The 55,822-nt window shown below is 69.8% G+C and carries 55 protein-coding genes (2 of these 55 running past the window's edge); 28 read left to right on the top strand and 27 right to left on the bottom strand.

Annotated elements, in window-relative coordinates:
• The 3 genes in view from ACIQF0_RS03055 to ACIQF0_RS03045 are tightly spaced (at most 40 nt apart) and all read left to right on the top strand, a layout consistent with a single transcriptional unit that may run on beyond the window.
• A protein-coding gene (locus ACIQF0_RS03055; protein ID WP_401023832.1) for an ATP-binding protein crosses the window boundary here: on the top strand, positions 1-1,894 show its 3' portion. 266 nt of this gene lie to the left of the window's left edge; only the last 1,894 of its 2,160 coding nucleotides appear in the window; its start codon lies off the left edge, out of view; its stop codon occupies positions 1,892-1,894.
• 40 nt (positions 1,895-1,934) lie between these two features.
• Positions 1,935-2,369 (top strand): cupin domain-containing protein, encoded by a 435-nt coding sequence (locus tag ACIQF0_RS03050; RefSeq protein ID WP_401023830.1) that lies wholly within the window; start codon positions 1,935-1,937, stop codon positions 2,367-2,369.
• Positions 2,366-2,698, top strand: coding sequence for a LuxR family transcriptional regulator (locus tag ACIQF0_RS03045; protein ID WP_401023828.1), 333 nt, complete (start codon positions 2,366-2,368; stop codon positions 2,696-2,698). The genes ACIQF0_RS03050 and ACIQF0_RS03045 overlap by 4 nt, the downstream gene beginning before the upstream one ends.
• 39 nt (positions 2,699-2,737) lie before the next feature.
• On the opposite strand, the gene ACIQF0_RS03040 is transcribed toward ACIQF0_RS03045, so the two are convergent.
• Positions 2,738-4,462: an L-aspartate oxidase gene (locus ACIQF0_RS03040; RefSeq protein WP_401023827.1), complete on the bottom strand. Its 1,725-nt coding sequence runs from the start codon at positions 4,460-4,462 to the stop codon at positions 2,738-2,740.
• 111 nt (positions 4,463-4,573) lie between these two features.
• On the opposite strand from ACIQF0_RS03040, the gene ACIQF0_RS03035 reads away from it, so the two are divergent.
• Complete coding sequence (locus ACIQF0_RS03035; RefSeq protein WP_401023825.1) at positions 4,574-5,170, top strand: phosphoribosylanthranilate isomerase; 597 nt, start codon at positions 4,574-4,576, stop codon at positions 5,168-5,170.
• On the opposite strand, the gene ACIQF0_RS03030 is transcribed toward ACIQF0_RS03035, so the two are convergent.
• Together ACIQF0_RS03030 and ACIQF0_RS03025 are read right to left on the bottom strand one after the other, a co-directional pair.
• Complete coding sequence (locus tag ACIQF0_RS03030; protein WP_401023823.1) at positions 5,167-6,285, bottom strand: amidohydrolase family protein; 1,119 nt, start codon at positions 6,283-6,285, stop codon at positions 5,167-5,169. The two genes, ACIQF0_RS03035 and ACIQF0_RS03030, sit on opposite strands and share 4 nt — an antisense overlap.
• 32 nt (positions 6,286-6,317) lie before the next feature.
• Complete coding sequence (locus tag ACIQF0_RS03025; RefSeq protein WP_401023821.1) at positions 6,318-6,680, bottom strand: DUF4406 domain-containing protein; 363 nt, start codon at positions 6,678-6,680, stop codon at positions 6,318-6,320.
• Between the two features lie 49 nt (positions 6,681-6,729).
• Between ACIQF0_RS03025 and ACIQF0_RS03020 the strand changes: the two genes are divergently transcribed.
• Positions 6,730-7,470, top strand: coding sequence for a DeoR/GlpR family DNA-binding transcription regulator (locus ACIQF0_RS03020; protein ID WP_401023819.1), 741 nt, complete (start codon positions 6,730-6,732; stop codon positions 7,468-7,470).
• On the opposite strand, the gene ACIQF0_RS03015 is transcribed toward ACIQF0_RS03020, so the two are convergent.
• Positions 7,467-8,609 carry a HEAT repeat domain-containing protein gene (locus ACIQF0_RS03015; RefSeq protein ID WP_401023818.1) on the bottom strand — a complete coding sequence of 381 codons (1,143 nt, stop codon included), beginning with the start codon at positions 8,607-8,609 and terminating at the stop codon, positions 7,467-7,469. The two genes, ACIQF0_RS03020 and ACIQF0_RS03015, sit on opposite strands and share 4 nt — an antisense overlap.
• A gap of 97 nt (positions 8,610-8,706) precedes the next feature.
• Between ACIQF0_RS03015 and ACIQF0_RS03010 the strand changes: the two genes are divergently transcribed.
• The 3 genes from ACIQF0_RS03010 (at position 8,707) to ACIQF0_RS03000 (ending at position 11,837) form a co-directional block, all read left to right on the top strand.
• Positions 8,707-10,011: a cytochrome P450 gene (locus tag ACIQF0_RS03010; RefSeq protein ID WP_401023816.1), complete on the top strand. Its 1,305-nt coding sequence runs from the start codon at positions 8,707-8,709 to the stop codon at positions 10,009-10,011.
• A gap of 102 nt (positions 10,012-10,113) precedes the next feature.
• Complete coding sequence (locus tag ACIQF0_RS03005; RefSeq protein ID WP_401023814.1) at positions 10,114-10,668, top strand: TetR/AcrR family transcriptional regulator; 555 nt, start codon at positions 10,114-10,116, stop codon at positions 10,666-10,668.
• Positions 10,669-10,700: 32 nt separating this feature from the next.
• Complete coding sequence (locus ACIQF0_RS03000) at positions 10,701-11,837, top strand: SRPBCC family protein (protein WP_401023813.1); 1,137 nt, start codon at positions 10,701-10,703, stop codon at positions 11,835-11,837.
• On the opposite strand, the gene ACIQF0_RS02995 is transcribed toward ACIQF0_RS03000, so the two are convergent.
• Positions 11,813-13,783 carry an NACHT domain-containing protein gene (locus tag ACIQF0_RS02995; RefSeq protein WP_401023811.1) on the bottom strand — a complete coding sequence of 657 codons (1,971 nt, stop codon included), beginning with the start codon at positions 13,781-13,783 and terminating at the stop codon, positions 11,813-11,815. The two genes, ACIQF0_RS03000 and ACIQF0_RS02995, sit on opposite strands and share 25 nt — an antisense overlap.
• Before the next feature lie 127 nt (positions 13,784-13,910).
• Between ACIQF0_RS02995 and ACIQF0_RS02990 the strand changes: the two genes are divergently transcribed.
• The 6 genes from ACIQF0_RS02990 (at position 13,911) to ACIQF0_RS02965 (ending at position 20,125) form a co-directional block, all read left to right on the top strand.
• A complete protein-coding gene (locus ACIQF0_RS02990; protein WP_401023810.1) occupies positions 13,911-14,987 on the top strand; it encodes an alpha/beta hydrolase in 1,077 nt (358 codons plus the stop codon).
• 143 nt (positions 14,988-15,130) lie between these two features.
• Positions 15,131-16,867, top strand: coding sequence for a S8 family peptidase (locus tag ACIQF0_RS02985; RefSeq protein ID WP_401023808.1), 1,737 nt, complete (start codon positions 15,131-15,133; stop codon positions 16,865-16,867).
• Between the two features lie 68 nt (positions 16,868-16,935).
• On the top strand, positions 16,936-17,577 hold the full coding sequence (locus ACIQF0_RS02980) for a hypothetical protein (RefSeq protein WP_360030833.1): 642 nt from the start codon (positions 16,936-16,938) through the stop codon (positions 17,575-17,577).
• Between the two features lie 16 nt (positions 17,578-17,593).
• Positions 17,594-18,496 (top strand): LysR family transcriptional regulator, encoded by a 903-nt coding sequence (locus ACIQF0_RS02975; RefSeq protein ID WP_360030835.1) that lies wholly within the window; start codon positions 17,594-17,596, stop codon positions 18,494-18,496.
• A 69-nt stretch (positions 18,497-18,565) separates the two neighbouring features.
• A complete protein-coding gene (locus ACIQF0_RS02970) occupies positions 18,566-19,561 on the top strand; it encodes a YeiH family protein (RefSeq protein ID WP_401023806.1) in 996 nt (331 codons plus the stop codon).
• 30 nt (positions 19,562-19,591) lie between these two features.
• Positions 19,592-20,125 (top strand): cysteine dioxygenase family protein, encoded by a 534-nt coding sequence (locus ACIQF0_RS02965; protein ID WP_360030839.1) that lies wholly within the window; start codon positions 19,592-19,594, stop codon positions 20,123-20,125.
• On the opposite strand, the gene ACIQF0_RS02960 is transcribed toward ACIQF0_RS02965, so the two are convergent.
• Positions 20,112-20,726: a TetR/AcrR family transcriptional regulator gene (locus ACIQF0_RS02960; protein ID WP_401023804.1), complete on the bottom strand. Its 615-nt coding sequence runs from the start codon at positions 20,724-20,726 to the stop codon at positions 20,112-20,114. The genes ACIQF0_RS02965 and ACIQF0_RS02960 overlap by 14 nt on opposite strands.
• Before the next feature lie 73 nt (positions 20,727-20,799).
• On the opposite strand from ACIQF0_RS02960, the gene cysD reads away from it, so the two are divergent.
• From cysD to ACIQF0_RS02930, 6 genes are read left to right on the top strand one after another with little or no spacing between them, the layout of a single operon-like run.
• Positions 20,800-21,687: a sulfate adenylyltransferase subunit CysD gene (gene cysD / locus ACIQF0_RS02955; RefSeq protein ID WP_401023802.1), complete on the top strand. Its 888-nt coding sequence runs from the start codon at positions 20,800-20,802 to the stop codon at positions 21,685-21,687.
• Positions 21,687-23,462, top strand: coding sequence for an adenylyl-sulfate kinase (cysC, locus tag ACIQF0_RS02950; RefSeq protein ID WP_401023801.1), 1,776 nt, complete (start codon positions 21,687-21,689; stop codon positions 23,460-23,462). The genes cysD and cysC overlap by 1 nt, the downstream gene beginning before the upstream one ends.
• A gap of 58 nt (positions 23,463-23,520) precedes the next feature.
• Positions 23,521-24,576, top strand: a complete 1,056-nt coding sequence (locus tag ACIQF0_RS02945) for a DUF1214 domain-containing protein (RefSeq protein ID WP_401023799.1) — start codon at positions 23,521-23,523, stop codon at positions 24,574-24,576.
• Positions 24,573-25,721 carry a sulfotransferase family protein gene (locus ACIQF0_RS02940; protein ID WP_401023798.1) on the top strand — a complete coding sequence of 383 codons (1,149 nt, stop codon included), beginning with the start codon at positions 24,573-24,575 and terminating at the stop codon, positions 25,719-25,721. Before ACIQF0_RS02945 ends, ACIQF0_RS02940 begins: the two co-directional genes overlap by 4 nt.
• A complete protein-coding gene (locus ACIQF0_RS02935; RefSeq protein WP_401023796.1) occupies positions 25,721-26,500 on the top strand; it encodes an SDR family oxidoreductase in 780 nt (259 codons plus the stop codon). The genes ACIQF0_RS02940 and ACIQF0_RS02935 overlap by 1 nt, the downstream gene beginning before the upstream one ends.
• Positions 26,497-26,949, top strand: coding sequence for an SRPBCC family protein (locus ACIQF0_RS02930; RefSeq protein ID WP_401023795.1), 453 nt, complete (start codon positions 26,497-26,499; stop codon positions 26,947-26,949). Before ACIQF0_RS02935 ends, ACIQF0_RS02930 begins: the two co-directional genes overlap by 4 nt.
• Here the strand turns inward: ACIQF0_RS02930 and ACIQF0_RS02925 are convergent.
• Both ACIQF0_RS02925 and ACIQF0_RS02920 read right to left on the bottom strand, forming a co-directional pair.
• On the bottom strand, positions 26,939-27,802 hold the full coding sequence (locus ACIQF0_RS02925) for an aminoglycoside phosphotransferase family protein (protein ID WP_401023794.1): 864 nt from the start codon (positions 27,800-27,802) through the stop codon (positions 26,939-26,941). The genes ACIQF0_RS02930 and ACIQF0_RS02925 overlap by 11 nt on opposite strands.
• The gene (locus ACIQF0_RS02920) at positions 27,781-27,996 is read right to left on the bottom strand and encodes a hypothetical protein (RefSeq protein WP_401023792.1); all 216 of its coding nucleotides are present in this window, start codon (positions 27,994-27,996) and stop codon (positions 27,781-27,783) included. Before ACIQF0_RS02920 ends, ACIQF0_RS02925 begins: the two co-directional genes overlap by 22 nt.
• Positions 27,997-28,087: 91 nt before the next feature.
• On the opposite strand from ACIQF0_RS02920, the gene ACIQF0_RS02915 reads away from it, so the two are divergent.
• Together ACIQF0_RS02915 and ACIQF0_RS02910 are read left to right on the top strand one after the other, a co-directional pair.
• A complete protein-coding gene (locus ACIQF0_RS02915; protein WP_401023791.1) occupies positions 28,088-28,402 on the top strand; it encodes a hypothetical protein in 315 nt (104 codons plus the stop codon).
• A gap of 2 nt (positions 28,403-28,404) precedes the next feature.
• Positions 28,405-28,704 carry a hypothetical protein gene (locus tag ACIQF0_RS02910; RefSeq protein ID WP_401023789.1) on the top strand — a complete coding sequence of 100 codons (300 nt, stop codon included), beginning with the start codon at positions 28,405-28,407 and terminating at the stop codon, positions 28,702-28,704.
• Here the strand turns inward: ACIQF0_RS02910 and ACIQF0_RS02905 are convergent, their stop codons facing one another.
• A complete protein-coding gene (locus ACIQF0_RS02905; protein ID WP_401023787.1) occupies positions 28,705-29,343 on the bottom strand; it encodes a TetR family transcriptional regulator in 639 nt (212 codons plus the stop codon). It lies immediately after the preceding gene.
• A gap of 74 nt (positions 29,344-29,417) precedes the next feature.
• Between ACIQF0_RS02905 and ACIQF0_RS02900 the strand changes: the two genes are divergently transcribed.
• Positions 29,418-30,626 carry a cytochrome P450 gene (locus ACIQF0_RS02900; RefSeq protein ID WP_401023785.1) on the top strand — a complete coding sequence of 403 codons (1,209 nt, stop codon included), beginning with the start codon at positions 29,418-29,420 and terminating at the stop codon, positions 30,624-30,626.
• Positions 30,627-30,629: 3 nt separating this feature from the next.
• The gene (locus ACIQF0_RS02895) at positions 30,630-30,824 is read left to right on the top strand and encodes a ferredoxin (protein WP_382444937.1); all 195 of its coding nucleotides are present in this window, start codon (positions 30,630-30,632) and stop codon (positions 30,822-30,824) included.
• Here ACIQF0_RS02895 and ACIQF0_RS02890 read toward each other — a convergent pair.
• Positions 30,821-32,344, bottom strand: a complete 1,524-nt coding sequence (locus ACIQF0_RS02890) for a serine/threonine-protein kinase (RefSeq protein ID WP_401023783.1) — start codon at positions 32,342-32,344, stop codon at positions 30,821-30,823. The genes ACIQF0_RS02895 and ACIQF0_RS02890 overlap by 4 nt on opposite strands.
• A 93-nt stretch (positions 32,345-32,437) precedes the next feature.
• Between ACIQF0_RS02890 and ACIQF0_RS02885 the strand changes: the two genes are divergently transcribed.
• A complete protein-coding gene (locus ACIQF0_RS02885; protein ID WP_401023781.1) occupies positions 32,438-33,913 on the top strand; it encodes a tannase/feruloyl esterase family alpha/beta hydrolase in 1,476 nt (491 codons plus the stop codon).
• 47 nt (positions 33,914-33,960) lie between these two features.
• On the opposite strand, the gene ACIQF0_RS02880 is transcribed toward ACIQF0_RS02885, so the two are convergent.
• Positions 33,961-34,368, bottom strand: a complete 408-nt coding sequence (locus ACIQF0_RS02880) for a winged helix-turn-helix transcriptional regulator (RefSeq protein ID WP_401023779.1) — start codon at positions 34,366-34,368, stop codon at positions 33,961-33,963.
• Between the two features lie 28 nt (positions 34,369-34,396).
• On the opposite strand from ACIQF0_RS02880, the gene ACIQF0_RS02875 reads away from it, so the two are divergent.
• Positions 34,397-34,954: a hypothetical protein gene (locus ACIQF0_RS02875; RefSeq protein WP_401023777.1), complete on the top strand. Its 558-nt coding sequence runs from the start codon at positions 34,397-34,399 to the stop codon at positions 34,952-34,954.
• Between the two features lie 3 nt (positions 34,955-34,957).
• Here ACIQF0_RS02875 and ACIQF0_RS02870 read toward each other — a convergent pair whose 3' ends face one another.
• Genes ACIQF0_RS02870 through ACIQF0_RS02855 form a run of 4 tightly spaced genes read right to left on the bottom strand, consistent with a single transcriptional unit; the run spans position 34,958 to position 37,158 of the window.
• Positions 34,958-35,812, bottom strand: a complete 855-nt coding sequence (locus ACIQF0_RS02870) for an alpha/beta hydrolase family protein (protein WP_401023776.1) — start codon at positions 35,810-35,812, stop codon at positions 34,958-34,960.
• A complete protein-coding gene (locus tag ACIQF0_RS02865; RefSeq protein WP_401023774.1) occupies positions 35,809-36,099 on the bottom strand; it encodes an antibiotic biosynthesis monooxygenase in 291 nt (96 codons plus the stop codon). Before ACIQF0_RS02865 ends, ACIQF0_RS02870 begins: the two co-directional genes overlap by 4 nt.
• Before the next feature lie 39 nt (positions 36,100-36,138).
• On the bottom strand, positions 36,139-36,609 hold the full coding sequence (locus tag ACIQF0_RS02860) for a MarR family winged helix-turn-helix transcriptional regulator (RefSeq protein ID WP_401023772.1): 471 nt from the start codon (positions 36,607-36,609) through the stop codon (positions 36,139-36,141).
• A gap of 9 nt (positions 36,610-36,618) precedes the next feature.
• Positions 36,619-37,158, bottom strand: coding sequence for a hypothetical protein (locus ACIQF0_RS02855; protein WP_401023771.1), 540 nt, complete (start codon positions 37,156-37,158; stop codon positions 36,619-36,621).
• Between the two features lie 172 nt (positions 37,159-37,330).
• Between ACIQF0_RS02855 and ACIQF0_RS02850 the strand changes: the two genes are divergently transcribed.
• Entirely contained in the window at positions 37,331-38,155 is an 825-nt protein-coding gene (locus ACIQF0_RS02850; RefSeq protein WP_401023769.1) for an alpha/beta fold hydrolase, read from the top strand.
• A gap of 432 nt (positions 38,156-38,587) precedes the next feature.
• Here ACIQF0_RS02850 and ACIQF0_RS02845 read toward each other — a convergent pair whose 3' ends face one another.
• The gene (locus tag ACIQF0_RS02845; RefSeq protein ID WP_360030881.1) at positions 38,588-39,142 is read right to left on the bottom strand and encodes an EF-hand domain-containing protein; all 555 of its coding nucleotides are present in this window, start codon (positions 39,140-39,142) and stop codon (positions 38,588-38,590) included.
• 123 nt (positions 39,143-39,265) lie between these two features.
• Between ACIQF0_RS02845 and map the strand changes: the two genes are divergently transcribed.
• Positions 39,266-40,093 carry a type I methionyl aminopeptidase gene (gene map / locus ACIQF0_RS02840; RefSeq protein WP_360030883.1) on the top strand — a complete coding sequence of 276 codons (828 nt, stop codon included), beginning with the start codon at positions 39,266-39,268 and terminating at the stop codon, positions 40,091-40,093.
• Here the strand turns inward: map and ACIQF0_RS02835 are convergent.
• The 11 genes in view from ACIQF0_RS02835 to ACIQF0_RS02785 are tightly spaced (at most 14 nt apart) and all read right to left on the bottom strand, a layout consistent with a single transcriptional unit that may run on beyond the window.
• Complete coding sequence (locus ACIQF0_RS02835; protein ID WP_093588358.1) at positions 40,075-40,491, bottom strand: VOC family protein; 417 nt, start codon at positions 40,489-40,491, stop codon at positions 40,075-40,077. The two genes, map and ACIQF0_RS02835, sit on opposite strands and share 19 nt — an antisense overlap.
• The gene (locus ACIQF0_RS02830; RefSeq protein ID WP_093588359.1) at positions 40,488-40,733 is read right to left on the bottom strand and encodes an acyl carrier protein; all 246 of its coding nucleotides are present in this window, start codon (positions 40,731-40,733) and stop codon (positions 40,488-40,490) included. The genes ACIQF0_RS02835 and ACIQF0_RS02830 overlap by 4 nt, the downstream gene beginning before the upstream one ends.
• Entirely contained in the window at positions 40,726-42,579 is a 1,854-nt protein-coding gene (locus ACIQF0_RS02825; RefSeq protein WP_401023766.1) for an HAD-IIIC family phosphatase, read from the bottom strand. Before ACIQF0_RS02825 ends, ACIQF0_RS02830 begins: the two co-directional genes overlap by 8 nt.
• A 14-nt stretch (positions 42,580-42,593) precedes the next feature.
• Positions 42,594-43,610 carry a 3-oxoacyl-ACP synthase III family protein gene (locus ACIQF0_RS02820; RefSeq protein WP_401023764.1) on the bottom strand — a complete coding sequence of 339 codons (1,017 nt, stop codon included), beginning with the start codon at positions 43,608-43,610 and terminating at the stop codon, positions 42,594-42,596.
• A complete protein-coding gene (locus tag ACIQF0_RS02815; RefSeq protein WP_401023762.1) occupies positions 43,607-44,908 on the bottom strand; it encodes a hypothetical protein in 1,302 nt (433 codons plus the stop codon). The genes ACIQF0_RS02820 and ACIQF0_RS02815 overlap by 4 nt, the downstream gene beginning before the upstream one ends.
• Positions 44,908-45,135 (bottom strand): acyl carrier protein, encoded by a 228-nt coding sequence (locus tag ACIQF0_RS02810; protein ID WP_319973562.1) that lies wholly within the window; start codon positions 45,133-45,135, stop codon positions 44,908-44,910. The genes ACIQF0_RS02815 and ACIQF0_RS02810 overlap by 1 nt, the downstream gene beginning before the upstream one ends.
• Positions 45,132-45,308, bottom strand: a complete 177-nt coding sequence (locus ACIQF0_RS02805; RefSeq protein ID WP_093588364.1) for an MbtH family protein — start codon at positions 45,306-45,308, stop codon at positions 45,132-45,134. Before ACIQF0_RS02805 ends, ACIQF0_RS02810 begins: the two co-directional genes overlap by 4 nt.
• Positions 45,309-45,317: 9 nt before the next feature.
• Positions 45,318-46,664: an MFS transporter gene (locus ACIQF0_RS02800; protein ID WP_401023760.1), complete on the bottom strand. Its 1,347-nt coding sequence runs from the start codon at positions 46,662-46,664 to the stop codon at positions 45,318-45,320.
• Positions 46,664-52,390 carry a condensation domain-containing protein gene (locus ACIQF0_RS02795; RefSeq protein WP_401023758.1) on the bottom strand — a complete coding sequence of 1,909 codons (5,727 nt, stop codon included), beginning with the start codon at positions 52,388-52,390 and terminating at the stop codon, positions 46,664-46,666. The genes ACIQF0_RS02800 and ACIQF0_RS02795 overlap by 1 nt, the downstream gene beginning before the upstream one ends.
• Positions 52,387-55,344: a type I polyketide synthase gene (locus tag ACIQF0_RS02790; RefSeq protein WP_401023756.1), complete on the bottom strand. Its 2,958-nt coding sequence runs from the start codon at positions 55,342-55,344 to the stop codon at positions 52,387-52,389. Before ACIQF0_RS02790 ends, ACIQF0_RS02795 begins: the two co-directional genes overlap by 4 nt.
• Positions 55,341-55,822, bottom strand: partial view of an amino acid adenylation domain-containing protein gene (locus tag ACIQF0_RS02785; protein WP_401023755.1) — the end only. It continues 2,725 nt past the right edge of the window; 482 of the gene's 3,207 nt are visible here — the last part of the coding sequence; its start codon lies beyond the right edge, outside the window; its stop codon occupies positions 55,341-55,343. Before ACIQF0_RS02785 ends, ACIQF0_RS02790 begins: the two co-directional genes overlap by 4 nt.

Here is a 55,822-nt window from a genome sequence, read left to right as displayed (position 1 = left end):
CGTCGGCCGCGGCGACGCGCTCGGCCGGCTCGACGCCGTCCTGGACGGCGGCGCGGCGTCGACCGTCGTGATCAGCGCGATCTCCGGGACGGCCGGGATCGGCAAGACGACCCTCGCGCTGCACTGGGCACACCGGGTGGCCGGCCGCTTCCCCGACGGGCAGCTCTACGCGGACCTGCGCGGCTTCGACCCCAGCGGCACGGTCATGGCGCCCGGCGAGGCGCTACGGGCGTTCCTGGAGGCGCTGAACGTGCCCGCGCGCAGCGTCCCCGACGACGTGGAGGCGCAGGCCGCGAAGTTCCGGACCCTGATGGCGGGCCGCGCGATGCTGGTCGTGCTCGACAACGCCCGCGACGCCGCCCAGGTCCGTCCCCTGCTGCCGGGTACTCCGGGCAGCCTCGTGGTCGTCACGAGCCGCCACGACCTCACCGGGCTGATCGCGACGACCAACGCCCGCAGCCTGCCGCTCGCGTTGCTGAGCCGGGAGGAGGCGCACGCGCTGCTGGCCGACCGCCTCGGCGCGGAGCGGGTGAACGCGGAGCCGGCCGCCGTGGCGGAGATCATCGACCGGTGCGGCGGGCTGCCGCTGGCGCTGGCCGTGGTGTCCGCCCGCGCCGCGCACACGTCGTTCTCGCTCACGGCCTACGCCGAGGAACTGGGTGGCCTGGACGGGTTCGGCAGCGGGGACGAGGCGACGGACCTGCGGGCCGTGTTCGCCTGCTCCTACCTGGCGCTGAGCCCGGCGGCGGCCAGGGCGTTCCGGTTGCTGGGCCTGCACCCCGGCACGGAGGTCTCCCTCGCGGCGGTCGCCAGCGTGACGGGGCTGACGTCGGCGCGGCGGGTGATGCAGGAACTCACCCGCGCCCACCTGATCGTGGAACGCACGCCGGGGCGGTTCGCGTTCCACGATCTGTTGCGCGCTTATGCGGCCGAGCAGGTCCAGCCGGACGAACGGCACGATGCGCTCTATCGGCTCGTGGCGCACTACCGGTACAACGCGGAGCGCGCCCGTTTCGTGGACCACCCCCGCATCCTGGCGGAACCGTCGGCGCCGGACGGAGTGGCGACGGTCCCCTTCGCCGACGTCACCGCCGCCAAGTCGTGGCTGAAGACCGAGACGCCCGCCCTGCTCGCGATCGTGCGGTCCGATCACGGATTCCCGCAGGAGGTGGTCGAGATCGTCCGGGCCATCGCGAACTTCCTCGACATCAACGGCCGGTTGTCCGCCAACGTCGACGTCCTGCACCGGGCGATGGCGCTCACCTCGGACCAGAAGACGCTCGTCTTCCTGTGGAAGCTGCTCGCGCGAGTGCACACCAGAGCGGGCCGCCATGCGGAGGCGCGGGCGTTGCTGGACCGCACGCTGGAGATCGACCTCGCGTCCGGCGACACCGACGCGCTCGGCTACACGTACTTCGGCCTGGCCCGCCTCCTCGGCGGGCAGGGTGGCCACCGCGAGGCGCAGGACCTCGCGTCGAAAGCGGTCACGTGCTTCCAGGAGTCCGGCAACCGGAACGCCGAGGCGGACGCGTTGAACGGCGTGGCCTGGTGTTTCGCGATGCTCGGCGAGTTCGGCGAAGCGCTGGTGCGGGCCGAACAGGCGATCGCGACCGGGGAGAGCGCGAACGCCGGCAGGCTGGACACGCTGGGGTACGTCGAGCACCACCGCGGCAACCACGCCAAGGCGGTGAAGCACTTCCAGGAGGCGGTCGCCGTCGCCGAGGACGCGGGCGACCGGTACATGCTCGCCGAGGCGTTGACCCACCTCGGCGACACCCACGAGGCCATGGGCGATCACGCCGAGGCGCGCGAGACGTGGGAGCAGGCCGTCGAGGAGTGGGACGCGCTGCACTCACCGGAGGCGGACGCGCTGCGCGCCAGGCTCGGTTCCTAGGCGCTGTCACAGATCGGCGGTGTGTCCGGTCTTTGTTTTCATGAGCCACGAACACACGCACCAGCTGGACAACCCCGACAAGAGCGGTCCCCCGCCGAAGATCGAGGTCATCGGCACCGTGCCGGGAGCACCGCAGATCCCGGACGGCGCCGAGGCCATGACCATCTTCGTGACGTTGCCGCCGTCGAGTCCGGGAGCGCCGCCGCACCGCCATTCCGGTCCCGCGTACGGCTACGTCGTCAAGGGCGCCATCGTCTTCGAGCTGGAAGGCGAGCCGGAACGGGTCGTCCGCGCGGGCGGGACGTTCTGGGAGCCGGGCGGCGACGTCATCCACTACCAGGACGGCAACCACCTGGCCGACGAGGAATCCGCTTTCGTCGTCACGATGTTCTGCGCGCCCGGCCAGCCGATGCTGACGGTCGTGGAGGCGGACGAACTGGAGGCGCGCAGGCACCTCAGGGCACCGCGACCGTGAAGACGTCACTGAACGAGTTGGCGCGCAACCATCTTGAGCTGGCACGCGACGCGTCGAGCGGCCGGAGTGCCGAGACCGTCCACGGTGGACACGAGCGGGCCCTGAGGCAGACCGTGATGGCGTTGCGCTCGGGTGAGCACCTGCACGAGCACGAGCATCCCGGCGAGGTGACCGTGCAGGTGTTGCTCGGTCACGTGCGCCTGGTGGCCGGGCCGCAGTCGTGGGAGGCGCGGCCGGGCGACCTTCTGACGATTCCGGAGAGGCGGCACCGGGTGGAAGCGCTGGAGGACAGCGTCTTCCTGTTCACCACGGCGTTGCGGCTGCCATGACTGGTGCGAGGGGCGGGGATGACTCCCCGCCCCTCGCTCTCACTCGACCAGCTTGCCGGCGGTGTCGACGTCCCTCATGAGTGCCGTGATCTCGGCCGGCACCGGAGGGATCTCCTCCCGTTCGACCTGGCCCGGGCCCGCCCAGACGAGGTTGACCTGCTGTGCGGGATCGATGTCCGGGAAGTCCGAGCGGTTGTGGCAGCCGCGGGTCTCGCGGCGTTCGAGCGCGCACTCCAGGGTCGCTCGGGCGGAGAGCGCCGACGCTTTCAGGTCGAAGGCGTGCGCGAGGTCCTGGAAACCCGCGAGGTCGGGGTGCACTCCGACGTTGCGGATGCGTTCCTCCAGGTCGTCCAGTTCCGCGAGTCCCTTGCGCAGCCCGGCTTCGTCGCGGACGACGCCCGCGTGCTCGGTCATCGTGTTGCGCAGCGCCCGTTGCAGGGCGCGGACGTTCTCCTGGCCGTTGGCGGCGAGCAGTCCGTCCACTTCGGATCGTGCCTCGCCGAGAGCGGCACTTGAACGTCGTTGCGCGTCCAGGGAAGCCGAGTACTCGGCCGCCGCCTCGCCGACGATCCGGCCGTACACCAGGAGTTCGATGAGCGAGTTGCCGCCGAGCCGGTTCGCGCCGTGCAGGCCGCTGGACGCCTCGCCGATCGCGTAGAGGCCCTCGACGCCCGTCGAGTGGTCCGCGGGTGCCACCCACACGCCGCCCATCGAGTAGTGCGCGGTCGGTGCGATCTCGACGGCTTCCTGGGTGATGTCCTTCATCTGCAGTTCGAGCAGCGTCTGGTACACCCTGGGCAGCCGTTGCATGATCTGCTCGCGCGGCAGGTGCGACACGTCGAGCCACACGCCGCCGTTCGGGGTGCCGCGGCCTTCCTTGATCTCGGTGTACGCGGCCAGCGCCACTCTGTCCCGTGTGGACAGTTCCATTCGCCGCGGGTCGTAGCGGGCCATGAACCGCTCACCGGCCGCGTTGGTGAGGACGCCGCCCTCACCGCGGGCGGCCTCCGACACCAGCGTGCCGGCCGCGTTCTCCGGCTCGAGCAGACCGGAGGGGTGGAACTGCACCAGTTCGGGGTCGCGGATCCGGCCGCCCGCGAGCACGGCCAGGCGGAACGAGTCGCCGGTGTTCTCGTCGCGGCGGCTCGACGTGCGGCGCCAGATCCGGGTGTGCCCGCCCGCCGCGAGGATGACGACGTCCGCGTGGAACACGTATCGCTTGCCGGTGTTCAGGTCGAACCCGTACGCGCCGAACACCACGTTGTCGCGCACGAGGATCCGCGTGATGTAGCAGGAGTCGTGGATGGGGATGTCGAGCTGTGCGGCCCGGTTCACCAGCGTGCGCTGGATCTCCAGCCCGGTGTAGTCGCCGGCGAACGACGTGCGGCGGAACGTGTGCGCGCCGAAGAACCGCTGCGAGATGCGGCCGTCGGTCTCCCGCGCGAACGGCATCCCCCAGCGTTCGAGGTCCTCGATGCCGCGCGGCGCCTGCTCGGCCACGACCCGCACGATCTCCGGGTTGGCCAGGAGATAGCTCTCCTTGATGGTGTCCGCCGCGTGCTGCTGCCACGTGTCGGCGGGGTCCATCGTCGCCAGCGCCGCGTTGATGCCGCCCGCCGCCAGAGCCGTGTGCGCGTCGTTCTTGGGTCGCTTGCCGACGACCAGCACGTCGACCCCGCGTTCGGCGAGTTCGATGGCGGCGCGCAACCCCGCACCACCGCTTCCGATCACCAGCACTGACGTTGCGATCTGCTGTTCAGTCATCGCGGCCTCCGTTGCCCGTCTCTTCCATTAAGTAGGACCGGGCAGCGCTTCTGCTTGTGACTGTTAGCTGCGTGACAGTGCGTCCGTGGACACATCACTAAGCTTGGTGGTGTGTTCGTGAAGCTCTGTGGTCTGCGTACCGAGTCCGATGTCGCCGTGGCGCTAGAGGCCGGGGCTGACGCCGTCGGTTTCGTGCTGACGAGCAGTCCCCGCCAGATCGACGTCGACCTGGCGTCCCGGCTCGTGGCGGAGGTGTCCGCTGAGGTCCTGACCGTCGCTGTGGTGCGCGGGATCGGCGCTGCGGAAGCCGGTGAGTTGGCACTGAAGACGGGCGTGCGCGCGTTGCAGCTGCACGGCGACTACCCGCGTGAGGCCTTCGACGATTTGGCGGACCTGCCGTTCGGACTGGTTCGGGCGACGGCGCTCGGACCGGACACCGACGTGCGCACCGGGGCGTTCGGCGAGGAGCTGCTGCTGATCGACTCCCCGGTCGCCGGCTCGGGTGAGCAGTGGGACATCACGCGGCTCGCTTCGAACCCGCCCACCGGAAAGTGGGTGCTGGCGGGCGGGTTGTCGCCGGAGACGGTGGCCGGGGCGATCAGCGTCGCCCGGCCGTGGGGTGTGGACGTGTCCAGCGGCATCGAGTCGAGCCGTGGCGTCAAGGACCACGGCCGGATGCGCGAGTTCGTCGCCGCCGCTCGCGGTTAGACCACGCGTTCGCCGTTGCGGAACACCGCGCGCACGTCGAGCAACGCGCTGAGGTCCTGCAACGGATTGCCTGCCACCGCTAGAAGATCGGCGTCGTGGCCGGGTGCGATCCTGCCCTTGCGGTCGCCGATCCCGCACGCCCGCGCGGCCACACTGGTGGCGGACGCGAGGGCGTCGGCGGTGCTGAAACCGAGCAGTTCGCCGAACTCGATGACGCCGTGCGGCAACGAGTCGAAGCGTTTGAACGGACCGATGCCCGCGTCCGACGAGCACACCAGCCGCACGCCGCGTTCGCGCATCCGGCCGAAGTTCTCGCGCAGGGTCAGGCTGACCGGGGTCGCCGGTTCGGCGGTCGGACGGCGTGCGGTCGTGGTGCTGACGTAGATCTCCTTGCGCACCAGCGTGTCCACTGTGTCCCAGTCGACCGCGAGGCCGCCGGGCGCGAGGAAGAAGGCGTGTTCGATCGAGTCGACGCCCGCGTCCACCGCCGCCTTGATGCCGGTGGACGCGTGCGCGTGGACCGTGACCGGGATGCCCGCGGCGTGCGCGATCTCGACGGCCGCGCGCAGTTCCTCGGTCGTGTACTGCTGGTCGAACGGCGACGAGCCGGGCGTGATCGACCCGCCGGTCGCCATGATCTTGACGACGTCGACACCGCGCTCGACCCGTTCGGTGACGGCCGCCCGCACGCCGTCCAGCCCGTCCGCCTCGCCGCCGAGGAACCAGCAGTGGCCACCGGTCGTCGTGACGGGCGGGCCGGAGACCAGCACCTCCGGGCCGGCGTCGCTGGCCTGGAGCGTCAGGTAGCCGCGGTCACCGAGGTCGCGCACGGTCGTGATGCCCGCTTGGAGCGCCTCCAAGGCGTTGGCGCGAATCCGGGCGAGCACCACGTCGTCGGGATCGGTCTGGTCGGTCGCCACGCCGAACGGGTCGAAGGCCAGGTGCACGTGCGAGTCGACCAGTCCCGGCAGCAGCGTGACGTCTCCCAGATCGATCACCGGCAAGCCTGCCGGGTCTGTGGAGACGATCTTGCCGTCCGCGACCACGACGACCGGTTCGCCGGTGATCTCCCTTTCGCCGTCGAAGATCCGCGCTGCCCGAATGGCCTGTTTCACGTTGTCCCCCAAGACATCGACTGAGCTCCAGGCTAGGCCGCGCGGTATCCGGGGATGTCCTCGACCCGGTGGTAGACGGGCAGTCCGCGCTCGCGGGCGATCCGCACGTCCTCGTCCGCGCCGGTCGACTCGCCGGGCAGCCGCAGCACCGCCTCGCAGCGTTCCAGCAGCCGTCGCGCGGTCGGGTACATGATCTCGGACGCGATCGGATCGGTCGGCGAACTGCCCCCGGCGCCGCGCAGCACGGGCAGCGCGACCCACTCGCCGATCATCGGCACGTGGCCGCTGCGGAAGATCGGCCACGCCGCCTCCTCCAGCCGTTCGAGGTTGCGCGCCATCAGGGCGGGGTCGTCCCCGGTGCCGGATCGGTAGGGCCCTGCGATCAGAATCAGCATGCGACCGACCATAATGTGCAAGACTCGGCAAAAACAAGGAGAAACGTGCATGCTGGCTGCCCAACGCCGTGACCTGCTGCTCGAACGACTGCGCACCGACGGCCGGATCGTCGCCAAGGACCTCGCCGCCGAAGTCGGCCTCTCCGAGGACACGATCCGCCGCGACCTGCGCGACATGGCGGCGGCGGGGCTCTGCCAACGCGTGTACGGCGGCGCACTGCCCGTATCCCCCGCCATCGCCGACTACGCCACGCGTCAGGGCGTGCAGGTCGATGGCAAGCAACGGGTCGCACGGGCGGCGGCCGCGTTGATCGAACCGGGTAGCACCGTGATCCTCGACGGCGGCACGACCACGCTTGCCGTCGTGCGCGCGCTACCGCTCGATCTGCGGGCCACGGTCGTCACGCACAGTCCGACGATCGCGAGCGCGTTGGAGGAGCACCGGGACGTGGAGGTCTATGTCATCGGTGGACGGCTCTTCAAGCACTCGATGGTCGCGTGCGGCGCGGCTGCCGTGGAGGCCGCACGGGGTGTGCACGCCGACCTCTTCTTCGTTGGCGTCACGGGCGTGCACCCCGAAGCAGGCCTCACGACCGGTGACGCGGACGAGGCCGCGATGAAGCGCGCGCTCGCCCACCAGGCCGCGGACACCTACGTGCTGGCCAGTTCGGAGAAGATCGGCACGGCGTCGCGGTTCTCCGTGCTGCCGTTCGCCGAGGTCGCCGGCGTGATCACGGACGCGGACAACGAGACCGTGCGCGCGCTGGAGGTGCCGGTCATCCGCGCCTAGCTGATGACCTGCAGGTAGCCCTTGGGAGAGCCGTGCGTGCGGCCGCACTCGGTCAGCGCGAGCACGCCGTGCCCCTCGACGTCGCCCTCGAAGTAGCTCGGGTTGACCGACAGCTCCTCGGCGACCTCGGTGGCCCAGATGTCGTCGAGGTCGTCGTTCTCGTCGCTGGTGTCGTGCGGCAGGCCACGGCCGTCCTCCACGTCGAGCTCACCGACCTGGTCGTCGGGCTTGAACGCGTCGTAGTAGCGGACGATCTCGCCCTGTTCCGCGACGCACCACGCCGTCCAGCCGTCGCCGCAGCTCATGCCGTAGTAGTGCGCTTCGCCGAACACGGCGCTCAGCACCGCGCAGATCTCGGTCACCGGACGGGTCGCGTGCTCGAACGGCTCTCCGAACACCAGCGTCCAGCCGTCCCACGAGCCCGTGACGTACACCCTGGCGCACCGGACGTGCTCGTCGGCCTTGGACCACGCGTGGTGGTCGTTGTTCCAGGCCTGCGCGCCCAGCACCTTGGTCACCGGCACCGGGTCCCGCAACCCGCAGACCTCCAGCACGGCCGCCTGGTTCTCGGTCCTGATGGCGTACCAGCCGCCGCAGAGGTGCATCTCGTCGACGTTGTACATGTCGTCTTCGAGCTTGTGCTGGATGAACCGGTCGACCACCGCGCGGTCCTCCGGCGTGAAAGCGTCCGGGCCGGCGACCTCCGCGATGCCGATCAACGCGCCCCTGCGCAACGCACCCTTGGCCGTGCGGCGGGTTTCTTGCAGCAACGGCAACACGTCCGGTCCCATGGTCCCGAACGCCCACAGCGCTTCCCGTTGCACGTAGTGGTCCTCGTCGGCGAGCACGGGCAGCAGTCGTGCCGCGTGCTTGAGCGCCTCCTCGCCCCGGAACATGCTCGCGGCCGCCCGGCGGATGCCGTGATGGGGATGCCGCAGCGCGTCGAGGTAGGTCTCGTCGTCCGCCCTCACCAGCGAGAACACCCGGTAGCCCTGCCGGATGACCTGACCGTCCCGCGACGTGGTGATCAGCTCTATCAGGCCGTCGAACGTCGTGATCCCCTGCTCGCGCACGAAGTCCTCGGCCTCGCGTCTGAAGCGGTCGTCGTCCATGCGGTCGAGCAGTGCCCGGATCTCCATGGCGCGGCACCCTAGCGCGTCGTCCCAAGTGGACTTCCGGTTCCGCCATACGGCCGAGACCTTGACTCGCAGCGGCGTACTGGGCACGCTGCGAACCGTGACGAGCCTGGCTGAGGAGCACGTCAAACCGGCGGTGCGCTGGAGCATCGGCCACGCCCTGCCGCGTGCCGTGCTGCGCCTGGCCGCCCGCCGCGGCGATCTGCAGGGCCGCATCACCGTCGAGGCCTCCACCGGCGCCGACCTGACGGGCCTGTTCGACGAGATCCGTGCGGCGGGCCCGCTCGCCGCGACGAAGGTCGGCCACACCACCACCCGGCACGAGGTCGTCAAGGCGATCCTGTCCGACGACGCGTTCGTGACGGCCCGCCCGCGCTTCGGCGCCGGCATCCTCGGCAAGCTCGCCGCGTGGTCCGCGACCGAGGTGATGCACCCGGTCCAACCGCCGTCGCTGCTGGCCGTCGAACCGCCCGCGCACACCCGCTACCGCAAGCTCGTCACCCGCGTCTTCACCGCCCGCGCCGTCGAACAGCTGCGCGTCCGCACCCAGCAGATCGCCGACGACCTGCTCGACGACCTCGACCCGGCCAACCCGGTCGACCTGATCGAGACCTACTGCGGCCTGCTGCCGGTCACCGTGATCAGCGAGATCCTCGGCGTGCCACCGCGAGAGCGCTCCACCGTGCTCGCCCTCGGCGCGGCCGCCGCCCCGAGCCTCGACCTCGGCCTGTCGTGGCGCGTGTTCCGCGACGTCGAGACCGGGCTGAACACGTTCGACGCCTGGCTCTCCCGCCACCTCGACGCCCTGCGCGCCAACCCCGGTGACAACCTGCTCAGCCGCCTGATCACCGCCCGCGAGGACGGCGAAGGTCTCACCGAACGCGAGTTGAAGGCCACCGCGGGCCTGGTGCTGGCCGCCGGTTTCGAGACCACCGTGAACCTCCTCGGCAACGGAATCTCGTTGCTCAGCAAGAATCCCGCGCAACTCGAGATGCTTCGCACCGCCCCGGAGCTGTGGGGCAACGCCGTCGACGAGGTGCTGCGGCACGACCCGCCGGTGCTGCTGACCGGCCGCATGTGCGCCCGCGACACGACGGTCGCCGGCATCCCCGTGCGCCGCGGCCAGCTCGTCACGACCGTGCTCGCCGGAGCCAACCGCGACCCGTCCGTCTTCGAGAACCCGGCGGCGTTCGACGTCGCCCGCCCGAACGCCCGCGACCACGTGTCGTTCGGCGCCGGCCGCCACTACTGCCTCGGCGCCCAGCTCGCGCGCATGGAGGGCGAGATCGGCCTGCGCACGATCTTCGACCGGTTCCCGGACCTCGCCCCGCTGCCGGGCGCGCGCCGCCGTCCGACCCGCATCCTGCGCGGCTTCGAACGCCTGCCGACGGCCCTAAGGGCCTGAATCGAAGTCCGGATCTGCGAGAACTGCGCTTGGGGTGGTTCCTGGTGGTGCGAGCCCGGCTGTCGCGGACCCGGACTTCGATTCAGGTCCTAGGCTCGACGGGTGAGCACTGATTCGGCCGGACGCATCCTCGACGCCGTCCTGACCCTGTTGTCCCGCCACGGCATCGGCGGCGTGAGCATGCGCGCCGTGGCACGGGAAGCCGGCGTCGCCCTCGGCCTGGTCAACTACCACTACGACGACAAGACGAGCCTGATCTGCGCGGCTCTGCGGCGCATCGAGGACCAGGACATCGCCCTGGTGGAGCCGGACCCGTCGTTGCCTCCCGCCGAACGGCTGCGGGTCGCGTTGCGGCGGGTGGCCGATCCGGAGTTCCTCACGACCGAGTACCTGTCGCTGCGGCTTCAGCTCTGGTCGCTGGCGCAGGCCGGTGAGGAGTTCGAGCGCATCAACGCCGAGGCACAGGGCCGGTACCGCGCCGGGCTGGCTCGGCTGATCCGCGCGGCCCGGCCCGACCTGTCCCGCTACGAGTGCGCGAAGCGGGCGGCGGACGTCGACGTGATCCAGAACGGCATGTGGCTCACCGCGTTGCTCGGCCTCGACCGCGCGTCACTGCGCCGGGCCGTCGCGCTGTGCGAGGACATCGCGCTCTCTTGAACGACCGTTCAATCCGTTCTACGTTGGGAGACATGAAGGTCACGGCGGAGGACGTTCGTCGCATCGCCACCGGCTACCACCCCGATCCCGCGCGCTCGATGTCGTTGCGCGCGGAGGCGTACGTCGAACCGCTGTGGGCCGGCTTCGAGGACCGCGCCGTCTTCTCCCGTACGTGGCAATGGATCTGCCACGTCGAGCAGCTGACCGAACCCGGCAGCTACGTCGCGTCGACCGTGGCGGGCATGCCGATCGTGGTGGTGCGCGACCGAACGGGGACCCTCCGCGCGTTCTACAACGTCTGCAAGCACCGCGCGCACGAACTCCTGACCGGCAGCGGCGTCACCCGCAACATCGTCTGCCCGTACCACGCCTGGACGTACGACCTGAGCGGCGCCTTGAAGGGCGCACGGCGCGCCGACCGCATGGAGACCTTCGACAAGTCGTCCGTGTGCCTGGACCAGGTGCGGGTGGAGGAGTTCGGCGGCTTCGTCTACGTCAACCTCGACCCCACGGCGGCAGAACTGGCCGTCCAAGCCCCGGACCTGGCCGCGGAGATCGACTTCTGGGCGCCGGACGTCGCCGAGCTGACCCACGCCCGCCGGCTCACCTACACGATCGACTCCAACTGGAAGAACGTCGTCGACAACTTCCTGGAGTGCTACTACTGCCACATCGCGCACCCGGAGTTCGTGGACCTCGTCGACATGGGCACCTACGACGTGAAGACGCACGGAATCTGGTCCAGCCACTTCGCCGAAGCGGGCAAACAGGCGAACAGCGCGTACGACGTTTCTGGCGCGACGGTCAACCAGCACGCCGTGTGGTGGCTGTGGCCCAACACGTGCCTGCTGCGCTACCCAGGCCGGTCCAACTTCATGGTGCTGCACATCCTCCCGGACGGCCCGGACCGCACGCGCGAGACGTGGGACTTCTACTTCGAGACCACCGAACTGACCGCGGCGGAACTGGACGGCGTCCGGTACATCGACGAGGTGTTGCAGCAGCAGGACATCGGCATCGTGGAGAGCGTGCAACGCGGGATGCGCACGCCGGCGTTCGATCAGGGGCGGATCGTCCACGACCCGGCCGCGACCGGGTTGTCCGAGCACGGCGTGCACCACTTCCACGGCCTGCTGCTGGAGGCCTACCGCGCCGCCGTGGACTGGTGACGGGCGAGGTGGTCGCGCAGCCGTTCGTGGCGGAACTGGTAGTTCGCGCCGGACTGCCGCAGCACGCCGAGTTCGTAGGCGTCCTCGAGGAACGCGATCATCGCCCACGGCATCCGCCCGGTCACGGGCCACCAGAAGCGGGCCAGGATCAGCCACTGGCCCCACGCGGTGAACGTGACCAGGTACCCGAGCGCACCGACACAGCCGCTGATGCCGCCCAGCGCGAGGAGGGCGAGGAACTGCCACTCCAGGACGCTGATCACCCCCTCGATCAGCACGATGACCAGGAGGCTGCTGAGCACGAACATGAGAGCGACCGCCGGAACCAGTGCCGCGGCCTGGCGCAGGGCGGTCACGCGGTTCTCGACCAGGAGGCTGACGGGGTCGAAGGCCTTCCTGATGTCGAGCGGCGACTCGAGAGCCGCCGCGAGGCCGAGCACCGCGCCACCCGCGACGGCGAAGATCAGGCCCCAGGCGATCGAGTTGACGCCCGTCATCACGAGCACGTCGGCGCTGGTCACCTCTTCCGGGACGTCTCCGAACAAGTCGCCGAAGAACACGCGCAACAGGGTGGTCACCACGCCGTAGCCGATTCCCAGTCCGAATCCTCCGCTCAGGCCGAGGGCGATCGAGCCGCGCAGTGACCGTCCTGTGCGAGGGCCCCGCAGCCGCAGTCGCACCCGCGACGGCCTGACGACGTGGCCTCGCATCGTGATCACGCCGTAGATCAGGCCGAACACGATGCCGGCGGCAGGTGCGAAGAACATGCCCTCCACCAACGCCGTGCGCACGCCCTTCGCCATGCCCGACTCGGCCGAGTACACCGGCATGTAGATCATCCAGTCGAAGAGCGCGGTCAGCGCTGACACCGCCACCACGACGGAGGCGATCCGCCGGAAACGGCTCATCGCGCTGCCGAGCTCCCACCACGCCAGATCCCGCTCACCGAGCCGGGCCAGGTGCCCGAGCCACCGGCGGGCGTCGTCGGGATCCCACCGGCGGCAGTCGCGGTAGGCGGCCGGTACGAACCCGCCGAGCAGGTGCTCCTCGGTGGCGGCCTCGTCCGGGAACCGCTTCGCGTCCAGCAACGCGGACGGGCTCTCGACGCCGCTGTGGACCTTTCGCGCGAGGGACGCCATCAGCGGTGTCCGCAGCACCTTGGCGAGGCGGCCCTCCGGATGGGCCTCGATCTCCGCGAGCACCGGCGCCCACTCACCGGTGTCCGGCAGGTAGGCGGCGAGGTCGGCCGCGGTGACGCCGGACAGCTCGATGGCCGCAGACCTGCCGAGCGGGCGGCTCGCCTTCTCGTACTCGCCGAGCCTGCTGGTCAGCAACCACGGGAGCGTCGAGCAGCTCAGCACCTCCAGTGCTCGGTCGTGCAGACCGGACGCGATCTCGTCGAAGCCGTCGAGCACCGGCAGGATCCAGCCGTCCTCGACCAGTTCGGCGGCGAGGCTCGTGCCGCCGGGAACCTGCGCGTCCATGCCCGTGTGGTCGCGCAGCAACCGTTCGATCAGCCAGTCGCGCAGGCCGAGGCGCGCCGGGTCCCACGAGGCGAGGCTGAAGATGACCGGCACCGGGTCCGAGGCGGCGCGGTCGCGTACGAACTCCTGCACGAACCGGATCGTCAGCATCGTCTTGCCGGAGCCTGGCCCGCCGAGCACGACCAGCCGTCCGTCGGGGAGGTTCCGGTAGACGTCCGCGATCGTGCCGCCCTCCTGTCCGAGGCCGGTCCGCGCCCGCCATCGGACGGTCAGCGGGCCGGGGTCGTAAAGACCGTGGTTCTCCTCTTCCCGGTGGCAGCGGCGGCTCATGGTTTCCGCGAGTTTCTCCGCCTGCGAATGCACCTGACCGTTTCTTCGCCGCCGTGCCGCACCCAGTTTCAGCACCGAACGGAATCCCGAGGTCGTTGCCAGGATCGGGAACTGCTTCGGCGGCTCGGTCATGGCGTCAGGGTCCCGGAATGCGGCTCGGCGTGTCCACCCGGCCACCGATGGCCGGTCGGTGGCCTGGCCACCGAGCAGGCACAACGCCATGATCGGCGTGCTCGAAATCAACCGAAGGGGGAATTCCATGTCGATTCGATTTCGTACCGCGCGAAAACGCGGAACGTGTTTGTTCGCCGTGCTGACCGCCGCACTGGCGTTGTCCAGTCCCGAGGCGAAAGCCGCCGAGGCGGCGCCACCGCAATTCACCGACGGGTTCGGCCTCACCGTGACGAGTCAGCCGCGGTGGGTCGACGAGAACCACCGCACGTTCCTCTTCAGCGTGTCCACGAACCAGGTGCCGACACCGACGCTGCTCGAAGGCCAGGAACCCGGCAGGCACGCCATCGTCGTCACGCTGCCGGACGACTACAACGCGACGGCCAAGAGCTACCCGGTCCAGTACTACCTGCACGGCCACCCGGACCGGCCCGACGCCGCCTGGAACCAGCGGGTCGTCGAGAAGGCGACGGCGGGCAAGGACCTGATCACCGTGCAGCCCAACGGAAGCGGCCGCGGCTGGTACTCGAACTGGGTCAACCCCGGCGCCGCGGGGCCGCAGAACTGGGAGACGTTCCACCTGGACCAGGTGATCCCGTTCGTGGACGCCAACCTGCGCACGAACGCCACCAAGGCGGGCAGGGCGATCGTCGGGCACTCGATGGGCGGGTTCGGGGCGCTGCACTACGCCGAGCACCGGCCCGACCTGTTCGGCTACGCGGGCAGCTTCTCCGGTGGCCTCGACCTGCGGAACTCCGAGTTGCGCGCGGCGATCACGGCCACGTTGGTCAACCCGGCCAGTGGCACGCCGACCGTGAACGCCGACGCGATCTTCGGGCCGCCGTTCTGGCCGTTCGACGGCGTCTGGAACGCGCAGAGTCCGGCGCAGAACGTCGGAAGCCTGCGGGGCGTGGGCGTCGCGCTGTACACGGGCAACGGCGGTGACCTGACGGTCAACCCGATCCAGGCCGTGTTCGAGAACCGGGCCAGGGAGACGGCGCTGGTCACGGCCGCGAACCTCCAGGCCCAGAACATCCCCTTCCACTTCTCCGACTACGGCGACGGCAGCACGTGGGCGCCGGGCTGCTCAGGCAAGCACGCGGACGAGGCGTGCGTGCAGGCCGACATGAACCACTTCGTCGGCTTGTTCACGCGACACGCCTGACGTGCGACGTTCGTCGTGAGCCGAACGGGGCATTTCTGAAACCCCGCGTCCCGAATGCCGTCCCACCTCCTCTAATGAGTCTGACGGGCCCCTGCACCCGCGCGAAGTGCGCGGGCGACGCCCGCTGAGGAGTTGGAGGAATCGTGTTCCTGGGTTCACGATCACGCCTGCGGACCGCGGTCATCGCCGCGGCCGTGGGCGCCGGTGTGCTGACGGCGGCCACCCCCGCCGCGGCGGCACCCGCCGCAGGTACGCGTGCTTATCTGGTCATCACGGCGCCCGGTGCCACCGCCGGTGCCGCGACGGCTGTGAGCAGCAACGGTGGCACGGTGTGGACGAGCTACGACGCCATCGGTGTCATCGTCGCGCACTCGGGTGCCTCTGACTTCGCCACCAAGATGCGTGCCATCAGCGGTGTGCAGAAGGTCGGCGCCACGCGCACCAGCGACGTCCCCGCCGAGGCGGCGAACCCGCCGATCCCCACCTCGCCGCCGCAGACCACCCCGGCGGCCGGTGAGCCGGTGCGCGCGGACATGACCCAGATCGGCGCCGACAAGGCGTGGGCGGTCAACCAGGGCTCGTCCAGCGTCACGGTCGGTGTGCTCGACACGGGCGTCGACGACCAGCACGCCGACCTCAAGCCGAACTTCGACGCGGCCAACTCCGCTTCCTGCGCCTACGGCAAGCTCGACACCCGTACTGGTGCATGGCGCGCCAACACCGCCACCAGCCCCATCAGCTCCCACGGCACGCACGTGGCCGGCACGATCGCGGCGGCCAAGAACAACCTCGGCGTCGTCGGTGTCGCTCCTGGCGTGAAGATCGCCTCGGTGCGCGTCTCCGAGGGGGCGAAGGACTTCTTCTTCCCGGAGAACACCATCTGCGCCATGGTCTTCTCCGGTGACCGCGGCTTCGAGGTGACCAACAACAGCTACTACACCGACCCGTGGCTGTTCAACTGCCCGGACAACGCCGACCAGGACGCGATCCTCGAAGGCGTGAAGCGCGCGGTGGCGTACGCCGAGGGCAAGGGCGTGCTCACCGTGGCCGCGGCGGGCAACGAGAACTACAACCTCGCGAGCAAGTCCAGCGACGCGACCAGCCCCAACGACTCCACGCCGACGACGCGCACCGTCACCAATACCTGTCTGAGCCTCCCGACCGAGGTCTCCGGCGTCGTCAGCGTCGCGTCGATCACCTCGGGCAACGCCAAGTCGTCGTTCTCGAACTACGGCACCGACAAGATCCACATCGCGGCGCCCGGTGACAGCGTCTACTCCACGGTCCCCGGCGGCGGCTACGGCTCCAAGTCCGGCACGTCGATGGCCTCCCCGCACGTCGCGGGCGTCGCCGCGCTGCTCAAGTCGACCAACCCCACCGCCACCCCGGCCCAGCTGCGCACGCTGCTGGCGACCCAGGCGGACGACCTGAGCTGCTCCGACAGCCGATGCAGTGGCACCACGGCGAAGAACAACTTCTTCGGTGAGGGCCGCGCCGACGCGTACGCCGCGGTCAACACCGGCACGCCTCCCGGCAACTCGTTCGAGAACACGAACGACGTGGCCATCCCGGACGCCGGCGCGGCCGTGACCAGCTCCATCACGGTCTCGGGCGTCACCGGCAACGCGCCCGCGACGTTGAAGGTCGACGTCAACATCGTGCACACCTACCGAGGTGACCTGGTCATCGACCTGATCGCCCCGGACGGCACCGCGTACCGGCTCAAGGCTTCGAGCAGCAACGACAGTGCCGACAACGTCGTGGCGACCTACACCGTCAACGCCTCCAGCGAGGTCGCGAACGGCACCTGGAAGCTTCAGGTCAAGGACGTCGCCGCACAGGACACCGGCTACCTCAACTCCTGGAAGCTGACCTTCTAGAACGGCATTCGGAGGAACCTCGGCGACCGCGGCTAACTAACGTCCCTGCCTGCAGCGATAGCAGTGACGTGGAACCCGATCTGTGGTCGTCGGCCGCCGAGGCCCTCGACGAGCACGAACACGCCCTCGTGATGGCCCGGCTGGCCGGTACCGTCGTCGGCCCCGGCCAGACCGAGCGGCTCGCCAGGGGTGAGCGCGACGTCGTGTTCCTGCTGCCCGACCGGCTGGTGCTCGTGCGGCCGGAGCCGTTCTGGACGGGTTCCTACGACCGCGGGCAGATAGTGCGCATCATGCTCGCCGCCGGGCACGTCCAGTTCGACGTGACCGGCGGCGACAGCGTCGAGTTCTGGATCGACACCGAGCTGTCGCCCGCCGAGCCGTTCGTGGAACAGGCCGAGATCTGGCTGGCGCCGCGCAAGAGCTCCACCAGCGGCGCGGTCATCGGGTTCGGGCTCGCGATCGTCCTCGCGCTGCTGTTCGTCCTCGGGCCGCTCGACCTGATGCCGTCGGACGACCGGCTGACCGTCAAGTCCAGCTGCGGCGACTTCCTGCGCGCGGGCCTCGACGAACAGGTCGAGCTGCTCAGACGGCTGTTCGGGCAGGTGGGCAGACCCGACGAGGCGACCAAGCCGATGACGCTCGACGCCTCCCGGCGGCACTGCGGTGAGCACAACGGCGCGACGCTGGACTCGCTCGTCACCGGCAAGTGAGGCTTACAGTGCGGAAATGTTCGACACCCGCCAGCTCGAGGTCTTCGCGACGGTAGCGCGAACCGGATCGTTCAGCGCCGCCGCTCGCCTGCTGCACTGCACCCAGCCCGCCGTCAGCCAGCAGATGCGGGCGCTGGAACGGCAGGTGGGCGGGCCGCTGTTCGTGCGGACGGGTCGCGGGCTGCACCTCACCGAGGCCGGGCGGATCCTGGCGGAACGCGGGTCGGACCTGCTCGACCAGCTCGCGACGACGCATCAGCAGGTCAGCGCTATCGCGACGCACGACATCGGCACGATCCGGATCTGCGCCTTCCCCAGCGCCAACGTGTCGCTGGTGCCCGCGGCGGCGGCGATCCTGGCCGAGGAACGGCCTCAGCTGCGGCTCGAGCTCGTCGAGGAGGAGCCGCCGGACTCGTTCGCGCTGCTGCGGCGCGGTGAGGTCGACGTGGTGCTGAGCTTCAGCTACCTGGACGAACCGCAGGACGAGGCCACGGTCAACGGCATGCTGAGCGTGCCGTTGCTGCGCGAACCGCTCGCGTTGCTCGTGCCCTCGGGTCATCGGCTCGCCGGCCGTGAGCGCGTGTCGTTGTCCGAGGCGGCTGAGGAACGCTGGATCGCCGGTTGTGTGCGGTGCCAGCGTGCGTTGCACCTGGCGTGCGGGGCGGCCGGGTTCGTCCCGGACATCACCTGTTCCACCGACGACAACCTGGCCATCCAGAGTCTCGTCACCGCAGGTCTGGGCGTCGCGCTGGTGCCTCGGCTGCTGTTGTCGTTCCTGAAGCACCCCGGTCTGACGGTGGTCGAGGTGGCCTCGGCGGCACAACGGCTCACCTCGCTCTACACCTGGCCGGACCTGATCAAACTGCCGATCATGCGCGCGACCGTGGACGCGTTGATCTCCGCGTCGGCGAAGGCATAAGCGCGCCTTATACGCCCCCAACAAATGGCCATCTACTGCGCATAGCTCGCACTGGTCATGGTTGGTCGCATGGGCATCGTCAGGACCACTCCGCGCACGACCGACTCGGTGCTGCCCGGCCTGGCCCTGGTCGCGGGCGGTGTCGCGGTCGCGATGGTGGTGTCCTGGCTGCAGCCTTCGGTCAGCGCGCTCACCGTCGCGGTGCTGCTCGGTGCCGTCGTGGCCAACGTCGTGGCGCTGCCGCGGTCGGTCACTCCGGGAGTGAAGCTCGCCGGACGCCGGCTGCTGCGTCTCGGAGTCGTGCTGCTCGGGCTCAAGCTGGTCTTCCAGGACGTGCTGAAGCTCGGGTACGAGATCCTGCTGCTCGCGGTCGTCGCCGTGGTCGTCACGTTCGTCGTGACGCGGTGGCTCGGCCGGGTGCTCGGGGTGAGCGAGGGCCTGTCGCTGCTGATCGCGACCGGGTTCTCGATCTGCGGCGCCTCCGCGGTCGCCGCGATGAACAGCGTGCGCGAGCAGGACGAGGACGACGTCGCGAAGGCGCTCGGCCTGGTCACGCTCTTCGGCACGGTCGCGATGTTCAGCCTGCCCGCGTTGTTCCCGCTCACCGGCCTCACGCCCGCGCAGTACGGGGTGTGGGCGGGCGGCAGCGTGCACGAGGTCGCGCAGGTCGTCGCCGCGGCCGGACCGGTCACCGGCGCGCTGGCCATCGCCGTCGCGGTGAAGCTGACGCGGGTCGTGCTGCTCGCGCCGATGCTCGCCGCCGTGAGCTTCGCCGAACGCCTCAAGTACCCGACGTCCGGGCAGCGACCGCCGATCGTGCCGTTGTTCGTGCTCGGATTCCTGGCCATGGCGGCGATCCGCGCCACCGGTCTGCTGCCCGACGTCGTGCTGTCGGCGGCGACGTTCGTCGACAACGTGCTGCTGGCGGCGGGCATGTTCGCCCTCGGCACGGCGGTGCGCCTGCGTTCCCTGATCCGCTCCGGCCCGGCGGTGCTGCTGCTGGGCCTGCTCTCGACCACGGTGATCGTCGTCCTCGTGCTGACGGGCACGGTGCTGATCGGCTGATCTCCCCGTTCCTCGAAGGAGGACCCGCTCATGACGCACAGCCTGCTCTCCCCCACGGCCACGCTTCTGGTGGGCTCGCTCCGGGCCGCGATCGCGGGCGGTGGTGACGACGCGGCCGTCGCCGCACGGGTGTCCAGGACGCTCGAAGGCCACCTCACCGACCCGTTCCTGCTGAGCGCGGCGCAACGGGAACCCGACCCGAACGCGTACCGCCAGCACGTCCTGCACGTCGAACCGGACGGCACCTTCTCCGTCGTCGCGCTGGTCTGGTTGCCGGGCCAGGAAACGTGCATCCACGACCACGTCTCGTGGTGCGTCGTCGGCACTTACGTCGGCGAAGAAGAAGAGACCACCTACCGGCTGCGCGGCGATCGGCTGATCCCGTTGCGCGTCAACAAGACCCCGGAGGGCGTGGCGTCCTACCTCGTGCCGCCGGGCGACATCCACAAGGTGTGCAACAACTCCAGCTCCGTGGCGATCTCGATCCACGTCTACGGAGCCGACGTCAGCATCCTGGGCACGAGCATCCGGCGGCGTTACGACCAGCTCGTCAGCGGGCGATGACGCCCCGCTCGATCGCACCGGTGGCGAACTCGATCAGCTGAGCCGGCTTGACCCGGTTGATCCGCGCGCCCTGCAGCAGCAGGTCGTCGGCCAGGCCGATCAGCGAGTCCCAGACCCAGTGCGGCAACGCGGGGTCGTCGATCAGCTTCTGGCCGCACGCTTCCGCGGTCTCGTTCAACGTCTTCGCGAGCGCCTTGAGCGTCTTGCGGTAGTCCTGGGCCGATCCGGCGACCTCCTTGCCCCTGCGGCCGCCGGAGAGCACCTTGGCCTCCCACTGCGCCGCCGAACGGCCGAAGCGCCGCCACAGCTCGGTGATCTGGGGCTCGATCTCCTTGAGCACGCCCGCGATCCCGAGACTCCGGTCGACGTTCGCCAGCGTGCGTTGCAGGTCGTCCAGGCGGCGTTCCATCAACGCCGCGAAGACGTCCTCCTTGCCGGAGAAGTACTGGTAGACGGTGCCGGAGCTGACGCCGGCGCCGACCGCGATCGCGCGCATGGTCAGGCCCGCGTAGCCCTGCTCCTCGAGGATCAGCTCGGCGGACGACAGGATGTCGCGCCGCCTGCCCTCCGCGTCCCCCCACGCCGTTTGCTCGGTGCTCACGATCCGCAGCTTACTTTGAACAACGTTCAGAAGCATATTGAACGTTGTTCGGTTTGGTCGCTACTCTCGGGGCGTGGACCACCTCGACCAGTTGGAAGCCGACAGCATCGACATCTTCCGCGAGGCCGTGGCGGAGGGTGAGCGGCCGGTGCTGCTGTACTCGATCGGCAAGGACAGCTCGGTGCTGCTTCACCTGGCGCGCAAGGCCTTCTACCCGTCCAGGCCGCCGTTCCCGTTGCTGCACGTCGACACCACGTGGAAGTTCCGGGAGATGATCGCGTTCCGGGACGCCACGGTCGCCGAGCTCGGTCTGGACCTGATCGTGCACCGCAACCCGGACTGCGTGGCGCAGGGCATCAACCCGTTCGACCACGGTTCCGCGCGGCACACCGACCTGTGGAAGACCCAGGGTCTGCGGCAGGCGCTGGACGAGCACCGGTTCGACGTGGCGTTCGGTGGCGCCCGGCGCGACGAGGAAGCCTCGCGCGCCAAGGAAAGGGTGTTCTCGTTCCGCACCGCGCAGCACCAGTGGGACCCGAAGAACCAGCGGCCCGAGCTGTGGCGGCTCTACAACACGCGGGTCGCGCCCGGCGAGAGCATCAGGGTGTTCCCGCTGTCGAACTGGACCGAGCTGGACGTGTGGCGTTACGTCGAACGCGAGCGGATTCCCGTTGTGCCGCTGTACTTCGCGGCACGGCGGCCCGTGGTCGACCGCGACGGCGCGCTGATCATGGTCGACGACGACCGGATGCCGTTGACCTCGCGACCACGCCACGAACTCGTCCGGTTCCGGACGCTGGGCTGCTATCCGCTGACGGGCGCGGTGCGCAGCGAGGCCCGCACGGTCGCGGAGATCGTCGAGGAGATGCGCACCGCGACGACCTCGGAGCGGCAGGGACGGGTGATCGACCACGACCAGAGCGGGTCGATGGAGCGCAAGAAGCGGGAGGGGTACTTCTGATGGAGCTTCTGCGGTTCATCACCTGCGGCAGCGTGGACGACGGGAAGAGCACGCTGATCGGGCGCCTGCTGTACGAGTCGAAGCTGCTGTACGCCGATCACCTCGCGGCGCTGGAGGCGGATTCACGGCGGGTCGGCACACGCGGCGGTGAGCTGGACTTCGCGCTGCTGGTCGACGGTCTGGCCGCCGAACGCGAGCAGGGCATCACGATCGACGTCGCCTACCGGTTCTTCGCGACCGAGGCGCGGCGGTTCATCGTCGCGGACACCCCGGGACACGAGCAGTACACCCGCAACATGGTCACCGGCGCGTCGACCGCCGATGCCGCGGTGATCCTGCTCGACGCGCGCAAGGGCGTGCTCAGTCAGACGCGCCGGCACGCGCGCATCGCTTCGTTGCTCGGAGTCCGGCACGTCGTGGTGGCGGTGAACAAGCTCGACCTCCTCGGCTACTCGCAGGACGTGTTCGACGAGGTCAGCGCGTCGTTCGCGGAGTTGGCCGGGGAGCTGGACTTCGACGAGATCACCTGCGTGCCGATGTCGGCGACTGAGGGCGTCAACGTGGTCGGGCGCAGCGAACTGACGCCGTGGTACGACGGGCCGACCCTGGTGCAGTGGCTGGAGACGGTCGAGCCCCGTGCGCGACGGGCCGGTCCGTCGCGGTTCCTCGTGCAGTGGGTCAACCGGCCCGACGCGACGTTCCGCGGTCTGTCCGGGCGCGTGCTGGGCGGGACTCTCCGGCGAGACGAGACTGTCCGTCTCGGCAACCGGACCACCACCGTGGCCCGGATCGTCACGATGGACGGCGATCTGGACGAGGCGCCGACGGGAGCGTCGGTCACCGTCGTGCTCGCGGACGACGTGGACGCGAGCCGGGGCGACGTCCTGGGCGCCGCGCAGGATCCACCGGGCACCGCGGACTCGTTCCAGGCGCGACTGGTCTGGCTGCACGAGAACGGGTTGCTGCCCGGCCGGCAGTACCTGGCGAAGATCGGCGCGCGCACGGTCGGGTTCACCGCGTCCAAGGCGTTGGGGCTCAACGAGATCGGCGTCGACACCGTGCACTTCGACGCGCCCGTGCCGTTCGAGAGCTATCGGGCGAACCGCGATCTCGGCTCGTTCGTCGTGCTCGACCGGCTGTCCAACGCCACCGTCGGCGCCGGGATGATCGACTTCGCGCTGAGCCCGTCGAACGTGCGCTGGCAGACGCTCACCGTCGACAAGCAGGCCCGGATCGCGCGCAACGGGCACCGGCCGTGCGTGGTGTGGCTGACCGGGTTGTCCGGCGCGGGCAAGTCCACGATCGCGGACCTGGTCGAGAAGGCGCTGCACGCCGAGGGCAGGCACACGTTCCTGCTCGACGGCGACAACGTACGGCACGGCCTCAACTCCGACCTCGGGTTCACCGACGCCGACCGCGTCGAGAACATCCGGCGGATCGCCGAGGTCGCCGCGCTGATGGTCGACGCGGGGCTGATCGTGCTGGTCTCGTTCATCTCGCCGTTCCTGGCCGAGCGGGCACTGGCACGGGAACTCGTCGGCGGGGACGAGTTCTGCGAGATCTTCGTCGACACACCGCTGGCGGTGGCGGAGCAGCGCGACCCGAAAGGCCTGTACCGCAAGGCCCGCAGGGGTGAGCTGGCGAACTTCACCGGCATCGACTCCCCCTACGAACCGCCAGTGGACCCCGAGGTCCGGCTCGACACGACGACGTTGAGCCCGCAGGCGGCGGCCGACGCCGTGGTGGCCCGGCTTCGTGCGCTCGGCGTCTGTTGAACGTTGTCCAAAATCGTGTACGTTCAGCTAGAACACGTTCTAAATTCGGGAGGAAGTCGTGCCGGATCAGGCGTGGTCCCAGTTCTGCCGGGCGTTGGAGAAGGCCGGTGAGGTGATCCTCTCCGACCAGGCACCGGACACTCCGCTCGACCGCGCGGAGGGCTACCGGTACCTCGCGCGGCTCACCCGCGAGATGCTCTACTCCTGCCTGGACAACGCCGATCCCGACTTCCCGCGCTTCCACGAGCTCGACCTCGTGAAGATCGGCGCGGACAACCCGGACAACGTCTACCTGTCCGCGAACGTCCGCGGCGACCGCACGTACCGGATCACCGGGACGCGCGGCAGCATCGCGTACTTCAGCATCGGCTCGAAGGCCAACCGGTACGCCAAGGACGGCACGATGGCGTCGACCGGCGAGCTCTCCGACGCGGACCTGACGATCGCGCCGGACGGCACCGTGGAGATCATCGCGAGCGCTTCTCCCCAGGACGGGAACTGGTTACCGCTCGCCCCCGACTCGACCGGCCTGGTGGTGCGCCAGACGTACCTCGACCGGAGCACCGAGGTTCCCGGTCAGTGGCACATCGAGCAGCTCGGCGGCCCGGCCGAACCGGCCGCGCTGACGCCCGAGTTCCTGGCGAAAGCGTTGCAGCGGGCGGCTTTGTCGGTGCACGGCACCGCGGCGACGTTCGCGCACTGGACGCGCACGTTCATGGCGCGTCCCAACGAACTGCCCGACTTCGGCCAGGAGATGTTCCAGCGGGCCGGCGGCGATCCGGGGATCTTCTACCTGCACGGGTACTGGGTGCTCGAGCCCGGTGAGGCGTGGGTGATCGAGACCGACGTGCCGGACTGCCCGTACTGGAACTTCCAGCTGGACAACTGGTGGATGGAGTCGCTCGACCACCGCCGCAGGATCACGGTCAACAAGCACACGGCGTCGTTGTCCGAGGGGCGCTTGACGATCGTGGTCGCGGCCGAGGATCCCGGTGTCGGCAACTGGATCGACACCTGCGGCCACAGTTCCGGCACCGCGTTGCTGCGCTGGCTCGGCGCGAGCGCCCACCCGATCCCGAAGTGCCGCGTGGTGCCCCTGGAGGAGGTTCGATGACGGTCACGACCGCGCTGAACGTGCCGGAGCTGCTGGAGAAGGCGTCCGCGAAGACCGGGCTCACGGACTTCGGCGACGACTGGTTCCGCGAGCCGCTGGACGTGCTCGTGCGCAGCCTCAACACCGAGGCCGCGTTGTCCCCGCTTGGTTTCGAACTGACCAGGCACCGCCTGACCGCGCTGCTGTCCGACCGGTTGCGGCTGCGCGCGTTGCAGCGGGCGAACCCCGGGGTGCTGGACGTCGAGGTCCGGGTGGCCGCCGAGATCTGCGGCCTGCCGCGCACCGGTTCCACGCTGCTGCACCGGCTGCTGGCGGCGTCGCCCCAGGTCACGTCCACGCTGTCGTGGGAGGTCGCCTACCCGCTGCCGTTCCCCGGCGAAAGCCCCGACGCCGAGCAGCGCAAACGTCGTGCGCAGGAACGCATGGAGATGTTCTCGCAGCTCTCCCCCGATTTCGGCGACCTGCACACCGTGGTGTGGGACGGACCGGAGGAGGACGTGATCCTGCTGGACCGGACGTTCGTGTCGATGAGCTTCGACTCGTTCTACTGGGTGCCCTCCTACGGCGACTGGCTGCGGTCCGCCGACCAGCGCCCGGCCTACCGCGAGCTGCGCGAGTGGTTGCAGGTGTTGCAGTGGCAGAACTCTTCTCGCTCCCTGCCCTGGGTGCTCAAGTCGCCGCACCACCTGACCGCCGTCGACACCGTGCTGGACGAGTTCGCCGACTGCAAGATCGTGATGACGCACCGCTCACCGGTCAGCGCGGTGCCGTCGTACGCGTCGATGGTGCGCGCGATGTCCTCGCAGTACAGCGAGAACATCGATCCGGTCCGAATTGGACGGTACTGGTCCCGCCGGTTCGCCCAGACGTTGCGGGACTTCGCCGCCGCCCGGTCCGCGCGCCCGGACCGGTTCGTGGACGTGCGGTTCGCCGACACCGTCAGCAAACCGCTCGAAGTCGCCCGCGAGGTGCTGGACGCGCTCGGCCTGCCGGCCGGTCCCGCCGACTCTGCGGCGTTCGAGACCTACCTGGCGCGCAACCGCACCGAACGGCACGGCTCGCACTCCTACACGCCAGAGGACTTCGGGCTGTCCGAGGACCAGCTGCGCCGTGACTTCGCCTTCTACTCGGAGGTCTACCTGTGATGCTGCAAGACGAGGTCGTGGTGATCACCGGCGTCGGCCCCGGCCTGGGTTCGAAGCTCGCCGTCCGCGCCGCCGCCGAGGGCGCCAAGGTCGTGATGGCCGCCCGTTCCGCCGACGTGATGAAGCAGGCGGAGAAGGACATCGTCGCCGCCGGTGGCGAGGCCGTCGGCGTGCGGTGCGACGTGCGCAGGCCGGAGCAGGTGGCGGAACTGGTCGAGACGGCCGTGGCGCGGTTCGGCACCATCACCGGCCTGGTCAACTCGGCGTTCGGGCACCCCGGCTGGTTCGACCTGCTGGAGACGCCGGAGAAGGCGGTCCGCCGGTCGATGGACATCATCCTGTTCGGCGCGCTGAACGTGACCCGCGCGGTCGTGCCGCACATGAAGGCCGCCGGGCGCGGGTCGATCGTCAACGTGGGCACGATGACGACCCGCAAACCGATGCGCGGCGAGGGTGGCTACGCCGTGGCGAAGGCCGCGATGGCGACCGCGACCCAGTTCCTCGCACTGGAACTGGGCGAGCACGGCATCCGCGCGAACCAGGCCGTGATGGGCTGGCTGGACGGACCGGGCGTGCGCTTCTACCTCAAGTTCACCGCCGAGGCGCGCGGGATCACCGAGCAGGACGTCTACGACGAGATCGCCGCCCGCAACCCGCTGGGCCGCATCCCGACCGACGACGCGTGCGCCGGAGCGGTGCTGTACCTGTTGTCCCGGCACGCTTCCGAGGTCACCGGTGCCGTGCTCGACGTCAACGGCGGGGAGTACATGCCGGCATGACCCACCTCATCGAATCCGTGGTCGTCGAGATCGACGCGCCTGCCTCCTTCGTGTGGGAAGTACTGCTCGACTACCCGCACTATCCACAGTGGAATCCCTACACGCTGGCGGTCGCCACGACGCTGGAGATCGACTCGCCGATCGACCTCACGCTGCCCCGTCCCGACGGCGGCGAGGGGACGTTCATCAGCCGCGAGTACGTCCGCGAGGTCGAGCCGCCCCGGTTGCTGCGCTACGACACCGGCGACACGTTCCCCGGCCTGCTCGGCACGCGGGACCAGCTGATCACGCCGCTCGGGCCGCGGCGGTGCAGCTACCGCACCTTCGAGACGTTCACCGGCAGGTACGCCGACGCGGTCTTCGAGGCGCAGCGGACGTACGTGAAGAACGGCTTCGACTCCGTCGCCCACGCGTTGCGCGACCGGGTCGTGTCGCTGCTCAGAGTGTGAGCAGCTCGTCGATCGCCGCCTCGTCACCGCTGTGGGCGAGGTGCGCGATGGCGAGCATCGGCGCGATCGCCTGACTCCAGGCGAACAACCGATCTCCGTCGAGCCCGCACGCGGTCGCCACGGCCTCACACCGGGCTCGCACTCCCTCCTGCCCGGCGCCGGCCACCACCAGATCGACCACGTCGAAGCACGGATCACCCAGGCACGCCTTGGGATCGATGGCCATCAGGCCGCGTTCCCCGCCGTCGAGCACGTTGCCCGGGTGCAGATCGCCGTGCAGCAACACCGGCGACGTGTCCGTGTCGAGCAGCTTCTCGCACCGAGCTTTTGCCCTGTCCCAAAGAGCCTGGCTGATCCGCGCCCCGACCACCGGTTCGGCCAGCCGCCGCCCGATCCGCGCGAAGGACTCCTCGCACCGGTCGCGCAACAACCCCACCGGCCGCGCGGGCACACCGTGCAACGCCGCCAGCAGATCGGCCCACCGGCCGGGCAGCGAGGCGAACGGCAGGTCCTCGGCGAGCGTGCCCGGCAGCACCTCTTCGAGCACGACGGCGTCGCCCTCGGCGGCCAGCACCGCCGGAACCCGTCCCGAGGAGGCGAACAGCGCGAGCATTTCGCTCTGGGCGGCCAGCAACTCCGCGTCCGGGCTGAGCTTCAGCACCGCCGGCGTGCCGTCGTGCCACCGGCACCGCAGCACCACCGACACCGCACCGGGTTCCAGCGCCTCCCCCGGCACGAGCCCCCACCGCGCGCTCACCCGCTCCACCAGCGCCGGCACGTCCGCGCACCAGCCGGCGACCTCCGGCCCGAACCGCCGTGCCAGCCGCGCCGTCATGTCCGCCTGATCTTCCACCGGCCCGACGCTACCGCCCACCAGCCGAACAGGACGACCGCCATTTCCCCGTCCAGCACGGACATCAGAGCACCACACCCACGAGCGCTCCTGCCGACATCGTCAGGGGAATCCGCCGGCAGGACGACCGGGCCGGCGACCAGCGCGAGAACTCTCCTGTCCCGCACCGTCGGGAACACGAAGTCGCTGGTCATCGGACCGCGGCCCGAGCTACGGGGCCGGGCCTGGTCCTAGGTGAGTAGTTGTACCGATGCCTGCCGCGGGAACCCTCGGCACTCTCGACGTGTGACCGAAATCGACCGTGGCCGCCTCGCCGCTCTGGCCGGGTTCGCCACCACCGCCGTGCTGCTCGTGCTGACCGTCGTCGCCTTCCAGACCGACGCCCTGGAATCGTTCGGCTGGCAGGGCGGCGAATACGCGTACTCGTTCGTCTGGATCGCGCTCGGGTCCGCCATCGCGGGTCTCGTCGTGAAGGTGGCCGCGCCCGCTCCGTGGCGTTCGGCCGGAACGGGACTGGCGCTGGCCGGCACGGTCGGCGTGGTCGTCGTCATCACGCTGATCGTGGTGTTCGTGTGGGCTCTCTCGAACCTCTCGGTGTAGCCGTGCGTGACGGCGGCCGTCTCGTCGCGTTGGCCGGGTTCACCGCCACGGCCGCGCTACTCGTGCTGACGTTCGCCGCGCTCGTGACCAACGCGCTGCTGCCGCTCGGCTGGCAGGGACCCGAGTACCTCGTCGCGTTCTTCTGCATCGCGCTCGGCTCCGCGATCGCCGGCCCGGTCGTCAAGCGGGCCGCACCCGTGCCGTGGCGCCCCGCGGGTTCCGGGATGCTGCTGGCCGGTCTGGCCGGGCTCGGGCTCCTCGTCGCGCTCGTGGCGTTGATCTACTGGGGCTTCCCGGACTAGTTAGAGCATCCGTGACAGGCCGCGCAGCGCGGTGGCGATCTGCTCGCGGTGCCCGTCCAGCGTCTCCCTGGTGACGCCGTCGGCCGCGGCCGTCGCGACGTCGTCCGTGGCGATCTTGAGCACCGCGCTCATGGCGGCGGCCTGCACGCGGACCTCGATGGCGTCACGCGGCATGCCCGCGCGCACGGCGAGCACCTCCGCGAGCGCGTCCTCCGCCCGTTCGCGCAGCATCAGGTAGGCGGCGCGCAACGCCCGTTCGCCGTGGGTGAGCCGCACGACGGCGAGCACGGCCTCGATGTCCTCGTCGGTGGCCGCGTCCAGCAACGGGCTGTAGGCCTCGCGCAGGTGGTCGATCAGTTCGAGCTCGCGCGGCCAGTCGTGCAGCACCGCGCAGAAGGCGTCGACCATCTTGGTGAGCAGCGGTTCGACGCAGCTCTCCTTGTGCGGGAAGTAGCGCCAGAACGTGCGTTCGGAGACGCCCGCGGCCTGCGCGATCTGCTCGCCGGACGTGGCGGCGACGCCCTGGTCGGCGAAGAGGCGGACCGCGTGGCGTGAGATGTCGAGGCGCTGACGTTGACGCTGCTCGTCGCTGACCGGCGGCCTGCCCCGGCGAGGCTTTTCTGTCACAACGTCCGTCATCGGGCGATTTAAGCACGTCACCCGGCCGGGAACATTTATTGGCACCATCTGCCAATAAGCGCTACGGTCGGTGCATGAGCATTGACGCAGAGCGCCTGAAGCTGCCGCTGGCCAGGCCGAACGTCCTCGATCTCGCTCCGCTCTACGAGGTGCTGCGACGCGAGGCGCCGATCGCGCCCGTGACGACACCGGCCGGCGACCCCGCCTGGCTCGTGACGCGGTACGAGGAGGTCCGCCTCCTGCTGGGAGACAAGCGCTTCGGCCGGTCGCACCCGGAACCGGAGAAGGCGTCCCGCATCTCGACCTCCGCGGTGCAGGACGGTCCGACGGGCGAGTACGCGACGGAGGAGGCCGACCACACGCGCATGCGCCGTCTGCTGACTCCGGCGTTCTCGGCCAAGCGGATGCGGATGCTGGGCGAGAACATGGAGAGGCTGGTCGACGGCTGCATCGACCAGCTGACCGCCGAGCACGAGATGACCGGCGTGGTCGACCTGCACCGCGGCCTCGCGTTCCCGTTGCCCGTCGCGATGATCTGCGGGCTGCTCGGCGTGCCGGAGGAGGACAACGAGCTGTTCGCGTCGCTGTCCGAGCGCATGGCGAGCACCGAGATCGGCGAGGCGGCCCACGAGGCGCGCGAGGAGTTCTTCCGCTACATGGTCGGGCTCGTCGAGGGCAAGCGCGGGAACCTCGGTGAGGACGTGATCTCCGACCTGGTCCGCGCCCAGGCCGAGGACCCGTCGTTCGACTACGTGCAGATGGTCCGCCTCTGCGTCGGCCTGCTGTTCGCGGGCCACGAGACCACCGTCAACCGCATCGGCCTCGGCGTGCTGTTCCTGCTCACCGACCGTTCTCGCTGGGACGCGCTCGTCGCCGACCCGGACGGCCGCGTCGACGCGGTGGTCGAGGAGGTCATGCGCCTCGGCGCGCCCGGCGACCTCGGCCTGCTGCGGTACGCGAAGGAGGACGTCGACATCGCGGGCGTGACCATCAAGGCCGGTGACGCGCTGGTCATCTCGGTCAACGCGGCCAACCGCGACGCCTCGGTGTACTCCGAGGCCGAGGAGTTCAACCCGGACCGTCCGGAAAGGACACACCTCGGCTTCGGCCACGGCGCCCACTTCTGCATCGGCGCCTCCCTGGCCCGCACCGAACTGCGCGTGGTGTTCGCCGCGCTGGCCAAGCGCCTGCCGTCGATGAGGCTCGCCAAGGACCTCGACCAGCTGCAGGTCCGCGCGACGCTCACCGGTGGCGTCGCCGAGCTGCCCATCACCTGGAGGTAGGCCGTGAAGGTAGTGGTGGATCAGGGGAAGTGCGTCGGTGCCGGGCAGTGCGTGCTGGCCGCCGACGACGTGTTCGACCAGCGCGACGACGACGGTCTGGTGGACCTGCTGGACGCCAGCCCGCCGGCGGAGCGCCTGGCCGACGTCCGGCACGCGGCGGCCGTGTGCCCGGCGTCGGCGATCGCGGTGGAGGACTAGTCCTTCATGAGCGGCTCGGTCAGCTTCGAGCCGTCCGCCTTGCCCACGAAGCAGTAGATGAGACGGCTGGAACTGCGGTACCCGTTCTCCGTCTTGACCTTCCAGGCCTCGGCGGTCGGGATGATGACCCAGTACCGCAGGGTCTTCTCCTTGTCCTGACCGCCGACCTTGGCCGACAGGAACGTGCGCGTGCACCCGGTGCCGCCGGTCTTGGTGAGCTGCTCGGCACCGGGGTACGCCACGTCCTTCTCGATCTCGGTGCTGGCGAGCACGGTGTCGAGCAGTTCGACGTCGTGCTCGGCGTAGCAGCCCACGCGATCCTTGGTCTGGATCTTCGGGGCGTCCTTGGCGGGCAGCCAGGTCAGGCACGAGTTGCGGAACGCCATCAGGTTGTCGCCCTTGATGTCGCCGTCCGGGCCGAGGGTCAGGACGGGCTGCATCGCGGCGGTGCTCGCGGGGCCGTCGGTCACGCCCAGGCCCATGTTCGTGAACATCGGCTTGAACACGGTGAAGTACAACAGGACCAGCGCGCCGATGAGGAACAGCGGGATCAGCGTCGCCGAGAAGATCAGTGCTACCGGGCGTTTCCGGCGTGGGGGAACGTAGATGGACGGAGCCGGGGCGAACTGGCCGATGACCACCGGGCCGGACGTGGGCGGAGGAGGCGGGACCTGCACCCTCAGCGTCGGACCGTCCACGGCCGGGGTCGGCTCCCCGGCGGTGAGCGCTCGTTCGATCAGCCGATGTGCCTGCGCGACACCGAGTCTGCGGGCGGGGTCGGGTTCCATCAGGCCGGTGATCAGCTCGCCGAGCGGGCCCGCGACCCTGGGCACCGGGCGTTCGCTCATCACCGCGAGGATCGTCGCCGAGGTGGTCGCGCGGTCGAACGCGCCGCGGCCCTCCACCGCGAAGAACAGCGTCGCCCCCAGCGCCCACAGGTCCCAGGCGGGCGAGGCCTCGCCGCCCGCCAGGCGTTCCGGGGACATGTAGGCGGGCGAACCGATCAGCGTGCCGGTCGCCGTCAGCCGGGGATCGTCCACGGACTGGGCGATGCCGAAGTCGGTGAGCTTCGCGGTGCCCCTGCCGGGCACCATCACGTTGCCGGGCTTGACGTCCCGGTGCACGACGCCGGATCCGTGCGCCGCCTCCAGCGCGTTCAGCAGCTGGCCCGCGAGCGTCGCCGCCGCGCGGGCGCTGAGCGGTCCGGAGCTCTCGACCAGGGACTCCAGCGTCGGAGCGTTGATCAGCTCCATCACGATGAACGTCTGGTCGTCCTCGGAGATGAGGTCGTAGACGGTGACGACCGCCGGGTCCTGAAGTTGCGAGGCGATGCGTGCCTCGCGCAGCACGCGTTCCTGGTACACGGCGCGTTCCTCGGCCGGTACGCCCACGGGCAGCAGCAGTTCCTTCACGGCGACGTCGCGGCCGAGGACGGTGTCCTTTCCGAGCCACACGGCCCCCATGCCACCCCGGCCCAGCTCACGTTCCAGCCGGTAGCGTCTGTTGCCCACCTCGCGCATGCGCGGCAGTCTTTCACCCGGTCCAGTGACGTACACGAGCAGCGTCACCTGACGGGCGCGACGGGCTGAAGGCCCCGCTTAACGTCGCGCGGCGTGAGACGACTGACGAAGCTGTTGGCAACAACGCTGCTCCTGACCGGGCTGGCGCCACTCGCGCCGGCGTCGGCGAGCACCCCGAACTGCACGACGGTCGCGGTCACCGCCCCGGCCGGTGCGAAGATCGAGTCCGTGGACGCCGTGAGCCGTCCCGAGCACTGCGAGATCACCGTGACGCTCACGCACGCCGACGACCACGTGAAGGTCGTCGTCGGTCTCCCGCTGACCGGCTGGACCGGCCGGCTGCAGGGCGTCGGCGGCAGCGCTTACGCCGCGGGTGACACCGGAGCGCCGTTCGCCCAGGCCGTGAAGGACGGCTACGCGGCCGTGACGACCGACGCGGGTGTGCTGGACGGCCTGAACACCAGCTGGGCGCTCAAGAACGGCGAGATCGACCGCACGCTGCTCACCAACTTCGCCACGCGTTCGGTGCACGAGGCGGCCGTGATCGCGAAGCAGGTGGTGCGCAAGCACTACCAGCGTTCGGTCAGCTACTCCTACTGGAACGGCTGCTCGACCGGCGGCCGCCAGGGTTACGCGGAGGCGCAGCGGTTCCCGGACGACTACGACGGCGTCCTCGCCAACGCCCCGGCCGTGAACTGGTCCCAGTTCGCCGTCGCGACGCTGTGGCCGCAGGTCGTGCAGGGCAACGACGAGCACGTCGTCGGCAACTGCGTGCTGGAGGCGTTCCGCAAGGCCGCCGTCGAGGCGTGCGACGCGCAGGACGGTGTCACGAACGGCATCGTCGACCGCCCGGACCGGTGCGGCTACGATCCGCGTCAGCTCGTCGGCGCGAAGATCCTGTGCGAGGGCAACGAGGTCACGGTGTCCAAGGCCGACGCCGACGTCATGCGCAAGATCTGGGACGGCCCCACCGACGAACGCGGCCGCAGCCTCTGGCCTGGTCTGCCGAAGGGCGCCGACCCGGTGTGGCTGGCGGGCACGATTCCCGGCTTCCCCGGCCCCGGTTTCCCCGTGGCCGCGCAGTGGGTGCAGAGCTTCCTGCTCGAGCAGCCCGGTTTCGACACCTCGAAGCTCAGCTACGCCCAGTACCGCGACCTGTTCCGGCAGTCGGTCCGCGAGTTCGACGGCGTCATCGGCACCTCGGACCCCGACCTGTCCGCGTTCCGGCGCTCGGGCGGCAAGCTGATCACGTTCGTCGGCACCAACGACCAGCTGATCCCGCCCGGCGGCACGCTGAAGTACCGCGACGCGGTCGAGCGGCGGATGGGGTACGTGAACGACTTCTACCGCCTGTTCACCGCACCCGGTGTCGACCACTGCTTCGGCGGCAACGGCCCGCAGCCCACGAACGCCCTGGGGCAGTTGGTCGACTGGGTCGAACGCGGCAAGGCTCCCGCGACGCTGACCGCCGCCACGGCCGACTCGACCCGCAACCTGTGCCCGTACCCGCGGACCTCGCGGTACGTCCACGGCGACCCGAAGGCGGCTTCCAGCTACCTCTGCGTCTGAGCACCGGTCGGCCAGGGACGGCGGAGTTTCTCCGTCGTCCCTGGGCGTCATCGACCTCCGAGCGAACCACCGCAGCTCATCGCGTCGGTCGGCGCAGCTTCGCCGTGAGTGCGCACGAGATGCGCCTCGCCCCACACCCGGACTCCTTCGACGACGGGCAGAACCGTTTCCCCGTAAGGCGTGAGCCGGTAGATGACCGGTGCCGGAACCGGTCCGGTCTCCACGCGTTCGACGAGTCCGTCGGCTTCGAGCTCACGCAGTTGCTCGGCCAGCACCTTGGGCGTGATGGGCGCGCCGCGGCGGCGCAGTCCGGCGAAGTGGGACTCCCCGTGGGCGAGCCAGTAGAGCAGGGTCAGCTTCCACTTCCCGCCGATCGCGGCGAAAGCGGCGGCCATCGGACAGCCGGGCAACGGGTTGGGGCGCGAGAGGTTACCCGCAGGTGCCTTCTTGTCCATGGCCGCACTCCGCTCGGATAGTCAGGCCATGACCTTGCCACACAAGCGAATCCTGATCGCGGTCCTGTCGTTCCTGATGGTGGCCGGCACGACCGCGTCCGCCTCCGAGACCCAGGCCGCCGACGGCCAGCGCGACTTCGACTGGGAGATCGGCAACTGGCGCACCAGCGTGCGCGTGCTCGCCGAACCGCTGTCGGAATCTCCCGACGAATGGCTCCAGTTCACCGGCACCAGCCTCGTGCGTCCCCTCATGGACCGGCGGGCGAACGTCGTCGAGCTCAAGATCGCGGGCGACAGCGGCCGGATCGAGGGCATGAACCTGCGGCTGTTCGAACCGCAGGCGAACCGGTGGAGCCTGAGCTTCGTCAGCCTGCGCGACGGGCTGCTGACCCCGGCGGTGTTCGGCGGGTTCCGCGACGGCGCGGGCGAGTTCTACGGCGACGACCAGCTCGGCGGCCGACCGATCAAGGTGCGCTTCCTCGTCTTCCGCCAGGGCCAGGACAAGGCCCGGTTCGAGCAGGCCTTCTCCGGCGACGGCGGAACGACGTGGGAGACGAACTGGATCGCGGTCGACCGCCGGATCTGATCTTCAGACGAGCTTCTCCCCCAGCCACTTCCGCGCCACCGCCCACGCGTGGCCGTCGGGTTCGATGACGCTGAAGTGGTCGCCTCCGGGCGATTCCACGAACTCCGCCAGGGCGTGCGACTTCGCGTAGGTACGGCTGAACTCCGCCGGAATCACCTCGTCCGCGGCACCGTGGATCGCGAGCACCGGCACGCCGCCGTCCGCCATCTCCACCGGCGACGTGACGGCGTACAGACCGGGGTCCTCCACCGCCGAGGCCCCGAGCAGCAGCCGCGTCATGCCGTTCCCGACCGCGGCCGCCACGATCGGCCAGGCGTCGGGCTCGGACGGGCCGGGCGCACCGCTGGGGGGCTCGCCGTCGAGGTCGGCGAGTTCGGTGCCGAGCCGGGCGTTGTCGGCGGAGACCAGGTCGAGCACGCCGGCGATCGACACCGCGCCCACCAGCCGAACTCGGGGACGCGCGCCGACGACGCCGTCGGGAAGGGTGGCCCGGTGCGCGGTCCACGTCGCGAGGTGACCACCGGCCGAGTGCCCCACGACGGCCACCCGTTGCAGGTCCAGGGGCGCTTTCAGTTCCGTCACCAGGTCTACGGCACGGGCGACGTCCTCGAACGTGCCGGGCCAGCCGCCACCGGGCTCGCCGACGCGGCGGTACTCGATGCTCCACACCGCGCAGCCCTGGTCGACGAGGTCGGCGATCAGCGGCTGCACGGCCGTGTCGTCCCACATCGCGGCCCACCAGCCGCCGTGGATCATCACCACGACGGGGAACGGGCCATCACCGGACGGCAGGTGCAGCATGCCGTGCTGGGACGGTTCGGTGCCGTAAGCGATCCTCTGAGCCCTCGGGATGCTCATGCGGAGAGCTCGCCTTCCTCTGCCATGACGAGCGCGTCGATCGCGTCGAAGAACGCCTTGATGCCGGGCAGGTTCGGGCCCTTCTCGCTGGACGCGGCGTAGTCCTCCGAGGAACGCCATTCGACGATGTCGAGCCATTCGTCGCCGGGCAGCCGCACGAGCCGGGCACCGAGGAATCCCTCTCGGTCGGCCTCGAAGTCGGCGATCATCGCCGGCCGGGCGGCGAGCAGCGCCTCGACCTTCTCGGGCGCGACGCGGAAGCGGGTCAGTTCGACCGAAGTAGTCATGAACTCATGATAGTCATGATTCATGACTAAATCCAGAAGTCAGTCCTGTGAGGACCGACCCACCAGGCGCTGGTGTTCGGTGATGTCGACGAGCATTCGCTTGAAGCGCGTGTACTCGCCCTTGCCGACACGTTCGGCGTGCCGTTCCTGCATGGCGGCCATGATGTGGTCCGCCGCCTGCATCTGCGCGAGGCCGCGGCCGGTCGGGCAGATCAGCTTCGCCCTGCGGTCGCTCGGGTCCGGCCGCCGTTCGACGTAGCCGAGCGTCTCCAACTCGTCGATCAGCGTGCCGATGATCTGCTTGTGCTGCCCGGAAAGCTGCGCGAGGTCCGTCGCGCGCACCCCGTCCGGGTCCAGGTAGGCCAGCACGGCGCCGTGACGGTGCTTCAGGTCGCCGAACCCCAGCTCGGCGAGGGTCTGGAAGAGTTCGCGCTGCACCGCGAACAGCAGCCGGCCCGACAGGACTCCCAGATCGGGGTTCGAGGCGTTGCGTTCCGCGCGGGTGACCATCGGAACACCCTAGCGACGGACCAGTTCGCGCCCGAGGACCTCCCTGAGATGGACCTCGATGAAGATCCGCAGGTAACGGTCGTGGGCCAGCTCGTCGAACGCGGCCATGAGCGCGGGGTCCCGCCCTTCGGTCAGGTTCACGATCCGCCACAGGTTCAGCGGATCCTCCCCACCACCGCCCACCGAGTGCTCGACGTGGAAGATCGGCTGCCCGGTCCCCGCCGTGAACACGCGGCCGTCCGGAGCCTCGAACCGCGCGTCGCCCACGAAGAACGCGCGGCGGTTCTCGTGGTCGAGCCGCACGTGCTCGATGATCAGCGCCGCGCTCGCCCTGTCGACCCAGAGGCGTTGTTCGGACACCCGCGTGAACTCCTCGACCCGGCCGCGCCAGACGCTCGGGAGCTTCTCGGCACCCGGCAGGACCACGGTCGGGATGAACAGGTCCGGCGCCTTGGCCTTGCGAACCTCCATGTCCCAGAGCCGCGCGCCCGTGTACTCGAACGGCGGAGACACCACATAACGCTCGCGCAGCACCTCGTTGACCCGCACCGGGGCAGGTCCGCCGTCGTGGCACCGGCCGTGACCCAGGCCTGCTCGAAGACCGCCTCGTGGTCGAGCGTGGTGATCATCACGCCCCCAACTAGTAATTTATAGTGATAGTCACTATATCTTACTACATTGAGGAGTAGCTTCCGAAGGCGACACAGGACGGAGAAACGACATGCCCACGATCACCACCCCCGACGGCGTCGAGATCTTCTACCAGGACTGGGGCACCGGACAGCCGATCGTGTTCAGCCACGGCTGGCCGCTGTCGTCGGACGACTGGGACGCCCAGATGCTGTTCTTCGTGCGGCAGGGCTTCCGGGTCATCGCGCACGACCGCCGCGGCCACGGCCGTTCGTCCCACGTCGCCACCGGCCACGACATGGACCACTACGCCGCCGACCTGGCCGCGCTGACCGAACACCTCGACCTGCACGACGCCGTCCACATCGGACACTCGACGGGCGGCGGCGAGGTCGTGCACTACATCGCCCAGCACGGCGAGTCCCGCGTGGCGAAGGCGGCGCTGCTCGCCGCCGTGCCGCCGTTGATGGTGCAGACCCCCGCCAATCCCGGCGGGCTGCCTCTCTCCGTGTTCGAGGGGCTGCAGGCCCAGTTGGCCGCGAACCGCTCGGAGTTCTACCTGGCGCTGCCGTCCGGGCCGTTCTACGGGTTCAACCGCGATGGGGTTTCGGCCCGTGAGGGGTTGATCCGGAACTGGTGGCGGCAGGGGATGATGGGGTCCGCGCTTGCCCATTACGAGGGGATTGTCGCGTTCTCGCAGACTGACTTCACGGAGGATCTGCGGAGGATCACCGTGCCTGTGCTGGTGATGCACGGGGATGACGATCAGATCGTGCCGATCGCCGATTCCGCGTTGTTGTCGGCGCCGTTGTTGAAGAACGGGACGTTGAAGGTTTATGAGGGGTTCCCGCACGGGATGCCGACCACGCACGCGGACGTGATCAACGCTGACCTGCTGGAGTTCATCCGGTCCTGATCGCGGGTGGTCGCGTTGTGCGGGCCGTTCCTGTTCCAGCGGGGTTGGTCGCGTTCCGTACGAGAGGTCGCCTTGCGAAGGTGGGCGCGCGGGTAGTGACGAAGTGCGGGGTTGCGATTGGGGCTTGACCTTGAGCCTCTAGCTGGGCGCGTAGTCGGCCTCACAAGCCGGGGTTCAAAGCGCCCCGGCCGAGCCCACGAGGGTGGCACCCAGCCCCTCAAGGTCAAGCCCCAATCGCCATGAGCGGGGCTCACCGCTACCCAGCGCTCTAGGTTCAGACGGCTCGCTTCGCATCGCCACGCCAGGACTCGTACGTGGTTGCCTTGCGTTGCCGGCTTCCTGGTGGCACCGCGCGCCGGGCCTTCGTACGTGGTCGCCTTGCGCTGGCGAGTGCAGGTGGCAGCGTGCGGGCGTCACCTGCCGTGCGGGCCGTCAGATGCGCTGCAACGCCTTCGGGTACAGCCAGCTGCCGGGCGTGCCCTCCGCCGGGTTCGTGTAGTAGTCCTGGACGGCGGTGACGTACTCCTGCACGCTGATGGCGCCGTCACCGTCGGTGTCCAGGTGCGTGAACGCCGTCAGGCAGTCGGCCTCGGCCAGGCCGCGCGCCTTCAGCAGCACGCCGAACTCGGCGGAGTCCACGCGGCCGTCGCCGTTCGTGTCCATGATGACCAGGAGGGACTGGACGACCTCGAGGAAGTCCATGGCGATCGGGCCGCCCTCCACGAACGCCTCGATCATGGCCTCGCGGTACTCCTCGGGGCCGATTCGGCCGTCCCGGTCGGTGTCGCAGTGGTCGGCCAGCATCTCCCAGAAGCGGTCGTAGGCCTCGATGAGTTCGCGGCCCCGTTCTGACGATGCCGGTTCGCCGTATGCCTGGAGCAGGCGGTTGGCCAGGGCGTAGATGTCCGCTAGTTCGATGACGCCGTTGCGGTTGACGTCGTAGTGGGCGAAGGTCGAGTCGATCCTGTGCTGCAACACCTGCTTCATGACCAGGCACTGTGGTGACGCCGGGCCGCCGGCGCAACGCGCGTCCCCCTCCTGGGTGGTGTTGTTCAGCCGGTTCCGCGAAGCCGGTATAGTTATACCGGCACCCGCTGATGGAGGAACACGTTGATCGAGCTCAAGTCGCCCGCGGAGATCGAGCGCATGCATGTCACCGGCCAGTTCATCGCGGAGGTGCTCGACGAGCTCTCCGCCAGGGCCGCGGTGGGTGTGAACCTGCTCGACCTCGAGCACCACGCGCGTCACATGATCGAGGAGCGCGGCGCCGTGTCCTGTTACTGGGACTACTCGCCGTCGTTCGGACGTGGGCCGTTCCGCAACGTGACCTGCCTGGCCGTCAATGACGCCGTGCTGCACGGGTTGCCCAAGAGCTACGTGCTGGAGGACGGTGACGTGCTGACCATGGACATCGCCGTCACCGTTGACGGGTGGGCGGCCGACTCGGCGCTGACCGTGGTCGTCGGCACGCCCCGCGAGGAGGACCTTCGGCTGGTCAAGGCCACCGAGGTGGCCCTCGCGGCCGCCATCGAGGTGGCGCAGGTCGGCAACCGCATCGGGGACATCTCCGCGGCGATCGGCGAGGTCTGCACCGGGCTCGGGTACACGCCCAACCTGGAGTTCGGCGGGCACGGCATCGGGCGCACCATGCACGAGGCGCCGCACGTGGCCAACAACGGGCGCCGCCGGCACGGCATGAAGCTCAAGCCCGGCCTGACCATCGCGATCGAGCCGTGGCTCGCCGCCACGACCGACCAGATCATCTACGACGAGGACGGCTGGACGCTGCGTTCGGCCGACGGGTCGCGGACGGCGCACTCCGAGCACACCGTCGCGATCACCGAGGACGGGCCGTTGGTGCTGACCCGCCGCAAGAGCGAGCTGAGGCCTCAGGCCGAGCCCGAGGCCTCCGAGTCGACTCAGGCGCGGTTGCCGTAGTCGACGAGCTCCACCAGCAGGCCCGTCGACGGCCCGAGGTGCGCGAACGCGACTCGCAGCCCGGGCCGTCCGCCCTGGCACGGCTTCTCGTCGACCAGGATCGCGCCGCGGTCCTGCAGTGCCGCGAGGTCCGCGTCGATGTCGTCCACCTCGAACGCCACGTGGTTCAGGCCTGGGCCGAGCCGCGCGAGGTGTCCGTGGACGGCGGCGTCGGGGCGCACCGGGGCGACCAGTTCGATCGACGTGGTGTCGCCGGGGCACTGCCAGAACGAGGTCGCCACGCCGTAGACGTCGACGTCGTCCTCGTAGGTGCACTTCAGGTCCATCAGGCCCATGCCGGACGCGGCGGCCTTGATGTCGTTGGTGACCACGCCGACGTGGTCGATGCGCAGGATCATCCCGACTTCTCCTGTGCGCTCGACACGGCGGCGACGAGGCTGCCGACGTCCTTGATCGCGAAGTACTCCTGCAGGTCCAGGCGCACAGCGAACTTCTGCTCGATGCCCGTGAGCAGGCGCAACGCGTCGTAGCTGGTCCAGTTGGCGAGCGCGTCGAACCGGGCGTCGGCCGAGATGTCCTCGGCCGGCAGGTCCGTCACCTGGCCCACGAGGTCCGCGACCTCCACGAAAACCTCAGACATCGGCCGAATCCCTTTCCACGACGAGGTTCGTCCACTCAGGACTGATCTGCGGCCGCGGCTGCAGCGGCAGTGCGAAACGGCCTTCCGCCAGGCGTTCGAAGCCGGCTTCCGGGTAGAACGCGGCCGCGGCCTTGTTGCGGTCAGTGGCCGTGAAGTCGGCCTCCAGCCGCAGGGCACCCGAGGACGCGGCGCGGTCGGCGATGTGCTGCACGACGGTGTGTTCGACGCCGCGGGTGAAGACCCGGCAGCTCATCACGAAGTTCTCGACGAGCCAGTGGTCGTGGTGCTTCGACACCCAGACGCCGCCGACGATTCCCTCGGCACCGAACCGGTCCGCGACCTCGAAGACCAGCACGACGTGGTCCTCGGACGCGGCCATCTCGCGAGTGCGGGACTCGGCGTGCGAGGTGCCGATCATGTTGAACTGGTTGGTGCGCTGACCGAGCTGGACCAGCCGGGGCAGGCTGAACTCGTCGGCCTCTCGGACCGAGACCTGGATCTCCAGGCTGCGCAGGTAGTCCTGCACCGAGCTGAACGAGCCGGCGAACTCGGTGCGTTCGGCACGGGCCTTGTAGAGCTGGGTGCGGTCGCGATCGGTCGCCGTGGTGGTCAGGACGTCGAACGAACCGTTGCGCTGCAACGCCGTCACGTGGTCGGCCGGGTCGCCGTTGAGGTGCACGACGGTGACCTCGGGGATGGAGCCGCGGACGAGCTGCGTCTCGAACGTGCTGTCGTCGGCGAAGACGAAGCTGTCCAGGCCGAGGTTGAGGCGGCTCGCGAGCCCGCGGATGTTGTGGTCCTTGGGCTGCCAGTCGACCGCGCTCGCCGCGATGTCGGCGGGGCGGATCACCATGTCCGGGTGGTCGTTCAGGACCTCGTCGACGATCGTGGCCTCGTTCTTGCTGGCCAGCGCCAGAACGACGCCCTGCTTGCGGAGCTGCACGGCCCGGCGCTGCATCTCGCGGAACGCGTTGCCCGGGTACATCGGGCCGATCTGGATGCCGCTCGGGCCGTCGTCGCCGACGACACCGCCCCACAGCGTGTTGTCCAGGTCGAGCACCAGGACCTTCTTGGCCAGGCCGAGGAACGCGCGGCAGAAGTTCGCGGCCTCCGCGGCGTAGACCTGCTCGACCTCGGGAGTCCAGGCCGCGCTGGCGAACCGGTACAGCCGTTCGTCGCGCAGCCGGGCCGGGGCGTCGACCAGGTACGCCTCCAGGTCCAGCGCGTGCACCTGGTCGTGGCGCAGGGCCATGCCGAGCAGGTCGCTGTTCAGGTCGCGCCAGGCCCTGCCCAGAGCGGCCCTGCCGTCGAACGCCACAACGCCGCGCATCTCCACCGGCGACAACGGCACGGTGTGCACGAGAACAGCGCTGCCGGAGCGTTCGGTGAAGGAGCGGACCAGGTTGTCGAACATCGACCAGCGGCCGCGGACGTTGTTGTCGAACGACTCCACGTCGTCCCATTCCGCCGGGACGAACCAGTCGTCGTGCAGCAGGCACAGGGTCACCTGCGGTGCGAACGACGCCAGCGGCGAGTCGGGGCTGCTCAGGTCGACGGCCAGCTGGTCGAAGCCGGACACGTGGATCTCCGGCACGATGCCCTTGCCCAGCAACGCGACCCGCAGCAGCGGCGCGACCCCGGACGCGGTGAACGTGCCGGTGATCGCGATCTTCACCGGCTTGAGCTCGCCGAGCAGGCCCGCCGGTACCTTCGCGAGCAGCCGTCCGGCTTCCAGCAACGCCGGAATGTCCGTCAACTGCTGGAGATCGTTCAACAGAGCCGGATCGGCGGCCGCGTCGGGCTTGGTCAACTGGCGGATCCGCGCCAGGATCTCTTTGGTCTCCACGGTGTTTCTCCCCCTCAGATCGCCAGAAGCGTGCACAGCCAGTGCATGCCGCTGGCCGTGCTGGTCAGTGCCACGACGTCGCCCTCGGTGAGCTCCTCCGTCGTGAGGTAGTGCTCCAGCGACATCAGCTGGTCGGCGCACCCGACGTGCCCGTACGTCTGGGACACCTCGGTGTTCGTCCACTCAGGACCCTGGTCGAGGTCCTTGGCCAGCAACGTCATCGCCGGCACGCTGTCGTGCAGGTGCAGGAGCTTGCGCAGGTCGCCGGGCGTGATGCCGGCCCGCTTGCAGGCCCGGCGCACGACCTCGTGGTTGTTCGTGCGGATCGTCGAGACGAACTCGAACATCTTGCGGATGTCGCCCGCGAAGAACTCCTCGAGCCTCTTCTGCGGGCTCTTCACGCCCACGTCCTGCTGTCCGGCGTACGGATTGGCCGCGGCACCGACGTCCATCATCATGAAGTCGGCGTACCGGCCGTCGCTGATGATCTCGGTGTTCAGCCACCGGTTGCGCGGGTGGTCTCGCTGGACCACGGCCGCCGCGGCGCCGTCGGAGAAGATGCTGGTGTTGATCTCCATGCGGTTCCAGTACGGCTCGCACACCCGGTTGGCGCCGATGATCAGCGCCGTGCGGTAGTCCGGGTGCGTGGCGAACTTGCCGGCCACGACGTCGAACGCGGCCACTCCCCCGCCGCACGCCTGGGTCAGCAGCACGTTCTCCGACCCGTGCGCGCCGATCTTGGCCTGGGTGGCGCCCGCGGCGTCCCAGTACAGGTGCTCGGACAGGTCGGACATCGCGAGCACGATCAGGTCGACCTCGTGCGGCTGCACGCCCGCGTTGCTCAGCGCCTTCGCACCGGCCTCGGCGGCCAGGTCGGTGAGCCCGACGCCGTCCTTCGCGCGGTGGAACGTCCGGTAGCCCCAACCCAGCACGCGGTCGACATCGTCGGTGTAGCCGCCGGCGGCGGACGCCACGTCGACGGGATCGCCGAGCACGTGGCCGAGCGACAGGATTCCGAAGTGGACGGTCACGGGATCTCCTCGATTCTGGCCCCGGCGTCCGTCAGGAATCCGGCGGTGATCTGGTTGTGCGGGGTGCGGCGGTGCCGGAACGCGATGTCGCCGTGGACCTCGCGCAGGCGCTGGAGCACGACGTCCTCGACTCCCTTGCCGAGCACGACGCAGGACAGCGAGAACACGTCCACGACGCCGTCACGGGTGATGCCAACGGCACCGCTGACGCCGTACGAGCCGAACTTGTCGCTGACGCGCACCGCGAACACCTCGCGGTCCTCGGACAGGTCGAGCTTCTCGGTGCCGAGCGTGAAGTCCTTGGCCCTGGACACGACCTCGACGACCTTGGCCGCCGAGTCGGGTCCCACGGGCTGGAGGTCGACCTCGACGTTCAGGCCAGCCATGAAGTCGTCCAGCGAGACCGTCTCCCTGGTGGTGCGCCGAACGCGCTGGACGGCGGTGGACGGGACGGGGAGCCGGTCCAGCAGCCCGGACCGGACGAGCTCGCCCCGCCACGCGTCGGGCTTGGCGTCCAGCCGCAGCAGGACCGCGGCCTCGGCGGGAACACCCGCCGCCACGGCCAGTGCCGCGACCTCCTCCGTGCCCGTCCGCACCACCACCCTGGCGCCGGACTCGCGCAGCAGGTTCACCGGCTCGGCGAACGCGGCGACCGAGTCCTGGTCCACCACGACGACCCGCGGCGTCAGTCCGTACACGGCCCGGAGCACGCCGGCGAGCTGAGCTGCCAGCTCACCGAACACCGCCTCGGTGTACGGGATCTTGGCGAACTTGAACATCGCGGCGTGGTGGGCCTTGTCCGTGCCGACCGTGCGGATCGCCTGCTCGGCGTCCACCACCCAGGCGTCCGGCCGGCCTGCCAGCTCGGCCCGGATCGCTTCCCTGGCCTCGTGGGCCGCGGCGGCCGTGCCCGCGGCCCGCCCGTCGTCGAGGTGCCCGAACGCCCGTTCCTCCGGCACCGCGGGCAGCACGACGACCAGGAAAGACTTCCAGCGCCGTGCCGCCGACAGCGCGGCGTCGACCGCGGTCTGCAGCTCGTCACCCAGTTCCTCGAACCGGGGAGCCACGACGAGCACGTCCGGCCTCGCCAGTGCCATCGCCGACGTGTCGTCCAGGCACTGCCGCACGATCTGGTTGAACGGCGCGGTGCTGAACGAGACCGGCAATCCGGCGTCGTGCAGTGCGACGCCGACGTACGGCATCAGCGGGTCGATCGTGTAGCTCGCCAGCAGCCCCACGCTCACGACAGGGCGGACGTCGGTCTTCGCGATCTCCTGCCAGCGCAGACGCACGTCCATCAGACCTCGACCCCCTTGGCCCGCAGCACTTCCCGGACGTCCCGGACGGTGCGCGCGTCGGCGATCTCCTCGTAGTCGAACGAGAGCCCGTAGGCCTCCTCCAGCATCACGATCAGCTGGATGTGCCGCATGCTGGTCCAGCTCGCCAGCGTGTCCTGGCCGGCGTCGTCGGTGACGTGCGCGGGATCGACGTCCAGCGCTCCGGCCACCACATCGGTGAACGTCATGACCGTCCTCTCAGGCTGAGCGGGCGCATGTCCGTCCACACGCGACCGATGTGCGCCAGGCACTCGTCCTTGGTGCCGCTGACCCCGGCGTCACGCCATCCCGGCGCGTTGTCCTTGTGCGCGGGCCAGAGCGAGTACTGCTCTTCGTCGTTGATGACGACTCGATGAGTCATGTCGGCTCCTCAGTCGGCCAGCGCGGGCTGGCGGTCGAGCGGCTTGGCTTCCGGCTCCGGCTCGTGGTCGGGGACGAGGGTCTCGACCTCGCGGACGTTGCGGCTGAGGAAGCCCGCGACACCGACACCCGCGCCGAGCACGCCGACGACCACGAACAGCAACCCGATGCCCGAGCCGGGTCCGGTGCCGACCAGCCAGCCGAACGTGTCGGCCAGTGCCGTGTCGCCGCGCATCGCCGGTTCCAGCACCTTGTCCACCAGCGGACCCGCCGCCGCGAAACCGATCGGGACCGACAGGTTCTCGAAGAAGTTGCGCGCCGCGAAGACGCGGCCCTGCACGGCGGGGTCGACCTTCTCCTGCCAGATGGTCTGCGCGAGACCGTCGATGAACGGGATGGTCAGCTCGACGAAGAACATCGCCGCGGCCCACGCGATCAGGCCGTCACCGACGCCGTAGAGGATCCGGCCGACGATGCTGAACACCAGGATCGCGCCGAGCACCACCAGCATCTTGCGGCGCGGCGGCCGCATGAAGGCGAGCAGCGTGCCACCGAGCACACCACCGACCGCGCCGATGCTCTGCACCAGACCCAAAGTGCCCTCGTCGCCCAGCGTGCGGGCCAGCACCAGCGGAACGATCAACGCCCACGCCAGCGCGGCCAGGAGGCTGATCGAGAACAGCACGATCTGCACGGCCAGCAGCGGCGGGCGTTCGACGATGTAGCGGAACCCGAACACGCAGTCCTGCCAGAAGGTGGTCTTCTCGCGGTCCTGCCCCGGCACCCGCGGGATGGTCACCACGAGCACCGTGATGATCGCGGCCACGTAGGTGAGCCCGTCGATGAACAGGATCAGCTTGATGCCCGTGAGCCCGAGCAGGGTGGCGGCGAACGCCGGCGCGAAGATCACCGGGAAGCTCTTGACGGACCACATCATCGCGTTGGCCCGCAGGAACTTCCCCTTCTCCATCATCAGCGCGATGGTGGCCCCGAACGCCGGCCCCTGGATCGCGAGCAACGCGCCGGTCAGCACGTTGACGAGGTAGAGGTGCCACAGCTGGGTCGAGTCCGTGAGGAAGAGCGCCAGCAGGATGAACGTGACGGCGATCGACCCGATCTCGCTGACGATGATCGACGTCTTGCGGCTCCACTTGTCGATCAGGCTGCCCGCGACCGGGCTGAACAGGACCGTCGAACCGAAGCCGCAGAACATCATCAGCGCCATCGCGGTGGCCGAACCGGTGTGCTGCCACACCCAGATGCTGAGCGCGAAGTTCGTCATGCGGGTGCCGAGCGCGGACAGCAGCTGGCCCACCCACATGATCGTGAACGCGCCGAATCCCGAAGGCTTGGGCATTACCTCATCCTGTTCTGGTCAACGAGCCGGCGAAGCAGCTCTTCGATGTCGCCGAGCATCCGGCGCGCGGTCTCGGGCAGGTACATCTCGGTGCCGTAGTTCATCTCGACGCGGATCCGGCCGTCGACGAGCGATCCGACGACGTCGATCCGGCCGGGCCACACGGTTCCCTTGTCCTGCAGGACACCGAGTTCGGACTGGCACAGGTCGAACAGCTCGTCGGCGCTGGAGAGATCGGTGAACCCGAACGCGCCGGCGTAGTTGACGGTCAGCTGCGGGTTCGGCGTCTCCAGACGGTGACGCACAGCGGGATCCGGGTGGTTGTAGCGGAGCAGGCCGTAGCCGATGCCGTTGACCGGCACCTGCTTGAGCTGGTCCGCGAGCGAGACGATCGCGGCCGTGTCGCTCGCGTCGGGCAGCGTGAGCCGGACCGGGTACATGACCTGGAACCAGCCGACCGTGCGGGACAGGTCGAGGCCGTCGAACAACGCCTCGCGGCCGTGCCCGGTGGTCGCGATCGTCCATTCAGGACTGCCGGACCGGTCGGCCGCCATCCGCACGGACGCCCAGACCAGCAGGTCGCTCACGCCGACCTGATGTGCCTTGGCCAGCTCGCGCAAGCGCGTGGTGGTCTCGGCGTCGATGGTCGTGTGGATGTCCTGCATGACGCCGAACGTGTTGCGGCCCGGCAGGTCGGCGGTGATCTCCTCGGTTCCCGGCGCCTGCCGCTCCCAGTACGCCAGCTCCTGCACCGGCTTCGGGCCGCGGGCGTACTCGTCGATCTTCAGCGCCCAGTCCCGGAACGCCGTCGTCTTCGGCCCGAGATCGACCTCGCGGCCCGCGAGGACCTGGCGCAGCGCGTTCTGGAAGTCCTCCAGGATCAGGCTGCGGGAGATGCCGTCGGTGACCAGGTGGTGGCAGATGACCATCACGCGGTCGGGCTTGTGCCCGCCGAGTCCGAAGTGGACGACCTTGGCCAGCGGCCCGTCCGTGATGTCGAGCGTCGGGTGGACCTCGTTGAGGTGGTCCTCGATGGCCTGCTCGCGGTCGGCGGCGGCGGAGACGTCGAACGACACGAACGGCATCGCGCCCTCGACCGGGCCGTGCGAGGCGTGCCAGTCGATGCCCTCACGCCGGAACCGCAACCGCATTCCGTCGTGGTGGGCGACCAGCGCGTTCGTGGCCTGCTCCAACTGCTCCGGCGTGGCCGGGACGCGCAACTGGAGGTAGTACGGGTGGTTGAAGTGGGCGGGAGCGACCATCGACGTCGCCAGGGCCTCGAAGAACCAGCGCTGGGCACCGGTCGCCGGGAAGTCGCCCTCCACCGGTCCCTGGTCGGCAACCTGCTGCGGTGCGGCCGCGGCGCACAGCTCGGCGATCGTCCGCTTGGCCGTGAGCTGGGCCGGCGTGAACTTGATGCCCGCCTGGTTCGCGAGCCACACCACCTGGATCGCGGTCATCGAGTCGCCGCCCAGCGCGAAGAAGTCGTCGTGCGGCCCGACCTCCTCCAGCTTCAGCACCTCGCGCCACACGGCCGCAAGCGCTTGCTGCTCCTCGGACATCGGCACCCGCAGCAGCTCGGCGATCGTGCGCTTCGCGGTCAACTGAGCCGGGGTGAACTTGATCCCGGCCTGGTTCGCGAGCCACACCACCTGAATGGCGGTCATCGAGTCGCCGCCCAGCGCGAAGAAGTCGTCGTGCACGCCGACCTCGGACAGCTTCAGCACGTCCTGCCACACGGCCGCGAGCGCTCGTTCCTCGTCGGTGCGCGGAGCTTCGGTCGTGCTCGTCTCCTCCGGCAGGTCGCCCGAGTGCACGAGCCTGGCAAGCGCAGTGCCCAGCACGACGTCCCGGTTGCCCTCGGCCATCAGCAGATCGACGACGGACACCGCCGGGAAGCGCCGGGCGAGGCGGTCGGTCGCGTGCCCGAACACGCCGGGCCACGGCTTCTCGTCGCGTTCGGACGTGGCCAGCACCGCCAGGCCCGAGCCCGTGCGGCCGGTCCAGCGCTCGATCGCCGAGCACAGCCGGGCGAAGGCGTTCTCGAACTCGCCGACGCCACCGTCGAACAGGTCCTCCCAGCGCAGCACCAGCGCGGTCGTCTCGCGTTCCACGCCGTCCAGCCCGGCCTCCGGGTCCAGCAGCGGACGCAGGACCTGACCGGCCGGCGTGGTGCGGACCGTCATCGGCAGGTCGAGCTTGTCCGCCCACGACGACAGCACCGGCAGCACACCGTCGAGCGGCCGCGACGACACGATGCTCATCGGGCAACCGTCCACAGCGGACTCGGTGCGCTCGACGACGATCTGCGCGTCCGGTGCCTCGACCAGTTCGGTGAGCTGCGCGACGAACGACTCCAGCAGTTCGTCCGCTGCGCAGGGGGTGAGCAGGTCGGCGCTGTACTCCAGGGTCGCGGCCAGCTCGCCGTGCTCGGTCGTCAGCGTGAGGAACAGGTCGAAGTCGAGGCTGGTGACCGGCACCTCCAGCGGCACGAGGTCGAGCCCCGGCCACGACATGGCCTCGTCGGGCAGGTCCGCGTAGTTGAACGCGCACTGGTAGACCGGGTGCCGCCCCTTCTGCCGCGGCAACACGTGGGCGACGCTGGAGAACGGCACGTCGGCGTGCTGGTAGCCGTCGACCATCGAGCGGTGCACCCGCTGCAGGATCTGCCGGAACGTGAGGCGTCCGGCCAGGTCGACGCGGATCGGCAGCAGGTCGGTGAAGCAGCCGATCAGGTGCTCGACCTCGGGACGCGGCCTGCCCTGCTGCGGCACGCTCAGCACGACGTCCGGCTGCGCGCTGCGGCGGTAGAGCACCACCGCGTACGCCGCCAGCAGCGTGGCGAACGGCGTGCTGCCCTCGGCGCGGGCCAGTTCCTTGAGCGTCTCCGCGACCTTGCCCGGCACCTCGGACGACGTGCGGCGCGTCTCGTTGCGCTCGGGCCGTTCCGCCGGGAGTTCCAGCTGCGACGGGGCGTCGGCGAGGTACGAGCGCCAGTGGTTCAGGTGCGGTTCGAGCGCTTCCTCGGTGAGGAGTTCCTGTTGCCACGCCGCGTAGTCCGCGTACTGGACCGCCAGCTCGGGCAGGTCGCCCTGGGCGTAGCAGGCGGACAGCTCGGCGAGCAGCACGCCCCAGGACGTGTTGTCGCAGACGATGTGGTGCATGCCGAGCAGCAGGTGGTGCTCGTTCGCGCCGGTCCGCACCAGCCGTACGCGCAGCAGCGGTCCGTTCTCCAGGTCGTACACGTGGTTCGTGTGCTCGACCAGGAACTCTTCCGGCGAGCCGACGGACTCGGGCAGCCAGCAGTCCATTTCGGACTGAACGACCATCACCGGCCGGCCGTCCCGCTCGGCGAACGTGGTGCGCAGGATCTCGTGCCTGCGCACGACCTCCGCGACCGCGCCGCGCAACGCCGGTACGTCCAGCGAGCCGCGCAGCAGGACCGCGAACGTCGTGTTCATCCTGGTCGTGGTGGTGTCGAGCTGGGTCGCCGCCCACATGCGTTGCTGGATCGCCGACAGCTCGAGGGCGTTGATGCGGGAGACCGGCGACAGCGGATGCCCGGTCTCCCGCGGCTCGTCGACGAGCGCGGCCAGTGCCTCGACGGTCGGGTGGGTGAACAGCGCGTGCAGCGACACGTCGACGCCGAACTCCGCGAACACCTTCGACAGCAGCTGCGTCGCGAGCAACGAGTGGCCGCCCAGCGCGAAGAAGTCGTGCGTCACGCCGACCTCGTCGAGCTTGAGCACCTCCCGCCACACCTCGGCGAGCCGTTCCTCCGTCTTCGTGCGCGGTGCCACCGGGGGCGTGTCGATCGCGACGGCCCTGATGGCGGGCGCGGCCCGGTCGGCCAGCGACGCCGGGTCGCCGAGCGCGGTCTCCAGCAGGTGCAGGCGATCCGCGCCGAGATGCAGCTTGCGGGTCAGCAGGATCGCCAGCGCGGCGAACATCTCCTGCGTGTACGGGACGTGGCCGAGCTTGTCGGCCTGCGGGTCGAACGTGCCGCTGACCGGCAACACCTTGGCCCAGTCCGCGAACCACACGGCGTGCACGCCCTCGGTCTGGTCCGCGAGCACGGCCAGCCGGTCGTCGAGGTGACCGAACGTCTGCTCGGACGGGCACACGACGAGGAACAGCGGCGCCTCCGACCGTTGCCGGTAGGCGGTGACGGCGGTCTCCAGGTCCTGCCAGTTCGCCTCGACGGCGTCGCCGTGCCGCAGCCAGTCCTCCCAGCGCAGCAGCACGACGTGGGCGAGCCTGCCACCGTCACCGGCGAGCAGGTGCCGCACGATCTGCTGGTAGGGAGCCAGTTCGACGTCGACCGGCAGGCGCAGCACACCGTTGAGCACGTCGAGAGGCTCACGCACGGGGTCCGCGGTGAACGTGGCCGCGATCGAGATCCGGTCCCTGCGCCGCAGCGGCTCTCCTGACACCAGCCCGGTGAGCACGGTGAGGAACTGCTCGCCGAGGTCGCGCACGGTCTCGTCGAGGTAGAGGTCCGCGTTGTAGCCGAGAACGCCGCGCAGCTCACCGTCCACTCTTGACAGCACGACGAACAGGTCGAAGTCGGTGAGGCCGTTGTCGACCTCGAACGGGCTGAACTCGACACCGTCCGCCACCCGTGCGGCCGGCGCCTCGGTGAGGCTGAGCATGGCCTGGAACAACGGGTTCTGGCTCGGGTCGCGCGGCGGGTCGACGGCCTCCACCACCCGTGCGTAAGGCGCGTCCTGGTGCGAGTAGGCCTCGCTGATGGCCCGGTGCGTGCCCCGGATGGCCTCGTCCGCGTCACCGTCCAGGTCGACTCGCAGCACCAGCATGTTCGCCAGCGAGCCGATCATCGACTCCAGTTCGGGCCGGCCGCGGCCGCTGACGGGCATGCCGAGCAGCACCCGTTCCTGGCCGATCAGCGCCGCGAACCCGCTGAGCACCACGGCGTTCAGCGACACCCCGAGCTCACGAGCCCGCGCCGCGAGCCGTTCGGTCAGGTCCTTCGGGACGACGAAGTGGTGCCGTCCCCCGGTGTGCGTCTGCACGGCCGGGCGCGGCAGGTCGGACGGCACGGTGGACCGGGCCGGGCTGCCGGCGAGCTTCTCCCGCCAGTAGGCCAGGTGCTCGTCCATCACCTCGTCGGTCAGCCTGCGGCGCTCGGCTGCGGCGTGCCGGCCGAACGACGTGGTCAGCTCGGGCAGCGTCGCGCCGCCGTAGAACGCGACGAGGTCGGCGCCGAAGACCTCGGCCGACGCCGCGTCGAACACGATGTGGTGCGCGGTCACCAGCAGGAGGTGCTCCTGCTCGCCGAGCACCACGAGCCGGAACGCCACCAGCGGGCCGGCACTCAGGTCGAACACGTGCCGGGCCTGCTCCAGCGCGATCTCCTGGGCCCGCTCCGGGTGCTCCGACAGGTCGGTGACCTCGATGGCGATCGACACGTTGTCGCGTACTCGTTGGCGCAGCTCGCCATCGCGCTCGAAGAACGTGGTGCGCAAGGCGGAGTGCCGGTCCACGACCCGGCCGACGGCCAGTTCGAGGGCGGTGCGGTCGAGCGGCCCGGTGAGCTTGAGCCCGAACGGGATCGCGTAGGCGGGGTTGCCGGGGTCGAGGCGGTCGAGGAACCAGAGCTGTTCCTGGGTGAACGACACCGGCTGCGAACGGTCGGCGTTGCGCAGCCGCAGTGCGAGGAGTTGTCGCTGCTCTTCTGTCAGCGAGCTGGTCAGGTGGTCTGTCATGACTGGGAGATCTCCTGGGAATCCCGCTCGCGGTCCAGTTCGGCCCGCAGCTCTTCCGGTGACATGTCGCGGATCTCGGCGAGCAGCCGGGCGAACTCGTCGTCCTGCGCCGGCACGGCGGCGGCGCGCAGCTGGTCGATCCTGGCGGCCAGCTTCGAGGGAGTCGGCGCCTCGAAGATCGCGGCCGCGGGCAGCGCGACGCCGAGCTCCGCCGTGATCCGCGCGAGGATCTGCGTGGCCAGCAGCGAATGCCCGCCCAGCTCGAAGTAGTCGTCGTTCGGGCCGATGCGCGCGATGCCGAGCAGCTCCTGCCAGATCCCGGTGATCACGGCCAGATCGCCGTCCACCGGGGTGTCGGCAGCCTGGGGCAGCACCTCGATGACCTCGATCTCGCGCGGTGCCGTACCGGGAAGCTCGACCCAGTGGCGTGCCCGCTCGAACGGGTACTGCGGCAACGGAACCCGGCGCCGGCGCTCGTCCGACGTCAGCGCACCGAGGTCCACCTCGGCACCGGCGATCCACAGCCTGCCGGCCGCGGCCAGCATCGTGTCGAGGTCGTGCTTGTCCTCGCGGGGGTGCCGAAGCGACCCGAACGCCTTGGCGCCGCCCAGATCGTGCTGACGGGCCAGCGTGGTCAGAACGTTGCCGGGCCCGACCTCCAGCACGGTGACCGATTCGGCGAGCATCGTCCGCAGTCCCTCGCTGAACCGCACCGCCGCACGGGCGTGCCGCGCCCAGTAACCGGGCTCGGTCGCCTCCTCCGCGGTGATCCACGTGCCCGACACGTTGGAGATGAAGGGAATCCGCGGTTCGCGCAGCTCGACCTGGCTCACCAGCGCGGCGAACTCGCCGAGCATCGGGTCGATCATCGACGAGTGGAACGCGTGCGAGGTGTGCAGCCGTCGGCTGGTGACGCCCAGCTCCGCCTCGAACCGCTCGATCGCCTCGAACGTGCCCGCGACCGTGCTCATGTTCGGCGCGTTGCTCGCCGCCAGGCACACGTCCCGCGGCAGCACCAGATCATCGGCACCCAGCGGCACCGACAGCATGGCGCCCGCGGGCAGCGCGTCCATCAGCTCACCGCGTGCCGTGACCAGCTTCAGCGCGTCCGCCAGGGAGAACACCCCGGCCAGGCACGCCGCCACGTACTCGCCGACGCTGTGCCCGAGCATCGCGCTCGGCCGCACACCCCAGTGCTCCCAGAGCTTCGCGAGCGAGTACTCGACCGCGAACAGCGCGGGCTGGGTGTACTTCGTGCGGGTCAACCGGTCCGCGTCGGCGAGCACCTCGTCCAGGTCGAACGGCAGCAGCGCGGCGCACTCGTCCAGCGCGGCGCGGAACACCGGTTCCTCGTCCGCGAGCTGGGAGGCCATGCCCGCGTACTGGGAACCCTGGCCGGGGAACAGGAACACCACGTCCCGCCGGTCACCAGTGCCGATCCACGCCTCGGAGAGCGTGGTGCTCTCCCCGCCGCCCACCACAGCGGCCATCCGATGCCGCAGCACCCGCCGCCCCGTCCTCAAGGTGTGCGAGACGTCCGCGAGCTCCTGACCTCCAGTGGCCAGGTGTTCGGCGAGCCGCTCGCGGCTCTCCTCCAACGACTTCTCGCTCGCGGCCGACAGCACCACCAGGTGCCGCGACCTGCCCGACGGCATCGGGTCGGGCGACGGCGGCTCCTCCAGCACGGCGTGCGCGTTCGTGCCGCCCATGCCGAACCCGCTGACCCCGGCGCGGCGCGGCCCTGATCCCGGCCACGGCATTGCCTCGCGGTTGACGAAGAACGGGCTGTTCTCCAGCCCGGTCTCGGGGTTGGGCGCGGTGAAGTACGGACTCGGCGGCACCACGCCGTTCTGGACGGCGAGCGCGGCCTTGACGAACCCGGCGACACCGGCCGCCGCGTCCAGGTGCCCGATCAACGCCTTGACCGAGCCCAGCGCGCAGGCCTCCGGCGGGCTGACGAACGCCTGGGTCAGCGCGGCCACCTCGATCGGGTCGCCGAGCGGCGTGGCGGTGCCGTGCGCCTCGACGTAGCCGATCGTCGAGGAGTCCACTTCGGACAGGTCGTGCGCGGCCCTGATCACCCGGGCCTGGCCGTTCACGCTGGGAGCGGTGAAACCCACCTTGTCCGCGCCGTCGTTGTTGACCGCGGTGCCCTTCACGACGGCGTAGATCGTGTCGCCGTCCGCCATCGCGTCCTCGAGGCGGCGCAGCACCACGGCGGCGACGCCGTTGCCCGCGACCACGCCGTGCGCGTCGGCGTCGAACGGGAGGCAGCGCCCGTCTGCGGCGAGGATGCCGCCCTCGGTGTGCTGGTAGCCCTCGTGCACCGGCGGCCTGATCGACACGCCACCGGCGAGCGCGATGTCGCAGTCGCGGCCCAGCAACGCCTGGCAGGCCACGTGGATCGTGACCAGCGACGACGAGCACGCCGTCTGCACGGTGATCGCCGGCCCGGTGAGGTCGAGGTGGTAGGCGACGCGGCTGGCGAGCGTGTCCTTGTCGTTGGCCAGCAACAGGTCGAGCGGTTGCAACCCGCCCGGCACCGCGGGGTTGTTCCACAGGTGCCGCAACAGGTACGTGTCGATGCTCGCCGACGCGTAGACGCCGACGTCCTGCCCGCCGCCGAGGTGCCCGGCGTGTTCGAGCGCGTGCCAGGCGCACTCCAGGAACACCCGCTGCTGCGGGTCCAGCACGGCCGCGTCGCGCGGGCTGTAGCCGAACAGCTTGGCGTCGAAGAACTCGATGCCGTCCAGCGCGCCGCCCATCGGTACGAAACTCGGATCCGCACGTCGTTCCACGGACACGCCCGCGGCGTCGAGCTCCTCGTCGGTGAAGCGGCGCACGCCGGCCTCACCGGCGAGCACGTTGGCCCAGAACTCGTCCACGGTGGACGATCCGGGGAAGCGGCCGGCCATGCCGACGACCGCGATCTCCAGTCCGGTGTACTCGGTCACTTTCTCCCCCTTGCCAGCAAGGCCTTCCGGCCGCCGACGGACCGCGTCTCCACCTGGCCGCCGCCGTCGAAGTGAGCCGCGAGCGCTCGAACGGTCGGGTAGGTGAACAACGTGACCGTCGGCACCTCGCGTGCGAACAACTCGGCCAACCTGCTCCGCGCCTTGACCAGCAGCACGGAGTTGCCGCCCAGGTCGAAGAAGTTGTCGTCGGCCCCGACCCGGTCCATCCGCAGGACCTCGCGCCAGACGTCGGAGATCGCGCGTTCGGTCTGGTTGCCGGCGGGCACCACGACCCGTTCGGTCCGCACCGACTCCGGCTTCGGCAACGCCCGGTGGTCGAGCTTCCCGTTGGGGTTGCGCGGAATCGTCGGCACCTCGACGAACGCCGAGGGCACCATGTACTCGGGCAGCCCGCGTCGCAGGTGGGCCCGCAGCTCCGCACCGTCGATCCGGCACCCGTCCGCGGCCACCGCGTAGG

The organism is Lentzea sp. NPDC092896 (genome assembly GCF_044754905.1).
Classification (GTDB): domain Bacteria; phylum Actinomycetota; class Actinomycetes; order Mycobacteriales; family Pseudonocardiaceae; genus Lentzea.
Note: the sequence above shows the minus strand (reverse complement) of the source record. Positions and strands in the feature narration are given on the sequence as shown.

What these genes read in the sequence shown, in the direction of transcription:
- ACIQF0_RS02850 (WP_401023769.1), top strand. Translation starts at nt 37,331, where the DNA reads ATGCCCACGATCACCACCCCCGACGGCGTCGAGATCTTCTACCAGGAC.
- ACIQF0_RS03020 (WP_401023819.1), top strand. Translation starts at nt 6,730, where the DNA reads ATGCTGGCTGCCCAACGCCGTGACCTGCTGCTCGAACGACTGCGCACC.
- ACIQF0_RS02870 (WP_401023776.1), bottom strand. Translation starts at nt 35,812, where the DNA reads ATGAGCATCCCGAGGGCTCAGAGGATCGCTTACGGCACCGAACCGTCC.
- ACIQF0_RS03040 (WP_401023827.1), bottom strand. Translation starts at nt 4,462, where the DNA reads ATGACTGAACAGCAGATCGCAACGTCAGTGCTGGTGATCGGAAGCGGT.
- ACIQF0_RS03025 (WP_401023821.1), bottom strand. Translation starts at nt 6,680, where the DNA reads ATGCTGATTCTGATCGCAGGGCCCTACCGATCCGGCACCGGGGACGAC.
- ACIQF0_RS03000 (WP_401023813.1), top strand. Translation starts at nt 10,701, where the DNA reads ATGAAGGTCACGGCGGAGGACGTTCGTCGCATCGCCACCGGCTACCAC.
- ACIQF0_RS02990 (WP_401023810.1), top strand. Translation starts at nt 13,911, where the DNA reads ATGTCGATTCGATTTCGTACCGCGCGAAAACGCGGAACGTGTTTGTTC.
- ACIQF0_RS02795 (WP_401023758.1), bottom strand. Translation starts at nt 52,390, where the DNA reads ATGACAGACCACCTGACCAGCTCGCTGACAGAAGAGCAGCGACAACTC.
- ACIQF0_RS02900 (WP_401023785.1), top strand. Translation starts at nt 29,418, where the DNA reads ATGAGCATTGACGCAGAGCGCCTGAAGCTGCCGCTGGCCAGGCCGAAC.
- cysC (WP_401023801.1), top strand. Translation starts at nt 21,687, where the DNA reads ATGGAGCTTCTGCGGTTCATCACCTGCGGCAGCGTGGACGACGGGAAG.
- ACIQF0_RS02920 (WP_401023792.1), bottom strand. Translation starts at nt 27,996, where the DNA reads ATGACCAGCGACTTCGTGTTCCCGACGGTGCGGGACAGGAGAGTTCTC.
- ACIQF0_RS02845 (WP_360030881.1), bottom strand. Translation starts at nt 39,142, where the DNA reads ATGAAGCAGGTGTTGCAGCACAGGATCGACTCGACCTTCGCCCACTAC.
- ACIQF0_RS02875 (WP_401023777.1), top strand. Translation starts at nt 34,397, where the DNA reads ATGACCTTGCCACACAAGCGAATCCTGATCGCGGTCCTGTCGTTCCTG.
- ACIQF0_RS02935 (WP_401023796.1), top strand. Translation starts at nt 25,721, where the DNA reads ATGCTGCAAGACGAGGTCGTGGTGATCACCGGCGTCGGCCCCGGCCTG.
- ACIQF0_RS02905 (WP_401023787.1), bottom strand. Translation starts at nt 29,343, where the DNA reads ATGACGGACGTTGTGACAGAAAAGCCTCGCCGGGGCAGGCCGCCGGTC.
- ACIQF0_RS02965 (WP_360030839.1), top strand. Translation starts at nt 19,592, where the DNA reads ATGACGCACAGCCTGCTCTCCCCCACGGCCACGCTTCTGGTGGGCTCG.
- ACIQF0_RS02835 (WP_093588358.1), bottom strand. Translation starts at nt 40,491, where the DNA reads ATGATCCTGCGCATCGACCACGTCGGCGTGGTCACCAACGACATCAAG.
- ACIQF0_RS02805 (WP_093588364.1), bottom strand. Translation starts at nt 45,308, where the DNA reads ATGACTCATCGAGTCGTCATCAACGACGAAGAGCAGTACTCGCTCTGG.
- ACIQF0_RS02940 (WP_401023798.1), top strand. Translation starts at nt 24,573, where the DNA reads ATGACGGTCACGACCGCGCTGAACGTGCCGGAGCTGCTGGAGAAGGCG.
- ACIQF0_RS03050 (WP_401023830.1), top strand. Translation starts at nt 1,935, where the DNA reads ATGAGCCACGAACACACGCACCAGCTGGACAACCCCGACAAGAGCGGT.
- ACIQF0_RS03015 (WP_401023818.1), bottom strand. Translation starts at nt 8,609, where the DNA reads ATGGAGATCCGGGCACTGCTCGACCGCATGGACGACGACCGCTTCAGA.
- ACIQF0_RS02800 (WP_401023760.1), bottom strand. Translation starts at nt 46,664, where the DNA reads ATGCCCAAGCCTTCGGGATTCGGCGCGTTCACGATCATGTGGGTGGGC.
- ACIQF0_RS02975 (WP_360030835.1), top strand. Translation starts at nt 17,594, where the DNA reads ATGTTCGACACCCGCCAGCTCGAGGTCTTCGCGACGGTAGCGCGAACC.
- ACIQF0_RS02815 (WP_401023762.1), bottom strand. Translation starts at nt 44,908, where the DNA reads ATGGACGTGCGTCTGCGCTGGCAGGAGATCGCGAAGACCGACGTCCGC.
- ACIQF0_RS02860 (WP_401023772.1), bottom strand. Translation starts at nt 36,609, where the DNA reads ATGGTCACCCGCGCGGAACGCAACGCCTCGAACCCCGATCTGGGAGTC.
- ACIQF0_RS02995 (WP_401023811.1), bottom strand. Translation starts at nt 13,783, where the DNA reads ATGACCGAGCCGCCGAAGCAGTTCCCGATCCTGGCAACGACCTCGGGA.
- ACIQF0_RS02830 (WP_093588359.1), bottom strand. Translation starts at nt 40,733, where the DNA reads ATGTCTGAGGTTTTCGTGGAGGTCGCGGACCTCGTGGGCCAGGTGACG.
- ACIQF0_RS02970 (WP_401023806.1), top strand. Translation starts at nt 18,566, where the DNA reads ATGGGCATCGTCAGGACCACTCCGCGCACGACCGACTCGGTGCTGCCC.
- ACIQF0_RS02930 (WP_401023795.1), top strand. Translation starts at nt 26,497, where the DNA reads ATGACCCACCTCATCGAATCCGTGGTCGTCGAGATCGACGCGCCTGCC.
- ACIQF0_RS02880 (WP_401023779.1), bottom strand. Translation starts at nt 34,368, where the DNA reads ATGGACAAGAAGGCACCTGCGGGTAACCTCTCGCGCCCCAACCCGTTG.
- ACIQF0_RS02865 (WP_401023774.1), bottom strand. Translation starts at nt 36,099, where the DNA reads ATGACTACTTCGGTCGAACTGACCCGCTTCCGCGTCGCGCCCGAGAAG.
- ACIQF0_RS02890 (WP_401023783.1), bottom strand. Translation starts at nt 32,344, where the DNA reads ATGCGCGAGGTGGGCAACAGACGCTACCGGCTGGAACGTGAGCTGGGC.
- ACIQF0_RS02810 (WP_319973562.1), bottom strand. Translation starts at nt 45,135, where the DNA reads ATGACGTTCACCGATGTGGTGGCCGGAGCGCTGGACGTCGATCCCGCG.